Origin of the sequence: Emticicia sp. CRIBPO (assembly GCF_009905725.1) — a bacterium.
In the GTDB taxonomy this organism is placed as follows: Bacteria; Bacteroidota; Bacteroidia; order Cytophagales; family Spirosomataceae; genus Leadbetterella.
This window is the reverse complement of sequence record NZ_JAAAKV010000008.1, coordinates 113892-171562: the sequence shown is the minus strand read 5'-3', so window position 1 is coordinate 171562 and position 57671 is coordinate 113892. Positions and strand designations below refer to the sequence as shown.

Sequence of the window (57671 nt, the reverse complement as noted above, 5' to 3'; positions counted from 1 at the left end):
AAAGCGAATTTTTAGGGTCGGCTTCAATAAGGAGTATTTTAAAACCTAAAGTGGCGAAACTCTCAGCCAGATAAACCGCAGAAACAGTCTTTCCGGATTTTTTGTCACAATTATATAAACCGATCGTTTTGTTCATCAATAATCTTAAAAATACAAATTTGCGATAATTAGCCTTAATAAGCAAAAATGTTCCACGATAGTTTCATGAATACTTTTTATTTAAAACGACTGCAAATTTAACACCCGGAAATCTAATTCCCAATCCAGGTTTTAAACAAAGGTACAACCTCCTGCGGGATAACGATTTCTTCCGGAAATACAGGCCTCAGTTCTATGCTCAGTTTACTTTTGGGCAATGATTTAATTTTAGCCATCGCTTCACGCTGGATCAGGAACTGCCTGTTTATCCTGAAAAAACAAGCCGGATCGAGCATTCCTTCCAGGTCATTCAGTGAAAAATCGACAATGAACTTGCCCCCACCCTGCTCTACCAGGCAGACCATCTTGTGTGCCGAATAAAAATAAGCAATGTCTTCTGTTTTGATCGAAAAATATTCCAGGCCCTTTTTGACCAGGAATCTTTTCTTGAACGGCTCTTTCACCTCTCCTTTGAGGCTTGAAAACAAACTTTCCACATTTTCAGAAAAGTGCTTTTGCAGCCAGTCATATTTCTGAAGCGTCTGTTCCAGTTTTTCAAGTTTCACAGGTTTAAGCAGGTAGTCAATGCAGTTATGCTCAAAAGCTTTTTGCCAGTAATCGTCATAGGCCGTGGTGAAAATCACCGGGCAACTGATCTGAAATTGTTCAAAAATCTTAAAACACAGACCATCCGAGAGATTAATATCCATAAAGATCAGATCCGGCGGCTGGTTTTCACGCAGCCAGCTTAATGACGAGGCGATGTCGTTCAGAATGGCCGACACCTCAATGCCGGGTCTCAGTTCCGTCAGGTTTTTCTCCAGCTTTTGTGCTGCCGGCTTTTCATCTTCAATAATGATTACTTTCATAGGGTCAGTTGAAACTTACGAGTGGCAGGCTTACCGAAAACCAATCTTTGTCTTCCGTAATTTTAATCATTTTTCCGGTAATCAGAAGATAACGGTCGTTCAAATTTTTAAGTCCTGTTTTCGAAGTAGGAATACCGGTCTTTTTCTCCTTCCTGTTATTGGCGGCAATAATTTCTTCTCCTGTAAACCTGATATGTAACTGAATCGGCTTTTTATCATTGAACACATTGTGTTTGATTGCATTTTCAACCATGGTCTGTAGTGAAATGGGCGGAATAAGGTACCGGTCAAGTGCCTCTTCCGGAATGTCGGAAACCAGTTTCACGGCATTTTCAAAACGGATCTTGATAAGTGAAAAATAGGCGTTGAGGAAATTGACCTCATCTCTCAGAAACACCATGTCCCTGGCTTTGTTCTGTAAAATATACCGGTACACATCAGCCAGGGCATCATTAAACAGCTTGGCTTTGGCCGGGTTGGCCTCAATCAGGTGCGAAAGGGTATTCAATGAATTGAAGATAAAATGCGGGTCTATCTGGTTCTTTAAGGCCTCCAGTTCTGCCTCTGCCTTTACTTTCTCGGTTTGGGCCCGTTTTATTTTTTCCGATTCCGCTTCTTTTACCGTAAACGCCGTTTCATACACATGAACGATAAAAAGCACGGCTATCAGGATAATAAGCGAAGTCATGTTCACTTTATTCCAGTCTACCCGGCCGCCTTCGAAAATCCCGTAGTAAGCAAACAGCATGATAAAACTGACCGGAAGCGTGTAAAACGGTACGGTCAGTATAAGGGCGAAAACCTTTTTAAGAGGCTTCTCGAACCAGTTGAAATAGCTCCTGAGTGTAAAAAGCAAAAAGCGGTTTCCCTGCCAGATCACAAATGAAATCAGGATAGAATAAAGAAAAGCAAGCTTGGTTTTGGTCAGAGAAAACGAATCATAAGAGATCAGGTCAGTAAGTAAAGGAATCAAAATACCGAAGGTGGGTATCAGAATCAGCCTGAAGCCGATATCGTTCAGGATTATCTTTTCCTGCTTTATCTCACTTATTTCCTGATTCATCGTTCAAGCTTCCGTTTTCGGTAAAATTAATTTTACAAAAATCGGTGATCCACCTAGATTTGTCCTTATAAATGTACTTATCAAATTACTAAATATAAAATTTAAATTATGGAAACGATCAATTGGTTTGCTATCCTTACAGCCGGAGTTTCGGCATTTGTTTTAGGCGGCATCTGGTATTCGCCGGCCCTTTTCGGCACAGCCTGGATGAAAGACAACGCCCTGACCCTCGAACAGATCAAGTCCGGAAATGCCGCTAAAATCTACGGCTGGGCTTTCGTACTGACCCTCATCGCTGCCGCTAACCTGGGCATGTTCCTGGCGGATACCCCGGCAGAATGTACCGGCGTTTGTGCCCAGAAAACTGATATTGTGTGGGGATCCACCGCAGGGTTTCTTGCCGGTATCTGGGTTTTCTGCTTTGTGGCTGTTCACGGGCTGTTTGAGCACAAGCCTGTCCGCCTGATCTTTATTAATGGAGGGTATTCACTCGTAGCTATGACGCTGATGGGAGCCATCATCGGGTTATGGAGATAACAAGACGGTAATCTGTTCTTTTTTTGATACTTTCGCAATGACAGCAAATTTTAACCCTTTAAACACATCTATCCTATGCAAAATGCAATCAGCTGGTTTGAAATTCCGGCAACAGACCTTGGCAGAGCCACGGCTTTCTATGAAACCATTTTCGGGATTTCCCTGATCCCGATGGACCTGAACGACGGCCTCAAAATGAGGATGTTCCCGGTCGAAGACATGATGACCGGTATTGGCGGTGCGATTGTTGACAGCGGTGGTTTTCATAAACCCTCTCCCACTGACGGTCCGCTGATCTATCTTAACGGCAATCCCGACGTACAACATGTGCTGGACAAAGTGGAAGGTGCCGGAGGAAAAATCATCGTCCCTAAAACTGCCATTTCCGATGAATTCGGCTTTATGGGTGTATTTATTGACACAGAAGGCAACAGGATCGGCCTTCATTCAATAGCTTAAACGATGGAAGCTTACGACTGGAGCTCCTTCGAAAAGAAGATTTATATCAATGCTCCTGTTTCGAAAACTTATACATGCCTTGCTACACAGGAAGGCATGGAAAGCTGGTTTTTAAGGCAGTGTACTTATACTGATGTAAACGGAAAGAGTCTGAAGGTAACTGAAGAGGCCAGAGTCGGGGATTTATATACTTTTATATGGCATGGCTGGCCCGACAATGTCTTTGAAAAAGGACATATACTTCAGGCTAACGGATCTGACGTTTTTTGTTTTACTTTTACTGGCAACGGTTCTACTGATATGAAAGTACTGATAAGTCTTTCGGAAGAAAAAGGACTCACTTGTGTAAAACTGAAACAATATGATATACCTGTTGACGAAAAAAGCAGGGTTAACTGGCACCTGGGGTGTCTCGAAGGTTGGCTGTTTTACCTTGTAAATCTGAAGTCGGTACTTGAAGGGGGAATTGATCTGAGAAATAAAGATCTGGCTCTCACTCAGGTCATCAATGCATGATATTGACAAAAAAAAGACCCGTTTTCACGGGTCTTTTTTTAAATTATCCTAAATATGCTTTCAGAGCCTTGCTCCTCGAGGTCTGGCGTAAACGCCTGATGGCTTTTTCTTTAATCTGTCTTACACGCTCGCGGGTAAGGTTAAATTTCTCGCCGATTTCCTCCAGAGTCATGGCCTGCTCATTATTTAAACCAAAGTAGAACATAATGACCTCAGCTTCTCGTTGCGTAAGTGTAGAAAGGGCTCTCAGCACCTCTCTGCGAAGCGAGTCATTCATCAGTTCCTGATCAGGCCTGATTTCCAGGTCATTTTCAAGGACGTCAAGAAGACTGTTTTCTTCACCCTGTACAAACGGAGCATCAACAGAAACGTGGCGACCAGAGATTTTCATGGTATCCACCACTTCATTAGCGGTGATTTCCAATACCTCGGCCAATTCTTCAGGAGATGGCTCCCTTTCGAATTTCTGCTCAAGTTCTGAAAAAGTCTTGGAAATTTTATTCAGTGACCCAACCCTGTTAAGCGGAAGACGCACAATTCTTGACTGCTCTGCAAGAGCCTGAAGAATAGATTGTCTGATCCACCATACGGCATAAGATATAAATTTAAATCCTCTTGTTTCATCAAAACGTTGTGCTGCTTTTATCAAACCCAAATTACCTTCGTTGATCAGGTCACCTAATGATAGTCCCTGATTCTGGTATTGTTTGGCTACTGAAACAACAAATCTGAGGTTTGCTTTGGTAAGTCTTTCTAAAGACAACTGATCACCGTCTCTGATTTTCTGAGCCAGGATAACTTCTTCATCCGGAGTTAACAAATCCACTTTACCGATTTCCTGAAGGTATTTATCCAGTGACTGACTTTCCCTGTTGGTGATTTGTTTGCTAATTTTTAGCTGTCTCATATATTATCTCTTCTTAAAAAAATTTAGCGATTACTAGTCTAACAACAATTATAAATCAATTATTGTTCTTTTTGTGTATTTTCAGGTCTGGCTGGCCTTGGAAGCAACACTTTTCTCGACAACCTGTATTTTCCGGTCTTTTTATCCACTTCTGTAAGCTTCACTTCAAGCTCCTCGCCTTCTTCCAGGACACCGTCCATACTAGGCAGTCTTTCCCAAGAAATCTCAGAAATATGAAGAAGACCTTCTTTACCAGGTAAGAACTCTAGGAATGCTCCGAACGGCTGGATCGATTTCACTTTGGCAGTGTAAACTTCTCCTACATCCGGCATTTTAACGATACCTTCCACACGACGGCGGGCCATGTTCATGCTGTCGCCATTGGTAGCAAATATCGCCACATATCCTTTGTTATCTTTTTCCTCGATGGTGATGGTAGCACCTGATTCACGTTGGATTTCCTGAACCACTTTACCACCAGGCCCGATGATCGCACCGATAAATTCTCTGTCAATAATAATAGTATGAGCACGCGGTGCATGAGGTTTAAGGTCAGCACGCGGTTTTTCGATGGCCGTTTTCATGATAGAAAGAATGTGTAATCTTCCTTCTTTAGCCTGGTTAAGGGCTTGTTCAAGAATCTCGTAAGATAAACCACCGATTTTAATATCCATCTGGCAGGCAACGATACCTTTTTCAGTACCGGTTACTTTAAAGTCCATATCACCCAGGTGATCTTCATCTCCAAGGATATCAGACAATACCGCCCATTTACCTGTTGCAGTATCTGTGATCAATCCCATCGCTATACCTGAAACCGGTGCAGCAATCGGAATACCCGCATCCATAAGTGATAAACAACCCGCACAAACTGTAGCCATAGACGACGAACCGTTTGATTCAAGGATATCACTCACAATTCTGATGGTGTAAGGATTCTGATCTACAGGAGGCAAAACTTTTTTAAGTGACCTCATGGCCAGGTTACCGTGACCTACTTCTCTTCGTCCTACACCTCTGTTAGGTTTTACCTCACCGGTTGAAAAACCAGGGAAGTTGTAGTGAAGATAGAATTTAGAGTAACCGGACTGCATAGCCTGGTCAACGATCTGCTCATCCAGTTTGGTACCTAAAGTGGTAGTTGACAAAGATTGCGTCTCACCTCTTGTAAACAAAGCCGAACCGTGTGCAGACGGAAGATAATCCACCTCACAGGTAATAGGTCTGATTTCAGTAAGCTGACGACCGTCCAATCTTTTTCTTTCGTCCAGAACCAGTTTTCTTGAAGCATCATACGTGATGTCTCCGAAATATGTTTTGATCAAAGCACTGTTCTTTTCTTCTCCTTCTGCGAATGAGTCAATGAACTCTTTCAAAATAGCAGAGAAGCCTTCTTTTCTGACATTTTTGTTGGCAGAACCTTCAAGACAAACCGCATAAACTTTATCGAAAAGCTCTTTGTTCATTCTTTCTCTGAGCTCTTCATCATGAATTTCGTGGTTATAAACCCTCTTTTCAGTTGATCCTACGGCAGCAGCCAGAAGATTTTGTCCGGCAATCTGGATTTTAATGGCTTCGTGAGCCACTTTTATCGCCTCGATCATCTCCACTTCTGAACATTCGTTACCTTCACCTTCCACCATAATGATGTTGTCGTGCGTACCGGCTACGATCAGGTCAAGATCAGCTTTAAGAATTTCGCTGGTGACCGGGTTAACAACGTATTGTCCGTCGATTTTACAAACGCGGACTTCAGAGATCGGTCCGTTGAATGGAATATCCGAAACAGCGATGGCAGCAGAAGCGGCCAGGGCAGCTAAAGCATCCGGTTGAATATTTTCATCAGCAGAATGCAAGGTTACCATTACCTGTACTTCAGCATGATAATCTTCAGGGAAAATCGGTCTGAGGGCACGGTCAATAAGTCTTGATATCAATATTTCATTATCTGAAAGTCTTCCTTCTCTGCGTTGGAAACTTCCCGGTATTCTACCTGCAGAAGCGAACTTCTCCTGATAATCCACTGAAAGTGGCAAAAAGTCAGTTCCTTCTTTATGTTCTTTAGCCGCTACAACAGTGGCTAAAAGCATGGCGTTACCTGATCTGACTACTACAGAACCATCGGCCTGACGAGCCAGTTTTCCTGTTTCTAAGGTGATTGTTTTACCATCCGGCATCTGGATGGTCTGAGAAAAAATAGTAAACATTAAAAAAAAAATTATATCGCATTTTCCGCTTTTGATGCGATGATTTTATCCTTTCAAGTCCGCGGGGATAAATTAAAGTCTGAAGTATCAGAAAAAATTTGGGAATCCCATATGAATGAGATTCCCAGATTTTTACTTACGTATATTGAGTTCAGCGATTATAGCTCTATAACGCTCGATATCTTTTTTAATAAGATAGTTCAACAATCTACGACGCTTTCCTACAAGCTTCAAAAGTCCCATACGCGTAGAAAAATCATGCTTATGTTTTTTAAGGTGCTCTGTAAGGTGAGCGATTCTGAAAGTAAATAATGCGATTTGTGATTCAGCTGAACCGGTATCGCTTGATTTTTTTTCAAAGCCTTTGGCTTCAAAAATCTCCTGTTTCTTCTCCGAAGTTAAATACATGTATCCTAACCTAGATTAATAATTTGGTAAATAAAAATAAAACACCTGCAAAATTACGAATAATTATTTGAAATTTTCAGTTGTCTTTTCAATTTTATTTTTTGGAACAGGGTTTTCACACGGTCAATATAAACGTTGTAGATATCGCTTTCAAATAAACGGGCGTCATTCGAGGCTTTGTACATCAGGAAAATACCGATCAGCAGCAGGATAAAATTGGGAATCCACACCCCTACCACCACCGGGATGATGCCTTCTTTGGCATATTTGTCGCCCAGCTGCATCAGGACATACATGAATATAAAGAAACTGATGGACAAAAGCACGGGCATTCCGAAACCGCCTTTTTTGATGATAGACCCCAAAGCGGCCCCGATCATAAACATCACCAGGCAGGATATGGCCATGGTCAGCTTATGCCATCTTTCCACATCGGCCCTGTACATGTCCCTCAGTTTTCCGGTCAGGATCACGTCGTTGGTTTCCAGCTGGGACTTGAGGTTCTTGCTTTGGGAAATGGCCGATTCCAGCATTTCCTGGTCTCTGTAAAACTGCGTTTTGGTAGAATAACGCTTCTCAATCCACGGGCCGGGTTTTATCACCACATAGGTAGTGTCCTTTTGGGCAGATACCTTCTGAACAGGCTGCACAGGTTTAAACTGATAGACACTCAGCGACTGAAGCGACTGTACCTGTGATTTGACGGAGTTTTTGATTTCTTTGTTTGTAGAATCAATCTGGGTGGTCAGTTCAGCAATATTCTTCATGTATTCATGATATTTGAACTGGTTTTCATCCGTACGCTTGATCCCGAAACTCTCCAGGGAGAATATGATCTGGTTCTTTTTAAATTTATTCTTGACAAACTGGGTTTCGTTGTATTGGTTAAACCCGTTGTTCTGATCTATGTAGTTGTATCCGTTAAACAGCTCAAAAACCAGGTAAGTGTTGTTGTATTTTGAATACATTTTACCCGAATCAGCCACAGTTACGCTTTTGTTTCCGTTGTTGGCAGTGTGGTCATATACCATCACATTTTTAAGGGTTACTCCGTCAGGGTATTTATCCTGCACCTTGATCCTGTAGCCCGGGATTTCCCTGTAAAAAATACCTTCCTGTATGTTGAGGGTCACTTTTGCGGTTTTAACGTCCCAAAGCAGGGAATAACCTTTAAGATTGGCCCATGGATTGACATAATTATTGTAAATTAAAGAGAATACCGAAACAAAAAACACGAAAACAAGGACCGGCCTGATCAGGCGGGAAAGCGGTATACCGGCTGATTTCATGGCGGTGATCTCGGTATGCTCACCCAGGTTACCATAACACATCAGGGTAGCCAGCAAAGTGGAAAGTGGAAGAGAGATCGGAATGGTAATGAGAGAGAAATAGATAAAAAGCTTGCCAAAAACATCAAGGCCGAGGTCTTTTCCGATGAAATCATTGAAATACATCATCAGAAACCGCATCAGAAAGATAAATACGACTACTGCTGTGGTTAAAATGAAGGGGCCGATAAAAGCCCTTATGATCAACTTATCTATTTTTTTCATTCAAATCGTTTTCAGATGCAAAATTCCATATCTTTTGCTTCGAAAACAAAGAATTTAGATTTTTTAACTATCAGCCTCCTACAATTTCCTTCAGTTCGTCGATCAGTCCTGACCAAAGATCAAGCAGATCGCTGTCGCTGTTATTATCAGAGCAGTCGGTTATTCTCAGGTAAGTAGAGCCGTCAATTTCGCTGGTGATCAGTTTAAACTCCAGAAAATTGCCTTCGTCTTTACCAATAAAATCGAAACGGGTTGATTTGTTTAATCTCGAAGAAGTGAGCATTGCCGTGTGAATTTCATCATCCCAGGAAAAATTAAAATTATGACTGCTGTCCATCGTCACCTTTGAGGCAAACCATTGCTGAAGCCCTCCGGGGGTGCTGATGTAGTTATACAGCACTTTAGGTGAGGTTTTGAATGGGAATTCTTCTACAAATTTATGCTTTGCCATACTTCAATTATTAATTTTGTTCTATTTAGGAGATTAGACCAATTAAAGCAAGGAAACCATTGTATTTTTTTTTATTTTGAATTTAGTTTTAAAATGTTTTTGGATTCTTATTTTTCATTTCCTAAATTTGCACCCTGTTAAGACGGCGGGGTAGCTCAGATGGTTAGAGCGTCGGATTCATAACCCGGAGGTCACGGGTTCGATTCCCGTCCCCGCTACGAAAAAAAGCAATCTGATTTATATCGGGTTGCTTTTTTGTTTTATTGCTTTTTTCATAATTTCTCCTTATTTCTGTGCGGATTTTATTATTAAAGTACAATTTCATATCACTGAGTCGGACCTCCTCTTTCCTTAAATAAGCTTAACAAAAAACTTCTTTCTCTCTCATTTACAGGCCGCTGGTCTCTGATGCCCGTGAGATTTACGCCTTATTCAGAAACCTGCCGCCCTCAGGCGTTGTTAATCAAACCGGGTGAAAATATGAGTTAACAATTTTATAAATTTACCGGAATTTAAAACAGCATATCTGAAAATTATGGGGTCAATCAAATGGAGCCGTTCCTTTCAAACCACCTTTATTGCAATTTCCTTGGCGGTAATCAGTCTTGATGGATTTGCCCGGGAAAACATAAAAAATTACAGCATCTTTTTTGCGGAAGGCAGTTACCAGGGAAAAAATGTACTGATTTTAAGAAAATATGAACAATCAGGAAAAATATTTTTTCTGGGCCTTGATCCTGTAAAACTGCAGACACAAATCTTCCCCTCGGAGCAGATTTCTGTAAAAACGTTAAGTATGAAGGGCTTAATTTCTGTCTATAAAAATACCCCTTATGTCAATGCCCTGGAAGCAGCTTTGAAAAAATCTTACCCGCTGCAAGATGCCGGTATTACGCATGGTTTTCCTCAGGAACACGGCATTACGCTAACCATCGACCTTTGTCCTTCAAAAAAACCTTTGGACAGAATCATTTTTACATCCCTGATCACAGAATTCAGTAAAACAGAGCAACCGGTGCCTGTAGCCCTTTCCATAACAGGTAAATTTATGCTTGATCATCCTGACGACATCCAATGGTTAAAAGGTCTCGTTGAAGCAGGTGAGATATCTGTCACCTGGGTTAACCATACCTACAATCATAATTATGACCCTAAAATACCTCCGCACAGCAATTTTTTACTGGAACCCGGCACTGACCTGAATTTCGAAATCCTGGGTACGGAGATTGCCATGCTGGAGCGTGGATTAACTCCTTCGGTATTTTTCAGATTCCCCGGCCTGGTATCGGATCAGAAGATCGTGGAGCTTGTAGTGGCTTCAGGACTGATTCCCGTGGGTAGCGATGCCTGGCTAGCCAAAGGCCAGCGTCCTGAGACAGGCAGTATTGTGCTCATTCATGGCAACGGCAATGAACCCGTCGGGGTCAAAGATTTTATTAAATTGCTACAGACCCGTAAATCCGAGGTTTTGAATCATCAATGGCTGCTATATGACCTCAGTGAAAGCGTAGAGAGCGAATTCAAACATTAATACGAGGATGCTTCTGATAAACCGGACTGTCAGAAAGTTGTAAAACAGCCGCTACTTTTTCCTGTAGCGGCTGTTTTTTGCTGATGCTTTACTATGAGCTATAGTCTTTTTACCCCCGCAGCTACACAAATAAGGCTAATTCAGGTGATCAAGCTTATTATCTCACTTTCGTAGTATCCGCCGAAACCGTAATAGCCACGCTTACACTTTTACCTCCCAGGCTCAGGTCAAAACCTGCCGTACCGACTGAGGCCGGTTTGCCCGTTATGGTATACGTAATATTGCCAGAACCCGTGGCCAATGTACCTTCAGTCAGGGTGGCTGTAAGCCCGGTAACTCCTTTCGACATCACTGAAGATGCGGGGTATAAGCCGCCATTTCCGCCTGTATAGGCTAATGTTACCTTACCGTTATAAGCACTGTCTTTCTTCGCCGTTGCGGGGGATACAGAGGCGGTAAGTGTTGTCACGGTTGCTTTCAAAGGAGAAACCGGTAAGACGAGCGTGCAAGATTGCCCTCCGAGGCTGATGGCAAAAGAAGCGGTGCCTGCTACGGTGGGAGTACCTGTAATGGTGTATTTCACAGTGCCTGAACCTTGTTTAAGCTGACCCGGCACAATCACGGCAGATAGGCCCGTCACGCCGGTAGAAGCTACCGAAGTGCCCGTAGGATACAGATCGCCGTTCCCACCTTCATAAGGCACTGTCGCAGTGCCGCTATAGGCAATGCTGCTCATGGCGGTATCCGAAAATGTGACTCCCGAACAATTAAAAGCCGTCAGATTCGGATTGACGGAAGTGTCGCTTTTTTTACAGGCTTCAATGCAAAACAAGGTGGCAAGAAGCATCAGTCCCGGGATTATTCTCTTTTCTCTCATTTCAGAAGATTTAGTTATTTTTATAAAGACATTATTATTATGACGGTGATTAAAAAAACTGATCCGGCCGGTACTTCACCCTAAAGCAATCAAGTACGCGGGCCACTGTCTTTGAAATCAGATCAAAACACAGGGAGACTGGTGCAAACTGGGGAATTATTGCGACAAAATGACCCTACGGAGTGCTGCAGGATAGATTTAACGCTAAGAGGCAGGTTATTTGACTCTCGTGAGGATATTATTGACCACGGCCTGGTAGTCATTGTCATAATGGTGCCCACCCGGAAGTATAACCACAGGCAGACCTTTCTCTTTGAATTGCCTGGCGGTGGCACTGTCTTCCTTATCTCCAAACATACAGAGGTGTTTTATGGATTTGAGGGCTTCTGTTTCCCTGAGAACATTGTATTTCCCTTCTTTACTGCCAAAATTCAGCATATCGGCCACATGGATCTCAAAATCATTGTACTCTTCCGGAGATAACATACAAACACCTGATAAACTGCTCTTTAAGGGCTCAGATATCCGGCTGGCCACAAAAGGGACAACGTCAGCTCCAAAAGAGTAGCCTACCAAAAGAAACGATTTCTTTTTTAGCTGGTCCATATAAATCCCGATCGCCTTTTCTATTTCCGATGCTGCTTTTTCGGGAGTTTTGGCTTTCCAGAAGTATTTCTGAGCATCCAAACCCAGTACATCATACCCTTTTTTAGCAAAAGTTTCTGCCAGCCCCTGATCAAAACTAGTCCAGCCACCATCGCCGGATATCATAAAAACCAGGGCGTTATTCTTTTCTGAGGCCGCACGAACCAGTGTTAATGGTAAGTTAGTCTGTAATCTGACCCCGGCTTTAACCGGCTGATTGGTTTGCTGGATTTTCATATAGGCTTGTCTGAATTGTGGCAGCCAGTTGTCCGCAATCGAAAACCCGTGGCCGACTTTCGGCAAAGTAACGAGTTCTGCATCCGGCATACTTTTCATAAATTTTGCGGTGGCATCAAACGGGCAGGATTTATCCTTTACGCCATTTAAAACGATAAACGGAGCCGTCAGCTTTTCGGTCCTGTCAAGGTAATAAGTCCCTGTTTTCAGGACATGTGAACTCAATCCGTTGCCCTTGCAGAGCGGCTTTTTCAATTCAATGTCCGGGCAAAAACCCAGCCCTATAGCCCCTTTGAAGGTCCCTGACGGAGCCTGTGCCAGCAGGCCGTAAACCAATGTTGCCCCATAGGAATACCCGACGAGAACAGGTTTTGAATAATCTGTAAAATTGTATTTCTTCTGAATCACCATGCTGAGCTGCTCAAAATCTGCCGCAGGATAATAGCACTCTGAGGTCAGCTTTGACATGGATGCGGCAAAATACTTTGCGTCTATTCCGGCAACAAGCACGCCCTGCATGGCCAGGTATTTAGCCATATTGATCACCCCGAATTGCCAGCCCCCGTCTCCGGAAACAAACAAGGCCAGTGACCGGGGTGTTTTCTGAGGTTTGTAAAGGGTTATTTTCCCAAACTGCCCGAAATTCATCACTTCCTGTGCCACTGGGGCTGCCTTATCTATCTGAAATGAGGGAAAAATCAGAAAAGACAAAAGAGCAATCTTCACTAAAAAACTACGGTTTGATGACATGTGCCAATGCATTTGGAATTTGTATAAGGTCATAATCCTGCTCATATATAAGGTACTGGTTGTACCAGACAGGGCCAAATTTTTCTTTGAAATCTCTCAGGCCTTTATAATGTGAAAAGGCCCGGATCTTCTCGTAAGCAAACTTCAATGATTTTTCCGGAAAATTTGCCGGGTCGTTAAGTCCCGACATCGGGGCCAGGCCAAGATTTACAGCCTCGTAGCCTTCTTTCTTAAAGTACATGAAAAGCTCTACCATCAAAAAATCCATCACCCCTGAAGGAGCGTCGGCCGTCTTGCGGATCAGGTCATAGGTACCTTCTCCTCTGACGTAATCGGGAATGACGTTCAGAAAAGCGACCATTTTTTCATCCGGGCTTTCCACTGCGATCACCACCTGGTTTCTCAGTTCCTCTTCATCAAACATCCCCTGCGAAAATATGATCTCGCTCCTGTGGGTATCTTTCAGCCACTCATCCGATACCTGTTTTATCTTTTGCAAAACGCCGCCTTTCAAAGGAGGAGCGTAAATATGAGCGGTAAAGCCTTTTTCTGTTACTTTCTTTATGCTGTTACGCATGGACTTCCTGTTGCCGCCCTCCATCGTGAAGGTAGTCAGGTCCACGACCGCCTCCTGTCCCAGGAACAACCTGCGTTTTCCTTTCTGAATGTAACTTTCCAGGTTGGCTTCCGGAACCCTGTAGTAAAGGCTTCTGAGCCCGGCCTGATAGCAATAGTCATCGAAAGAGCGGATGCAGGATTCCATTTCTTCCTTTGTAGCTGCCACGGGGTTTCCCAGCACTATTGCAAAGGTGCCTGAAACCCGGTAAGAAATAAAACTGTCGCGGTTTTCAGACCAGAAAATCAGCTTGTCGCTATACAATTTGAAATAATCAAGGCTGTTGTTGCCGTATTTCTCCAATATTTTTCCGGCTTCTTCGACATCCTCATCTGAAATGGTATTCCTGAAAACATAAGGCCTTACCAAAGTATAGGTCAAAAAAACAATTGACAAAAAACCACAGATGTTAATCGAATACAGAAAATCCCGGGCAAATACATCTGCAGGCACAAGATCACCACCAATCAGAAAATAGTATTTTAACGTATTGACGACAGACTCAGTCAGGCTGAAATCAATTCCGAAATGTTCTTTATCCAAAAAATAGAATCCGGTGATGCCATAGATCAGTGTAGCGGATATTGTCAGGACGGTGGTCTGTAACCCGACCTGCCTCAGGCGGGAGTTATGTTTTATATAATATTGTTTTCGCGAAACCAGCAGGATGATCACAATGAAAAAAGCAACCAGGGCCTCTTCGTAATCTATGGCTTTGGTCATATGCCCTATGCATGAAATGACGGCAAAAACCAATCCGAAATACCAGGCCATTTTCAACCCCTTGAACATAAAAGCTGCTGTTACGAGCAGGAACAGTCCTGTTACAAACACGAAGTAATTGGAAGCCGTTATGATGTCGGTAGGTACAAAATCCCTGAGATAATCCAGTCTCCCCGAAATGGCAGGCGTGAGTACCGAAATGATGTTTACAATGCCCAGAGCAAACAACAAAAGACCGGGAATAATCCTCATGAGCAGCTTGTTGACAGCCAGAAGAAAGCTGAAAATACCGGCAAAAAACGGAAGCCAGAACTCAAAAAAACGATAAAGAAATGTGATGGAAACCGCCTCCACATTACTAAACCCGAATCGCATCAGTAAATAGGTCATTGACAGTTCAACGGCACCCATACCCCTTAAAAAAGGAGAAATGATCATAAAAATCACAGCAATGACATAGCCCATCACCGCTACAAAAACAGAAGGGGAAAGGTTAAGGGCCGCCATGGCAATATACAAGTGCAGGATACCGAGAATTTCTATCACCAGACTGAAGGCAATACTGTAAAAGACATACTTCCTGTTGATTTTATTGGTAGAGATTTCTTCAAACACGGTTTCGAGAGACGGCACATGCCTGATCAGAAAATCATAAAATCTGCTTTTTTTCTTTACGGAGCGGTAAAAATAGTAAAGCAGTCCGAGCAACAGCACCAAAGCCAGCAGGCCCAGTAAGTCTGCCGAACCCAGAGAACTCACAAAGAGGGCATATAAAAAGGCCGGTATCGCCAATAAAAAAACGGTCAGTATCCCCACAAAACCATAGATCATAGACGCATAGCTGATCTGCGATTTGCCTACGCCTTTCTTTTCTATCGGTCCGCTGAAAAAAGCCAGCGAAGAAACTCCTCCTGCAGGCAGAAAAATACTCACCAGGTTTCTTTTCAGATACAAAATCACGACGTCTGATAAATCCACATGGCTACCTACGGCCCTGAAAGACGCTTTGTACATAAAGCCGTGCATCAGGAGATAAATCAGTGTAACAGCAATTCCGGACCACAGCCACGATACGTCAGAGGCTGCCAGCACATCTTTAACCGACTGTATTTCAGACTGTTCATGCTTAAAAAACCATACGCCCATCCCAATAAAGAAGGCAGAAAAAATAAACTGGAGGATTAATTTAGAATTTTCTTTGAGGTAAGAATAGATGACCGGTTTGCGAAGGTTAAGATCAATTCTAAACATGGGATGTATTATTAAGATTCTGGCTAAAGTTCAAAATAATCAGTGACATTAAAAAATATCTCTCATGTAACGCTCATGGGTAAATCATAATTATAAAATTGATTTTATATTATCGATCCGTCATTGAAAATGACAGCAGAAGACTTACAGCATACACACCGCTTTACGCAGCAGCAAACTCCGGTACGAATATATACTCAGACTGCCCAAAGAGTAATTCTATGCCTGATGGTACGGTTTTTTAACAGTAATCATTATAAAACCGGCCTCAAAAATCCCGGGAATAATTTAAACAGAAAAATTATGAGCACATCAAGATCAATGACCCCGCTGAGCCGGGTTTTAGATAAAATCAATGCCAGGGGTTTTACCAAAGAAATCACCCTGGATAAAAAAGGAGCCAGATTTAACGAAGAAGAAAAGAGGTACCAGCCGGAAGACCTGGTCATCAGAAAAATTTACCGGTTTGAAGGAGAATCCGATCCGGCTGATATGTCGATCGTCTACATTATGGAAGCCAAAGATGGTCTGAAAGGATTTATGATCAACGCCTACGGCACCTACTCAGACCAGGACAATCCCTACTATGATGAATTTATTGTCGATGTTCCGGTCGAGGAAATTGAAGATTTTGATGCTGAAGAATAATCCGGATCTATATCCCCTGTTTCAGGAATCTTCAAAAAAATATCAGAAATAATTTGCGTAAGTATTTGCTTACATATAAATTTGTAAGCAAATACTTACATATTATTAAAATGATCATAAGAAGAGACGTATTCCAGGCCATCGCAGATCCTACCAGGAGAGAAATCATCAACCTGATTGCATTTCAATCCATGAACCTGAATGCCATTGCTGACAACTTTGAGGTCAGCAGGCCGGCCATCTCCCAGCACATCAAGGTATTGAACGAATGTGGCCTCCTTGTGATCAGAAAACAAGGCAGGGAACGCTATTGCGAAGCCAGTCTTAAACAACTCAATGAAGTATTTGAATGGATTGAACCCTTCCGTAAACTATGGGAAGAGCGTTTCGATGCCCTTGACGACCTGCTGGAAAAACTGAAACAGAACCCGGATCAATAATCAAAATTTAATTATGAAAAATCAGACAAAAATCACTGCCGAACCCGGCAAACAGGAAATCTTTATCACCAGGGAATTTGAAGCCCCGAGAGAACTGGTCTTCAGGGCATTTACAGATGCCGGCCTGCTGGTCCAATGGATGGGCCCGAGAGACCTTGAAACAAAGTATGAAAAATTTGAAGCCAGAACAGGCGGATCCTACCGCTACATTTCCAAAGATAAAAACGGCAATGAATACGGTTTTCACGGGGTATGCCATGAAATGACCGCTTCCGAACGGATCATCCAGACTTTTGAGTTTGAAGGACTACCTGAAAAGGGCCACACGGCCATGGAAACCGCCAGGTTTGAGTCCCTACCCGGAGGAAGGACCCGCGTAGTCATCCAATCTGTTTTCCAGTCCGTGGCTGACCGTGACGGAATGGTCATGTCAGGCATGGAAAGAGGGGTGCTTGACTCCCATGCAAGATTGGATGAGCTGATCGAATCAGGGAAACTGGCCTGACACCATATGAGTCGCAATCACCCCCTATAAATGTCGCTTACAGGATACCATAATTCCAATTTTTGAGATGATATTTGCATGATTATAAATGCGTTACTATTCTGATTTTCATGAAAAAACCGGATTATACCCAGCCATTGACCAAACTACCCAGGCAAACTACGGACTTGACGGCAGAAGTCTTTATAAGTGTCATGGAATCTTTCAGGTCTGACAGGGAGCTGGAGAAAATACAGCGATATTTCAAATCTGACGAAGGCCAGTATGGCGAAGGCGATGTATTTATGGGTATCCGGATGGGCCAGTTGTTTGAAATCGCCAAAGCGTTTATTGACATGCCGGTTTCTGAACTCGAAAAGATGCTGGAAAGCCCTGTACATGAAATAAGAACCGGGGCCCTGAGCATCATGGATAAAAAAGCCCGGGAGAAGAAAACGTCCGAAAGCCAGAGAAAAGAGTTGTTTGACCTTTACCTCAGGCGTCATGACCGGGTCAACAACTGGGATCTGGTAGATATTGCCGCAGTGTATGTCATCGGCAGGTACCTCATTGATAAACCCAGGGATATTTTGTACCGGCTGGCTGTTTCGGACAATATGTGGGAAAGGCGGACGGCCATTGTCAGCACCGGATATTTCATAAAAGAAGGCCAGGTCGACGATACCTTCAGCATCGGGGAAATGCTGGTACATGACAGGGAAGACCTGATACACAAAGCCATGGGGGGCTGGATACGCCACGCAGGCGGCAGCGGCCACGCTGAGCGGCTTTTGGACTTCCTGGACCAACATGCTGCCTCTATGCCTCGAACGGCCCTCAGATATGCCATTGAGCACCTCGGCCCCGAGAAAAGAAAGTATTATATGGATCTGAAAACAAAAGACATTTAAAGAATAACCAAAACTCATTATTACTATGCAAAAAATTACTCCTTTCCTCTGGTTTGACGGCAAAGTAGAAGAAGCAGCCAGGTTTTATACCTCCGTTTTCAAAAATTCGAAGATAACCAGCTTATCCGGCCCTCCGGGCAATGTCATGTCGGCCACATTCATCCTCGACGGCGAAGAGTTTATGGCCCTGAACGGTGGCCCGATGTTTACCTTCAGCCCGGCTATATCCCTTTTTGTAGACTGCAAGTCGCAGGAGGAAGTGGATTATTTCTGGGAGAAGCTCTCGGAAGGCGGAGAAAAACAAAGATGTGGCTGGCTGAAAGACCAGTTCGGCATTTCATGGCAGATTGTACCGGATACTCTGGGGCAACTGATGGGCGGCGGAGACCCGGTCAAATCACAAAAAGTGATGCAGGCCATGCTTAAAATCGACAAGCTGGACATCCAGGGGCTTAAAGATGCTGCCGAAAGCTAAAATTAATGAAAAAGCTGTTTTTAAAACCGGGGTAAAAGCTCCGGTTTTTGTTTTTTCAGGGGGTGTCTGCTGAAAGTGAAGGAGCCGGGTAAATCATATCGCCTGAAAACCTGCTTTTCAAACCCTGATTTTAACATCTTTTGCGAGTGCCTATAACATATACCATTAACTTTAGTACATAATATATTACAAGTAGGTAATATAGGCGAGTCAAAATAATAAACAAGAATTATTCCGTTTTTTTTAGATTTTTTTATAAAATTGAACCCGGAAAATAGGGTTTGAATAAAAATATATAGAATTAAATAAGTCGCATGGCCATTAAAAAGTCTGAACTCTACTCCACACTATGGGCTAGTTGTGATAAATTGAGGGGAGGAATGGACGCCTCCCAGTATAAGGATTACGTGTTGGTACTTTTGTTTGTAAAATATGTTTCTGATAAATATTCCACATCAACAGAAGATTTAATTAAGGTACCGGAAGGCGGCAGTTTCAAAGACCTTGTGGCCTTAAAACACAAAAAAGACATTGGTCAGGGGATCAATCGGATCATCAGCAAACTGGCTGAGGCCAACGGACTCACCGGCATTATCACACAGGCGAACTTCAACGACGAAGAAAAATTGGGCAAAGGCAAAGAAATGCTCGACAAGCTCAGCGACCTGATTACCATTTTTGAAAACCCTGAACTCGATTTCAGCAAAAACAGGGCTGACGGCGACGACATCCTCGGAGATGCTTACGAATACCTCATGCGTCATTTCGCGGCTGAATCAGGGAAAAGCAAAGGCCAGTTTTATACGCCTGCAGAAGTAAGCCGCATCATGGCTAAGATCCTGGGCATCAATGAAGTCAATTCAAATGACGAAACCTCTGCCTATGATCCCACCTGCGGCAGCGGCTCACTGTTACTCAAAGTAGCGGAGGAAGCTGCCAAAAGCATCCTGCTCTATGGACAGGAGAAAGAAGTGACCACCGCCGGACTGGCCAAAATGAATATGATCCTGCATAATAATCCCAGGATCAGCATTGCCAAAGGCCAGAGCACCATTTCGAATCCATTGTTTCTGAACGATGACGGCAGCCTGATGAAGTTCGACTATGCGGTTTCGAACCCTCCCTTTTCGAGCAAAAACTGGACTGACGGATTTAACCCGTTTCAGGACGTTTACGGACGGTTCACAGAATTTGGTGTTCCTCCCGTCAAAAACGGAGACTACGCTTTTTTGTTACACATCCTTCACTCCCTCAAAGACAAGGGCAAAGGAGCGGTGGTTTTGCCACATGGTGTATTGTTCAGAAGTCATGCCGAAGGAGACATCAGGAAAAGCCTGGTCAGAAAAGGATACATCAAGGGCATCATCGGTCTGCCGCCCAACCTGTTTTACGGCACCAGCATCCCGGCATGCATCATTGTGATTGACAAGGAAAATACCACTGAAAGAAACAGTATTTTCATGATTGACGCCGGAAAAGGGTATGTTAAGGACGGCAACAAGAACAGGTTGAGGGAACAGGACATTAAGAAAGTTGTGGATGTGTTCACCCAAAGAGTCAGTGTGCCGAAGTTTTCGAGGGACGTCCCGCTCAGTGAAATAGAAGCCAATGACTATAATCTCAATATTCCGAGGTATATCGACAGCCAGGAAGAAGAAGACCTGCAGGATATAGAAGCTCATTTACTCGGAGATATTCCGGACGGAGATATTAATTTACTTCAACCTTACTGGGAAGTTTACCCGTCTCTGAAAAACGAATTGTTTGCACCCGGAAAACGTCAAAACTACAGCACGCTCAAAGTCAGTTCTGCCGATATCCGCCGGACTATTTTCGGAAACAGCGAATTCAAAGCCTATACAGATGACATCAGCAGGCAATTCCTGAAATGGCAGCAGGAAAATATGCTGCCCTTAAAAGAGCTGAGCATTGGCCTGAAACCTAAGCTGATTATCAAACAATTGTCTGAAAGTCTGCTGAAGTCTTTTGCCCATAAAAAACTGATCGACAATTACGACATCTATCAGCATCTGATGACCTACTGGAACGAAACCATGCAGGATGATGTATATGCTGTAATCAGCACAGGCTGGTCTGCCGGGAATGAGGTTGAGAATACTAACCGCAAAAAAGAATGGGAAGGCCGGATCATTCCCCGTAAAATCATCATTGAGGAATATTATATTGAACATCAGAAAAAATTATCTGAACTTGAATCTCAACGTTCATCTGTTTCAAGCCAGATCGAAGCCCTCGAAGAAGAACACGGCGGCGAAGACGGTTATCTCTCTGATGTTGTAAACGACAAAAGTAAAATTAACAAAGCCTTGCTGCTGAAAAAGCTCAAAGCGGCCGAAGAGGAAAAAGCAGCCGCTGACCTGTTAAAAATCGCAGCCGAACCCCGGGTGCAGTATGGTAAGGAAAGAGAAGACGAATTATCGGTTCTGAGGTCTGCACTGTCCCTCACAGAACAGGAATCCGTACTCAACCGCAAGGTAAAGGAAGCCGTAGGATTGCTTGAAAAATATGTAGTCAATCATTTCAACCTACTTACTGAAGAGGATATTAAAACCCTCGTAGTAGAAAAGAAATGGATGGGAAAGTTACAACAAGACCTGAAGTCTGAAATGGAAAAGATCAGTCACAGACTGGCCGACAGGATCAGGGAGCTGGCTGACCGCTATGAAAATACATTACCTCAGCTGACAGATGAAACGGACGATCTGGCAGCCAAAGTAAAGGATCACTTAAAGAAAATGGGGTTTGAATGGAAATAATCAAAGGGTATAAAAAGACCGAACTGGGCCTTGTTCCTGCCGACTGGCATCTGAAAAGGTTCGAAGAGGTCATGACGGGATTTTCAAGCGGAAATACGCCTTCCAGGAGTATGCCTGAGTTTTATAAAGGCAACATTCTGTGGATTACCAGCGGGGAACTCAACTACAACATCATTACGGACACTGCCGAGAAAGTGACAGAAGAGGCTGTAAAACACGAAAATCTCAAAATATTACCCGAAAACACGTTCCTGATCGCCATCACAGGACTGGAAGCCGATGGCACAAGAGGAAGCTGCGGCATTACAGGCAAAGAAGCCACCACCAACCAATCCTGTATGGCCTTGTTTCCGGGCAAGGAACTTTCCGGTGAATACCTTTACCATTTTTATGTCAGGTTTGGAGGGCAGCTGGCCCTCAAATATTGCCAGGGTACCAAACAGCAAAGTTACACCGGCAAAATAGCCCGGATTCTGCCGATCGTTCTGCCTCCTACTGTCGACGAACAGGATTCCATTGCCAACGCCTTAAATACGGCAGGCTTATTGATAAAATCGCTCGAAAAACTCATCCAGAAAAAGAAGGCCATCAAATCAGCCACCATGCAGCTGATTTTCACCGGCAAAAAACGGCTCTCGGGTTTCTCACAACCCTGGAAAGTGGTCAACCTCGGTGATACCTGTTCTGAAATCACCACCGGGAAACTGGATGCCAATGCCATGGTGAGCAACGGCATGTACCGGTTTTATACCTGTGCCAAAGAATACTATCACATTGACGAATATGCTTATGATACCGAAGCCCTTATGATCTCAGGCAACGGATCGAATGTCGGATACATTCATTATTACAAAGGCAAATTCAATGCCTACCAGAGAACCTACGTGATGTCGGGCTTCAACGAAAACGTCCATTATCTTAAGGCTTATCTCGATATCTATCTGAAAGACAGGATATTTACGGAGGCCAATGCAGGCAATACACCGTACATTAAAATGGACACCCTCACCGGCATGAGTGTCCGTTTACCTTCTGACAAAGCCGAGCAAAAAGCCATTGCAGACCTGATCAGCGACATGGACCTGGAATTAGAGAAGCTTGAGGTCAAACTCGGCAAGTACAAAGCCCTGAAGGCCGGCATGATGGACGAACTGCTCACCGGAAGAATCAGATTGGTTTGACAAAATGTATCCTTCCCTGCTTTAATGTAAAGGAATTGATAAAGCTTCAAAAAAATGACGGCCTCTGTTTTTTAAATTCGTAATATTGTCCCAGATATGATCAACGAGAAAAAAATCGAAATGGCCAACGCCGTGACCCACGGTCTCGGGGCCATCCTCTTTCTGGCCATCTCCCCGCTCCTCCTGATTTTTCCGGTTATCAAAGGCGACCTGACGATGGCTTATGTCAACTCCGGTTATATCTGCTGCCTTTTGATTACCTATTTCAGTTCTACGATCTATCATGCCACTACCGATGTCTTTTTTAAAAGACGGATGAGGATCATGGACCATATTTCTATTTTCCTGCTGATTGGCGGCACATTTACCCCGCTGGCATTTAAATTCATGGAAGGCTGGATTTTCCTCCTGGTGTTCTGGCTGATCATACTGGCAGGCATCATATTCAAAATATACTTTACGGGCCGTTTCAAATTCCTCAGCACATTTTTCTACCTGGCTATTGCCTGGGTGGCGGCTATGTTTTCAGGCGAGATGTTCCGGAATATGCCTCAGGATGCTTTCTATTACCTTATGATCGGCGGGGCTTTTTATTCTGTAGGGACAGTGTTCTATATGTGGAAAAAGCTTATGTATCATCACGCCATCTGGCATTTGTTTGTGTTGGGCGGCAGTATTTTTCACTTCCTTTCTGTTTATGTTTCTGTCAAATAAACCGGGTAAAGCAAAAAAAAGCCTTGTCCGGAGACAAGGCCTTTAGGGGTTCAGTGGTTAGATGTCATTTGTCTTCTCCTTTCAGAAAGTCTTTTACATCTTTTATTCTAGTGGTTACTTCAGTTTTAAATTCTTTCCAACCGGTTTCAGTTTCATCACCGATCTCTTTCAGGTCGTCTTTAAGTTCCTGTCTTTTTACTTCCAGTTTCTCTTTACGTTTCTCCCATTTTGTTTTTTCCTGGGCCGAAGCGTTCTTGATTTTTTCATCTACCCTCTTGGCTTCTTCGTCCAGTTCCTTAATGGCTTCGTCCAGGTCATTTTTCACACTGTTTTTTTCTGATTTTATATCCGCTACGGCATTATCAACAGCATTTTCCAGTTTGTCACCGGCATCCTGCAGTTCATCTTTAGCATCGTCAATGGCTTCTTTCGCATCTTCTGCTGCCTGATCCTGTTTTGATTCCGTGCACGCTCCCATAAAGGTTGAACCTGCTATAAACAATGCTCCGAGTACCAAAAATTTCAAATTTTTCATCTTAGATTCTGAGTTTAGTGATAAAATATAGTTAAGTTCTTCGTATGATTATCCGAAGATATAAAATTATAATACCAATACCGGGCCAATAAAATAGATTATTGACTATCAGCAAATTACAATAAAACCAAAGCGAGAACATCAAGCAGAATTTCCTCAAAATGAAGAGCTAACGGGGAAATAATTCCCCGTTAAATGATATTCGTTAAAATCAGGTGCAAATAATATCAGTGCAGAATGTCAAAGATCAGCTCTTTGTACAAATCACTTTCGGTAGCAGACCCCGCATCTATCCCCTTCGATTTCTTATCGATCGTTTTCAGGGTATGGATAATCTTGATCAATTGTCCCACAGGATAAGCATGAGCCGCCTTTTTGTAGTCTTTCAGGAAATACGGATTAACCCCCAGCGAAGAGGCCAGGGCCTTGTCAGACTTGTCTTTGGAGCCGTGAAACAAGAGTATCTTTGAAAAGAAATTATAAAGAATAATGATGGTCGGCTGTATAGGATGGTCTTTGCTGTTGGCTCCGAAGTATTCAGCAATCTGGACCGACTTAAAAACATTGCGGTCGGTCAGGGCTTTCTGGAGCTCAAAAACGTTATAGTCTTTCGAAATTCCGACAAATTCTTCAATTACCCCCGCATCTATCGCTTCTCCGGGTTTGATATTGACCAGAATCTTGTCGATTTCCTTGATCAGGGTCTGGAGGTTGTTGCCGATGTGCTCGTCAAGAAGCTGAACGGCCTTGGGGCTGATTTTGATGTTACTGGCTTTACAGTATTCAATGATAAAGTCAGGCACTTCATTATCATACATCTTTTTAAAATTGTGAATCTCCCCTTTCTTCTGAAATGACTTAACCCAGGTCTTCCTTTCATCCTGTGCCTTGCCGAAACTCATCACCAGCACAGTCGACGGCTGCGGACTGGCCATATAGTTTTCAATCAGCGTCTGGTTTTCCTTGTTCCCGATGTCGGCAATCTGGTGGGCCTCCTTGATGACCACGAGCTGCTTGTCACCCATCATTGGGAATTGCCTCGCATACCTGATCACATCGCCTGTCGTCAGGTCTTTACCGTACAAAATCACCTCATTAAAGCTCTTCTCATAGTCGGGAATGGTGATGTCTATGATTTTCTGTGTGAGTTTATCGATAAAATAAGGTTCTGTACCGTGGATCAGGTACGCCGGTTTTATATTTTCTTTTTTGAGATTATCTATTAATTCCTGATTCTTATTGGCCATCCGGATAGTTGATATTTAAAAATTCTGCACAAAAACTGGAAACGAGATAAACAAAGTCCACAAATTTCTCCTCCAGAAACACATAATTGCTTTCAAAAAGAGGCAGGCAGAGGGTCAGGTCAACTTCGTCTTTGCCTATTCTTCTGTTCAGGTTCATAAACGACCGCTCAAGGCCCCACATTTCGCCGTAGCCGATCAGCCAGTCATGTTTGATCATTGAGTCCACCATTTGCTGCATCTGAAGAGGCTGCAGGTCGCGGTGCTGAACCAGGGCAGCATAAACCCTCGGACGGAATTCATCAAAAGGCTCAGTCGTAAATCTGGTCCAGTGCTTCACAATGAAATGATCACAAAGCACATCGGTAATGATGGGAGAATATTTCCCGAACCCGCTGTAAAAAACGGACTTGCAGTCTTTGATCAGCTGATGGGTATCTGTCAGGGTATCGATCTCCCTGTGCATTTTAACCCCAATTTTCATCAAAGGTGTCAGAAAATTATTCCTGGGATGATCTATATTACCGGTTATGAAATCCTCGATCATATTGCCGATGATAATTTCGGGATTTTTGCCGGACAGATACAGATGAGCCAGATAATTCATGTGATCACTTTTGGTTGGTATTGTATGACTTCAACTCCGAATCTTTTGAGAAAATCCACTCCTTCGTCACTCGGAATGCCCTTGTATTGTGCATAGGAGTTTAAAAAGAAAACCTTACGGATCTTCATGGAATAGATCACCCTTGCACAGGCGATACACGGGGAAAGGGTAACATAAAGCGTAGCTCCTTCTACTTTACCACCGTTTTTGGCGGCGTACAGAATCGCGTTCTGTTCGGCATGCAAAGCCAGTGAGCAGCTTCCCTTCGAATCTCTCGGGCAGCCATCGTCTCCGAAATCCTCATCACAGTTATGCGTCCCTGACGGCGGACCATTATATCCTATTGAAATAATCCTGGTTTCATTGACGAGCACCGCACCTACCTGGGCCTTTACACAATGTGACCTTTTGGCCAGACTGATGGCGAGTTCCATAAAAATATCATCAAAATCTGGTTTGTCTACCGTAACTTTTCCCATCCAAGAGCGTTTATGTTTAAGCTTTGCTTCAAAGATAATTGTTTTTTAACGGATAGAGATCAATATGAAAAGAGTAATTTTAGGTTTTTTATTAATTTTCAGTTTTAGTAAATCCATCGCAAAATCAGACAGTATTGTTAATCCACAGGTACGATACAGCCCTACAATGATCTGTAACCTGCTCACTTCCAACAACAAGTACATCAAAATTACTTACGGACAACCCTTCAAAAAAGGCAGGGTTATTTTCGGAGAACTGATACCCTACGGCGAAGTCTGGAGAACCGGGGCAAATGAGGCCACAGAGATCAATTTCAGCTGCCCGTTCAAAATCGGAGACCGGCGTTTTGAGAGCGGTACCTACACCCTGTTCACTTTACCGCGTGCAGACTCGTGGGACATCATCCTGAACGCCCGGCTGGGACAATGGGGTGCATTTACCTACGATCCGGGGCAAAACCTTCACCAGTTTCCGGCTAAACCGGTGATAAACACCAATATTTATGAAGGCTTTACGATTGAAATGTTCGAAACAAAAAAAGACGAAATAGAAATCAAATTGCTTTGGGATAACGTTTCCGTTCCGTTTAGGGTAGAATTGCTCAAAGAAAATGAAAGCCACACACCAAAGGCCGGGCTGATAAAGAAAAAGAAGTTTCTGGGTATATTTACAAGGAAATAAGCCGCCGGGAAATCACCTCGTCGCCTGAAATGAGCCGGATGTTGAATATCCCCTTACTCAGCTTGGCCCTCGGAATTTCGATCACGGTGCTGGGATAATCCTTGAAGTCTTTTGCCAGGACCTCCTGCCCCATGCTGTTATACACTTTATATGAAAAGTCCTTATAACCAGGCAGAAGCACCTGCAGCCTGAACTGGTCTTCTATCGTAGGGTTTTCAAGTACCCTCACCTCGAATTTCTCAGCAGCCGGTAAACTGAACTGGGAATTGATCACCAGGCGTCGGCGTCTTTTACTGAGCTCAAGAACCGCTCTTACCCTCCCTTTCTGATCCTGTGTAAAGGTATTCATGCAGGAATCGGGCGTGTAATCCATAAAGTTTTCTATCATGTTTTGGGTGACCATCCCGTTGCAATTGGAAGAAAGCGGCCTGCAGAAATTACTCAGGTTGGCCCTTTCGGTAGGCGGCGTGTCATTACAGAAGTCATCGCCACAGAAAGCATCGCCCCAGGTGTGGATCAGGCCGAGCCAGTGGCCCACTTCATGAGTGACGGTCCGTCCGAATTTGTAAACCCCTGAATTGGAAGTGCCGGTTTGTCTGCCGAATGCTTTATGGTCGATAATGACCCCGTCAATCTGCTCATTGACATCTTCCAGATCAAGCCCGTCAAAATCAGCTCCCGGAAACTCCCCGTAACCCAGGTATCCGTCTTTAATCGACGTTACCCAGATATTCAGGTACTTGTTGGCGTCCCAGTATGAAAGGGACGAGAGCGTATAATTGTCTTTAAATACATCAAACGAGGCCTGGGCAGAATAAGTCCTGGTAATCCCGTTGGTAGGATTGCCTTCAGGATCAACAGAAGCGAGCACAAACTCAATGTTCATGTCGGCACCCACAGGTGAACTGTTAAAACCCGGCGTACCGGATTTTCTCCGGTAATCTTCGTTTAAAACTTTAATCTGGGAGATGATCTGTTCGTCTGAAATGTTGTTGTTTTTATCCCCTCCGATGGTCCCCGAAGCGTTGTTGTGCACCACATGCACCACCACAGGGATTTTAATCAGCCTGTCATCAGACTCAAGGCTTCCTTCTGCTTTGGAATAGTATTGCTGCAGTTTTTTTTCAAAGGCCTGGTGCCTGTTTCTGAGAGATTGCTGTGCTATTTCCTTGATAGCACAGCGAATCTGCGTTTGTCCGTAACCAATAAATGGCAGGCATAATAATATGAAAATTCTAAGCGTCTGCTTTGTCATAAGCTTCGAGGATTTGTACCACCAATGGGTGTCTTACTACGTCCCGTCCGTCCAGCTCAATGAATTTGATCCCGTTGATCTTATCCAGTTTTTTCTGTGCGTCTTCAAGGCCCGATTTTTGATTCTTAGGCAAATCGACCTGCGTTTTATCACCGGTAATGATGATCTTCGAATTAGGGCCCATCCTGGTCAGAAACATCTTGATCTGCATCGGCGTGGTATTCTGGGCTTCATCAAGCAAAATAAAGGCGTGGTTGAGAGTACGGCCACGCATATAAGCCAGAGGAGCGATTTCTATCGTGTTTTTCTCAAGAAACAACTTCAGTTTGTCAGGATGCACCATGTCTTCCAGGGCATCATAGATAGGCCTCAGGTACGGATCTATTTTCTCCTTAAGGTCACCGGGTAAAAAACCAAGATTCTCCCCGGCTTCCACCGCAGGCCTGGTGATGATGATCTTCTTCACGAGCTTGTCTTTCAGGGCCCTCACAGCCAAAGCCACGGCAGTGTAGGTTTTACCTGTTCCGGCCGGTCCGATGGCAAACACAATATCATGGGTCACAGAGGCTTCCACCAGTTTTTTCTGATTCGCCGTTCTGGCTTTCACGATCAGGCCGCGGTTGCCATGGATAATGACGTCGTCGTCAGGCAAAAGGTGCTCTGTGACGTTGGTTTCTCCCTGAATATAGTTCTTGATGCTGTCCGGCGTAAGGTTTCCGAATTTATCGAAATGATTGAGCAGATTATCAATGAGCAGACTGATTTCATTGACTTCCGTTTCAGATCCTTTCAAAACAATCTCGTCGCCCCTGGAGATAATTTTGCTTTTCGGGAAGGCATTGGCTATCTCTTTTATATTCTGATTCTGAATCCCCAGAAACTCATTAAGTGGCAAGGATTCTAGTTTTAAAATTTTCTCTGTCAATTCTCGTTTGGTTTAATGTTTACCCAATATTCTAAAAATTATTCACAATTACATCATACTTTTCCACAAAAAAATAGCTAAAAAAAATAAAGTATTGACAATCAAATCATTATTCATTCCGGCCACTCTTCAGCCCTTTTTTACTATCTTGGATATATTGTGTAATATTACATTAAAATTCAATGACAGCAAATAACAGGACCAAATTAAAATTCCAGAAACTTTGAGCGAATCAACAAATATTGCACAAAAAACGACCTTTTACAAGCAGGAAAGCGGAAAGGTACTACCTCATACCACGGATATGGAAGAGGCGGTTATTGGTGCGATTTTGATCGAAAAAGACGCTTTTTCTCTTATCAACGAACTTCTGACCGTTAAAAGTTTCTACAACACCAGTCATCAGATTATTTTTGAGGCCATCCGTGAATTATATGAGGAATCTGAGCCGATAGATGTACTGAATGTCATCCGTAAACTCAGAAAAAGCGGGACGATTCAGCAGGTCGGCGGATCAAAATATATTGCCTCACTGGCAGGTAAAATCAACTCCTCCACCAACATAGAATACCACGCCATGGCGGTGGCCCAGTCGGCCATCAAGCGGGACATGATCAGGGTGGCAGATGATATCCTGAACGACTCCTATGATGAGCAAAATGATGTCTTTAATCTCCTGGATAAGACAGAACAATCATTCTTCGGGATATCGGAAAAAAACATCCGTAAAAACTACCTGGATGCCAACTCTATCATGAGGCTGACGATAGATGAACTTGAATTCAAGAAAAAGAACAACAGCGATGGTCTTACGGGAGTACCGAGCGGTTTCACCGACCTGGACCGGCTGACCGGTGGCTGGCAGAAAACGGAATTAACGATCATTGCGGCCAGACCCGGTATGGGTAAAACGGCTTTCGTCGTTTCATCCATGCGGAATGCGGCAGTTAACTTTGATACCCCGATTGCCATCTTCTCGCTGGAGATGTCGGCTACCCAGCTGATGCTCAGGATGATTTCTGCTGAAGCGGAAATTGACAGTGAAAAGCTGCGTAAAGGTACCCTTCAGAGCCATGAATGGCAGCAGCTGCACCATAGAATTGACAAATTATCCAAATCTTCCATATTTATTGACGACACCCCTGCCCTTTCGATCCTTGAGCTCAGGGCCAAGTGCCGTCGTTTGAAAGCCCAGCACGATATCCAGATGGTGATCATCGATTACCTTCAGCTGATGACGGGTGACGACGGTTCGGGGATTGCAGGAAACAGGGAACAGGAAATCGCAGCCATTTCAAGGGCTTTGAAAAACCTGGCCAAAGAACTCGACGTGCCGGTACTGGCCCTTTCGCAGCTGAGTCGTGCGGTAGAAACCAGGGGTGGCGATAAAAGACCTCAGCTGTCTGATTTGAGGGAATCCGGTTCCATTGAGCAGGATGCCGATATGGTTATGTTCCTGTACAGACCTGAATATTACAAGATTACGGAAGATGAAAACGGTAACTCCACCGAAGGGGTGGGTGAAGTGATCATCGCGAAAAACCGGGCAGGTACCATTGATACCATTAAACTTCAGTTTATCGGTAAATACACCAAATTCGGTGATCTCAACGCTCCGATGTCAGGTTTCGGTGACAATAACTCGTTCAAAAGCTTCACCGACAATTCAGGGTTCAGTCATTTTGAAAGTCCGAGACAACAACAGGACGACGGACTGAAGACCTTCGGAAGTAAAGCCAATAACAAACCCGATATTGACAGCGACCCTCTGGAAGAGTATCCTTTCTGATTTCCCGTTGTATTTCATTATATTTATCCCCTTGAAAGCAGATTTAGCGAAAGTCTGCCTTTTTTGTATAACTCAACGGTATGGAACCCAGAATCGAAACCCTTTCCCTTAAAAAACTGGTCGGCATAAGCCTGCAAATGTCTATGGCAGACAATAAAACCGCCGAACTCTGGCGGAGCTTCATGCCCAGACGTCAGGAAATCAAAAACAGGCTAAGCCCCGACATGTTTTCTCTTCAGGTATATGAGTCTGCTTTTGATTTTAATCCCGGAACCGTTTTTACCAAATGGGCGGCAGTTGAAGTTCCTGATTTCAGTGCTATCCCCGAAAACATGGCTTCCTTTGAAATTCCGGAAGGGCTTTATGCGGTTTTCTTGCACAAGGGAGCCTCGCCCACCGCGGCCCGCACTTTCGGATACATTTTCGGGGTCTGGTTTCCATCTTCAGACTATGAACTCGATCACAGGCCTCATTTTGAGATTCTAGGAGAAAAATACAAAAACAATGATCCGGATTCTGAAGAAGAAATCTGGTTACCGGTTAAGTTGAAAACATCCTGATTTTTTCTTAAGCCGGGCAATACGGAACCTCATAGTTGATTCTTCTTCCTTTTCATGCGATTTGAATGGTAAAAACTGTTTCAATTATCCGTATATTACAAGCCCTGTATATGGTTATCTTTTCCGGAGCATTCCGGAATAGGTAATTTACAAACAGCCCAACCTCAAATCATGAAACTAAAACTCTGCATTGTATTATTCGTCTCGGCAATTTCTGCCTGCAGCAAAACCGATGACATTTCCGGTCCTTCCGGAGGCACTTACACCGGCACAGGATCTGTAAGCCAGGGCAAAGGCACCACCACCGTCAATAATTTCTTTACCGCCGGGCAAAGGGTTGCAGCACTGGGAACCATCAGCTCTTCTGATAACAAAACCTGGACTGTTCCGGCAGAAGTTAATTTTACAAACACTTCATTTCCTTTCGCTTCCGATTTATTCAACTCCTATGTTCCCGGACATGGTTACAGTACCTCAGCCAACGCCCTGGCAGCCCTGTCAGGCAGTGATGTGGTGACGGTCGATAATTCCGGAGAAATATATACCGCTTACATATTCGCTGATAACTACTTCGAAATGTACGTCAACGGCGTACCCGTAGGTAAAGACCCCGTACCTTATACAGATTTCAACGCTTCAATAGTCAGGTTCAAAGCCTTAAAGCCATTTACCATTGCGGTAAAATGTGTGGACTGGGAAGAAAACCTGGGTTTAGGCACGGAATCTCAAGGCAGTTCAGCTAATTATGTGGGTGACGGTGGATTTGTGGCCGTCATAAAAAACGCCTCGGGTGCCGTCGTAGCCATTACCAACAACACCTGGAAAGCCCAGACTTTTTACACTTCGCCCGTAACCGACCTTTCCTGCCTGACAGAAACCGGGAATTACCGGTATTCGGGTAATTGCTCAACCACTTCGGCTACGGCCAACAGCTATTGCATACACTGGGCACTGCCGGGCAATTGGTTCAATACCTCCTATGATGATTCAGGCTGGCCGGCTGCCAGTACTTTTACCAATGCCAGTGCTGGGGTTGACAACAAATCATCCTATACCAATTTCAGGGATATCTTCGATAACAGTTCTAATGATGCCAGCTTTATCTGGTCAACGAACCTTCTCCTGGACAACCTGGTGCTGCTGAGAAAGAAAGTGGAATAGCAGGCAGAGAAAAAATTTATTTCACATTCATAGTCTGAAAAAGCTTAAAATTTTGTTGTATCCATGCCGCCTTGAAGCAAAGGCGGTTGAAGACGCAATATTGAAATCTCATTTTAATACCTGGAAAAATGACAGAAAGGAAATCACTGGCCTACTGTGTGGCAGATGTATTTACAAAAAGCAGCTATAAAGGCAATCCTCTGGCGGTCGTATTTACAGCCGGAAACCTGGAGCCGGGTCAGTATGAAAACATCTCAAAAGAATTCGGTTATTCTGAAACTTCGTTTGTTTATTACTCAGAAATTCAGAAAGCACTCAACATCCGTTCTTTTACCCCAACCGGTTTTGAAGTTGACGGTGCCGGTCACAATTTACTGGGAGCGGTCTGTGCCGCCTTAATCAGGGGAATGGAAATTTTTAAAGACCAGGGTTTAGATCATTTTGTTATCATGAAAGAAAACCCGATATTCCTTGCCATAAGTTATGACGGGATGACTCCGGTTGTTAAAATGCAGCAAAAACCTGCCGTAAAAGGGCACACTATTTCTTCGGAGCCGCTTGCCGGTGCCCTCGGATTGAGTATTGAGGACTTTACGCTCAGGGGCCTTGCCCCGGCTGTTGTGAGCACAGAAGTTTCCCACCTGATGGTTCCTGTCACTTCATCTGCGATTTTGAATAGCATTAAGCCGGATAATCACCAACTCATCAGTCTTTCCAAACAGTTTGATTTTGAAGGGTTCTATTGCTTCACACTGAATGACGAAGCCGAAGGCTATGTAGCGGAATCCCGTTTTTTTAACCCGCTGATCGGAATTGATGAGGACGCCGCAACGGGAACAGCCGCAGGCCCCTTAGCAGGATTTCTGCATATGAATGAGCTGATAAAGGCCGGTAATGAATACCGGATTCTGCAAGGCGTAAAATTAAACCAACCCTCTTTAATTGATGTCATGGTAAGGAAAGATGATATCCTGGTCGGTGGTTCTTCGGTAATCACCATGCAGGGTGAAATTTATTTATAAAAAACTATATTTCGGACCGGAATTGAAACAGAGCAAAAGATGAACACTGATAATCTCCTCAAACAAATAAGTTTTATCAAGGAAATAGACAAACTCAAATATATCCAGCGTAAAACGAAGCTTTTTAACAGCGACAGGAACGAAAATGACGCAGAACATAGCTGGCACCTGGCCATGATGGCGATTGTCCTGGCTGAGCATTCCGACAGGCCTGTTGATATTTTGAAAGTGGTCAAAATGGTCCTTATTCATGATATCGTTGAAATAGACGCAGGCGACACCTTTATTTACGATACTGTAAAAAATCACACCAATACTGACGAAGAACTGGAAGCGGCAAAAAGGATCTTCGGACTGCTGCCCTCAGAACAGGCGGAAGAGTATATCGACATCTGGAAAGAATTTGAAGACGGCCTGACGGATGAAGCCAAATTTGCCAGATCAATGGACAGGCTTGAACCTTTGCTTCAAAACACATCAAATAATGGCGGCACCTGGGCAGAATTCAATGTAGATTACCAGAAAGTGTACGACAAAAAGAAAGTCATCAAAAACGGCTCTGCCACCATCTGGAATTACGCAGAAAACCTGCTCAATGAAAGCGTTGAGAAAGGAATCCTGAAGAAGATGACGGAGTAAGAAATAAGGAACAGGGACAAAGGAGTAAAGACAAAGAAAAGGTAGCACGAACGTACCCGGATCTGCTGAGACGTTTCATGCCGTGTTCCGGACTTAAATCCAGGAAAAAAATGCATCAACTTCTCGAACACATAAGGAGCTGCCGTGTTTGTGCAGAACATCTGAAAGACGGCGTTAACCCGGTGGTCGAGGCCAGTTCCGGAAGCAAGATCATGATCATCGGCCAAGCTCCAGGGCGGAAAGTGCATGAATCCGGTATTCCATGGAACGACAAAAGCGGAGATAACCTGCGGACATGGCTTGGGGTTGACAAGGCTACATTTTATGACACCAGCCTTATGGCGATTATGCCCATGGGCTTTTGTTTTCCAGGCAAAGGAAAAACAGGAGATCTGCCCCCAAGACCGGAATGTGCTCCTTTATGGCATCAGAAATTACTGGAGAAAATGCCGGAGATAAAAATCACGCTGCTGATCGGACAATATGCCCAGCAATATTACCTGAAAGAAAGGGCCCGGGAAACACTGACTGAAACCGTCCGCAATTTCAAAGAATACCTGCCCGGATACTTCCCTTTACCTCACCCCTCCCCGAGGAACAACATCTGGCAGAGGAAAAATGAATGGTTTCCTGAAGAAGTCCTGCCGGAACTGAAAGCACGCATCCAATCCGTGATCTGCTAATGTAATGCAGAATTTCAAATTCTGTTGGGAGGTATAATCCAATTGAATTATCTTCGGCACATGAGTTTAGCCTTAAGACAACATTTTGAAAAAATGATACCCCTGTCAGACCAGGAGTTTGACTACCTCTTGTCTCATTTTACTACAAAAAAACTCAGAAAACACCAGTTCCTCGTGCAGGAAGGTGATTTTGTCATGAACGATTATTTTGTCGTCAAAGGTCTGCTGAAAGCGTATCATACAGACCAGGAAGGCAAAGATCATATACTACAGTTTGCGATGGAAGACTGGTGGATTACTGATTACCAGGCTTATTTCAGTCAGTCGCCGGCTAGTCTTACCATAGACTGTGTTGAAGAGGTCGAATTGCTCTGCCTTTCCTTACAAAACCGCGATAAAATCTGTGCAGAATTGCATAAAATAGAGAATTTTTTCCGACGCAAGTCCAACTCCGGCTACATTGCACTGCAACGCAGGATCTTATCTTTACTCAACAGCAACGCCAAAGAGCGGTACGAGCAGCTTCTGCAGCAATATCCCGGCTTGTTTCAGCGGGTTCCTAAAACGCTGATTGCTTCTTACTTAGGTGTTTCCAGAGAGACTCTGAGCCGCCTGGTGTGACTTATGTCACATTAAATCTGTGACATTTCTCCTGTATCATCATTCCCCTTATCCCGAATTTTGTGTCATCAAATTCAAACGATACAAAATGAAAAGAGTTTCAGGACGAAATACCGGCCAAACCATCACCAGGGGAATCATGATTATGGCAGCTTGCATCATGTTCTCTCTTAACCATCAGGCAACTGCACAAACCAAAAAACCAACAAAATGAAAAACAAGGTATTATTTGTGGTAACAAGCCACGACAAAAAAGGCGACACAGGTCAGCCGACAGGTTATTATTTAGGTGAAGTTTCTCATCCGTGGGAAGTACTACATGAAGCAGGTTATGAAATCGATTTTGTAAGCCCAAAAGGTGGAAAAGCCCCTGTCGACGGTTTTGACCTGGAAGACCCGGCCAACAAAAAATTCTGGGAAGATGAGAAATACCACAGAAAGGTTGAGCACACCAGGAAGCCTGAAGAAATCAATCCTGAAGAGTACGCCGCCATCTTTTATGCAGGCGGGCATGGGGCCATGTGGGGATTTGGCAGATAATGCCAGGCTGGCTGAAATTGCCGCGAAAATTTATGACAACAACGGTATAGTCAGTGCCGTTTGTCACGGACCTGCAGGATTAGTCAACATCAGACTCAGCAATGGAAAATACCTGGTAGACGGAAAGAAAATCAATGCCTTCACCAATGAAGAAGAAGCAGCTGTTGGTCTTGAAAAAGTAGTGCCTTTTATGCTGGAAACCACTTTGATTGAACGTGGTGCAAAATTCGAGAAATCAGGACTCTGGCAAAACCATGTGACCACAGACCAGAGGGTGATCACCGGGCAAAACCCGCAGTCAGCAAAAAGTGTAGGTGAAGCCGTATTGACGGAACTGAAGAAGCTGAAATAATCAGGTTCTTTTCAGATATGAATGATGAGCAAGGCTACGGAAGTGGCCTTGTTTTTTTACTTAATTTAGAACTAAAAAGTGACCTGGATAATCAATTGTCGTCCAAATGACATACTTAATCATTCATGGAATTATGAAAACAATAAAAGGATCCAACGAAAAGAAAATTTACGGAGTGGAGATTGATAACTCCCTGAGTATCTATAAAAACATGCCCATTTGCCAGGATAAAGTTGATAAAGCGAATGAAGTGCTGAAAACAGCCGGAATACCCAAACCGGCTTTTAAATAAGCCCGTTTTATGATTCAGTGGCCGTCCCTCCTGCTACTGAATTAAACTTTGCTCACAGACTCGTCCCCTCATTTATCTTCTTCAGCAAAACCTTCATCAGCCTGTTTCTCCCTGTTGTTTTCAGGCAAACAATCAGTGAACTTATTTTTCAGAAATAAACCCAAAAAACCGTGACCAAAGGCAGAATCCGGCGTCTTAATTAAAACAACTAAAAATTTAGTTACTCACAACCCGGATGAAGTCATCAGTCTACAAATTTAAAACAGAGGAAACCCTGACGGTTTTCGAATTTATCAGTGAAGGTCCGAAAGGTAAAATAACCAAGATCGTAAAGTTCAATCCAACCACCATACCCGGCTTTTACAACCTTACAGTGGGTGATAAAAATCTTCTTACCAACGGTATCAATGATAAAGCGATCTCTGATAATGGGGATACAGACCGGGTACTTGCGACCATCATCTCTGCCATTTATGCCTTTACCACCAGCAAAAAGGAAGCCTGGGTTTATGCCATAGCCAATACTAAATCCAGGGCCAGGTTTTACAGAATGGGTATCAATAAATATTTTTCCGGGATTCAGAAAGACTTTGACCTGTTCGGATTTTACGGTGGTGGCTGGGAAAAATTCAGGAAAGAAGCAGATTACATAGCTTTTGCCTTAAAAAGGAAGTGATCTCCAGAAAATATTTGCTCCAAAAGTGTGACATTCCTGATCTTACTGCGAATAATTCAATAACTTATTTAAGATTGATTATTTTCAAACATGAATCAAAAAACAATGAAGACTGAATATTTTGTATCCCCTGACCCGATTTCCGCAAAAGTATGAATAACAGGACTGAAATATTTCTTTCTGTCATTCAGACGCATAAGGGCATCCTTTATAAAGTAGCCAACTCTTACTGCTATGATCCTGAAGACCGGAAGGATCTCATACAGGAAATCACCGTGCAGTTATGGAAATCATTCGACAACTACTCGGATCAATACAAATATTCGACCTGGATATATCGTATTGCCCTGAACGTTGCCATTTCCTTTTACAGAAAAGAAAACCACAGGAAACAGGTTTCCGATCCGCTGAATGAAGGCATTCTGAATTTCACAGACCCGGGCCCATCTGCGGATATGGATGAAAACGTAAGATTTTTGCAACAATTCATTGCTGAACTCAAAGAACTCGACAAAGCCCTGATGCTGCTCTATCTTGAAGAAAAAACCCACAGAGAAATCGCTGAGATCATGGGTATATCAGAAACCAACGTGACCACTAAAATCGGGAGAATCAAAAAAGTATTAAAACAGAAATTTTCAAACATCAGAAATCAATAATCATGGAAGACGCAGAAATCATCAACCTTTGGAAATCTTATCACAAAAAGCTTGACGAGAGCCTATCGATCAATAAAAAGAACACAGAAGACATCACCAAACTCAAGGTCCGGTCTTTTCTGATGTCAATGAAACCGATAAAAATCTTTACCATCCTGGCAGGCATTGCATGGGTGGGGTTTGTAGATGTCATTATTATAGCTCTTTTTCAGGAAGCCAGTCCGTTTTTCATCGTTTCTGCCGGAATACAGGTCATACTGACCAAAATCGCCATCGGGATTTATGTTTACCAGCTTGTGCTGATGCACCAGATGGACATCAGTGAGTCGGTGATATCGGCCCAGAACAAACTGGCGAATCTGAAATTATCCACCCTTTGGGTGACCAGGGTGCTCTTTCTGCAGCTTCCTGTATGGACGACCTTTTATTGCACCGTTAATATGTTTAAATACGGAAATCCGGTTGGTCTGGCGATACAGGTATTGATAACGCTCTTGTTTACCTTCGCGGCTGTATGGCTTTTCTTCAATATCAGGTATGAGAATGTGGGCAAGAAGTGGTTTCAGCTTATTTTCAACGGAATAGAATGGAATCCGATTGTCAAATCAATGGAACTGCTGGGTCAGATAGAAGAATACAAAACAGGCAACCACACTTTGAATGAAAATCTGAGTTATTAAGAAGCTCCATGATCGTTGTTTCCCGACAGAAGCCGGCAAGGCTTCTGTTTTTAGGTGTCTGATTATATCATATCTTACTTTATCCCGGCTTCTTTTTTCAGCTCTTCAGAGGTTTTCCTGCTGCCGTCAGGAGACCAGCCGGGCGGGGCAAAAATATATTTGAAGGCATTTTTCAATGAACCGGCATTAGCCAGGTCTTTTGCCATATCTACCCACTCACTGAAGGCAATTTTAATGGGGTTGTAGCTATTCAGGTTACTGACAAGACCATATGTAGGCCTTTCTTTTTCTTCCACAAAAGTACCGAACATCCTGTCCCAGATAATAAGTATACCGGCATAATTGGCGTCCAGGTATTTTATGTCGGAGCCATGATGCACGCGGTGGTGTGAGGGCGTATTGAAAATATACTCAAAAGGCCTCCACATTTTATTGATGGCCTCCGTGTGTATCCAATACTGGTATAACAAACTGATTTGCTGCATAGTCAGGATAACAATCGGGTTGAAGCCCACAAAAGGCATCCATAAATAGAAAACAAACGAGCCGCTGGCATTGCCTGTCCATGTCTGACGGAGGGCCGTGGCCAGGTTGTATTTTTCAGAAGAGTGGTGTACTTTGTGCGAGGCCCAGAACCAGCGGATCAGGTGGGCTTCCCTGTGAAACCAGTAATAGCTGAAATCGTCGGCAAAAAACGCCAGCACCCACACCCACCATTGGGACGTATCCAGCGTAAAAAATCTGAAATTCTCATACAGAAAAGTATATATCCCGAAAATAAGTGCTTTGGTAAACAAACCGGTGAAAACATTCCCCAAGCCCAAAGCAATGGAAGTGTAGGAATCTTTGGCCTCAATCCACCTCTCCCGCTGCTCACGGGTAATCAGTACGGCCTCTAAAATTACCGTTACTACAAAGAAAGGAATCGCATAAATGATCAGATTGGGTTCCATAGTCAAAGGTGTTATGCGTGCATAATATAACAAATATAGATAAATCCATTTTCAGCTCAAATCAGGAGCCCGAAAATTTTAAAATGCCATTATCCGTAAAAAACGAAAGGATTGCGAATCCGGATTATCCGGATTCGCAATCCCGCCGCCTTACGTATATAATAAGAATTATTTCAGCTCCAGTCCTACCACGTTCTCCACATGATGGGTATGCGGAAACATGTCTACCGGTTTTACTTCTGTGATTTTGTATTTTTCCGAGAGCAGTGACAAGTCTCTGGCCTGGGTGGCAGGGTTACAGCTTACATAGACTATCCTTTTCGGAGCAGCCCTTAGAATGGTATCCACGACCTCTTTGCTCATACCGGCTCGCGGCGGGTCGGTGATGATGACATCCGGCTGACCATTCTTCTCAATGAAAGCATCGGTGAGTACTTTGGTCATGTCACCTGCAAAGAAAGAGGTATTGCTGATGTTATTGATCTCAGAATTTACTTTGGCGTCTTCAATGGCTTCCTCGATGTATTCCACCCCTACTACTTTTTTAGCCTGACGGGCCACAAAATTGGCGATGGTGCCCGTTCCGGTATACAAGTCATATACCACGTCATTGTCGGTGATTTTGGCGAAATCACGGGTGATCTTATACAGCTCGTATGCCTGCTCTGAGTTGGTCTGGTAAAACGACTTCACTCCGATCCTGAATTTCAGGCCTTCCATTTCTTCGGTGATGTACGGCGTACCGTAAACACAAACCGGTTCCAGGTCAAAGTAGGTATCGTTCCTTTTGGTATTAATGAAATAATTGACCGAGGTGATTTGCGGAAACGTTTCAATGAACTTATCCAGGATGTCCTTAATCACTTCCTGGTTGTTCTGGGCAAACTGCACCACCACCATCACGTCACCCGTGGTACTCGTCCTGATCATCAGGTTTCTCATAAAACCCTCATGGATCACGTGGTCATAAAAAGAAAGACCGTGGCTGTGGGCATATTCCCCGAAAAAATCCCTGATGGCATTAGACGGATCACCCTGCAGATAGCATTTGTCGATCGGAAGTACTTTGTCGAACCTGCCCGGGACATGGAAGCCCAGCGAGTTCTTATTGATATCATCTTCCGACTGAATTTCGGCATTGGTAAGCCAACGGCTGTTTGAGAAAGTAAACTCGAGTTTATTCCTGTAGAATTGTGTCTTTGCAGAACCCAATATCGGCCAGACTTCGCCTATCGGCAGTTTCCCTATCCTGACCAGCTGATCGTTGACCTGCTGCCATTTCTGCTGCAATTGCCTGTCGTAAGGTACATGTTGCCATTTGCAGCCTCCACAGACGCCGAAATGGCTGCAAAAAGCCTCAATACGATCCGGTGAATAACTGTACGTTTCCAATATTCTTCCTTCAGAATAGTTTTTCTTCTTTTTTGACACGAGAAGTTTTACTTCATCACCCGGGGCCACGTTGCTTCCTGCCACAAAAATCACTTCTCCTTCATGCTTGACAATGCACTTCCCCTCCGCCGCAAAATCGTGGATAACCGCCCTTTCGATGACTCTATTCTTATTCTTCTTCATTTTTTTATTAAATTGATCACCAAGTGAGGCCGGGAATCAAAATGGAATATTAATTTTGCAAATACTTAAAATATAAAATGCCGAGCACCAACCTGAATAATTTGAACAATTTTAATAAGCTCACTACTGCTCTTCAGCAGAAGGTATCAGAAACAGGCCAAAGAGCAAATCTCAATATCAAAAGCAATTTAAAACAAAAAAGCGATGAAGTTTCATCGCTTTGTGATCCCGCTGGGATTCGAACCCAGGACCCATACATTAAAAGTGTATTGCTCTACCAGCTGAGCTACGGAATCTCGAAAGATTCTAAATTTGAAAGTGATCCCGCTGGGATTCGAACCCAGGACCCATACATTAAAAGTGTATTGCTCTACCAGCTGAGCTACGGAATCTTACAATCTTGAGGATATTGCCCCTCTCAAATGCGGATGCAAAACTATAAATTTATGCTCAGAATGCCAAATTACTATTTAAAAATATCGAAAATTTTTCTTCTTTTTTTTGTACTATTTTTACAAGTTACTGATTCTAAGGCTCAAAAAAAACTAGCCGAAAAAGCAGATTCTTTGTTTAGTTATAAAAAATATGAGGAAGCTGCAATTGTGTATAAGTCACTTTTAAGGGCAAATCAGGTCAACAGGAAGAACGCTTTCCTTAAACTTTCCTATATTTATGAAAATTCGGGTGATTACCCGCAGGCTCTCTACTACCTCAACAACTATTATAACCTCAACCCCGGCGACAAGGTGTTCGACAAAATGAACCAGATAGCCCTAGAAAACAAGTATTCCGGTTTTGACAGGACTGACCTTAACTTTTTACTGATGCTGTACCAGCAATATTTCAATTACCTGGTGATATTCCTTGTTGTCGTGGCCCTTTATATCTTCTGGATCCTGGTCCGGAAAAAATACTTTCATCAAGGCGTCAGCGGAAGAAACATCGCGATTATACTGCTTTACCTGGTCTTCCTGCTTGGATTGATCAATGCTCCCGGCAATTACAAGTCGGGCATCATCAAATCCAAAAGGGCTTATCTCAGAACGCAGCCCACTGCCGCAGCAGCCATTGAAGGCTTCATTACAGAAGGCAATAAGCTGAATGTACTTGGACAGGATGATATCTGGCTCAAAGTACTCTGGAAACGTAAACTGGTGTTTATCAAGAGATCTGATCTATGGCTGGTGGAGAACTAGGTCATAATTTTACCCATTCCAGAACGGCGGACACTCTCATTGCAAAATAATCTCAAAGCCTTTTTACTACCTGCAAATTCTGTACTTACCCCTCCGGCGGACAGGGTAAGCACAAAAATCAGTTTTACGCAGATATGATTTATTTAGCTTGAAAATATCTCGAGGCAAAATCTATAAACACAGGCCAGTTGGGTGCCGGAGTATGCCCTCCTTTGTGCTGACGAAAGGCAATTTCTCCGCTGATCAGCGATGTTTCAATGGCAGGAAACTCTGAGGTCCCCAAATCCTTTTTGCCCAGCAGTCGATAAACCGGACCGGCAGCATCGGCGGCCATAAACATCCCCTTCACATCCACCCAGCCATCACCTTTGTCTCCGGCTCCTATAAATACCGGCCTGGGAGCACATAAAGCGATCAGCTCGTGAGAATCTACCGGGAGGTCTTTCCATTGCAAGGGCCCAGCGTACTTGATGAAATTGCCCGCCATCCAGTGATACTCACCCGATGCGGCTACATTTTCTACAATTTCTCCGGCGTTTCTGCGGTGCAGCTTGGCTCCGCCTTCACCCGAAGAGCTGATATAACCGATCGCAAACCGTTGATCATAAGCCATCGTTACCAAAGCAGCTTTCCCATATCTTGAATGCCCCTCCACCCCTACTTTCTTTGCGTCTACAGCCGGGTCTGTCTCAAAATAATCCAACGCCCGTGAAGCTCCCCAGGCCCAGGCTTTTAAGGCTCCCCAATCGTCAGGTTTTCTGTGATTGCCTTTGTTGACCAGACCAATGATACCGCTTTTCAGACCTGCCCCGTTATCGGCCTGGATGCTTGTCGGAATAATGACAGCGTATCCCCAGCCCTTCGCCAGCAGCTGCTGTTGCCAGGTAGGTTCATTCGCAGGCGGAGCTTGTGGCCGCATGCCGGGAGGAAACACAAAACTAAGTTCCATCATGACAGGAACGGGCCCTTTAGCCTCTACGGGAGTCGTGAGCGTCAATTGAATATCCACTTTGATGTCACGGAAAGAAGCATTATCAACCCTTCCGATGAGCTTTTTGGTCACCACAGCAAACTCCCCGTTTTTTTCAAGGGCGGCACTCATCAGTTCCCATTTCACCTTCGGAAGATTCGCGGGAGTTCTTCCGTACACTTCCTGGTCAAAATCTTCCAGTATTTCGGCTCTCCGGCTGTCCCACCACACCTGGGCGGACTTTACTTTTTTTCCGTTTTTCAATGTGAGCGGATCTGGCAATTCCGGATAAGGGTTGGCCTTGGATTCGTCATAATTGGCCGCATTAGGAGCTTTGGGATCAGAGCCGTTGGCTCCTTGTCTGAGGGTAGTGATACCAAGCTGCGACAGCATCTGCTGATGGTCAGCCCTGGTGTCCCTTTGCATTTTTGCAAACAGGCTGTCCTGTTCAGGCGTCCGTCTTGGCTGCTGGGCGTTTCCGGCAGAAAGGAATGCCATAGAAACGGCATAGCTCCAGATGAGCTTTTTCAATGTTTTCATTTTATTTTTTTAAGGTTGAACACAATCAAACACCTGTTTAACAGGCACTTAAAACTTTTATAACAGATAGGATTTTTAGTTCTTTTGCTAAGGTTTCGGCAGATAAAAACCAACCTGTCCGCCTATTTCATTGTAGACACCGGCAGCTTGCTCACTCAGCCGGCTTGTAAACAAAATGCCTCGAAGATGATCGGTTTCATGCTGAAAAATAACCGCTGTAAAACCCTCTATCAGTTCTTCATGACTGGTCCCGGCCTTATCATGGTAACTGAGCCGGATGGCATAACTCCTCAACACATTTCCCGCTACCTCAGGAACAGACAGGCAGCCTTCAGGCCCTTTGATCAGCAGTGCCGATCTCCAGGTGATTTTAGGGTTCAGATAAAACTCAAAGGGCTGACCAGGTTTATCATACCTCTGTACCCAGATCACATTTTTATTGATCCCGACTTGCGGGGCAGCAATACCCACGCCGGGGTTTAACGGGTCATTAACCGACTTCAGCATTCTGGCTGCCAGCAGGCTTATCAGCGGGTCACCGGGAGTGATGTCGCCGGAAACGGTCGTCAATATTTTGAGTTCTTTCTGTTCGGTTATCTGTATGACTCTGAGCATTGAAGTGGTATCTCCTGACAAAATCACGGCTTTTTCCTCAGCCGTAAAAGTCTGGGAGAAAGCATGACTGCCACAAAGCAGGAAAATGATCAGCCAAAAAACACCTCTCATTATTTATAGGGTGAAATGGTTTCAATACTGCCGTCGGGCAGGTGTCTCAGTTCAGTTACCTTGATATTTCTGAGGTGTGTTTTTCCCGAGATCTCAACGTCATGATAGAACAGGTACCATTTTCCTTTAAACTCCACAATGGAATGATGAGTGGTCCATCCTTTCACAGGATTCAAAACCACACCTTTATAAGTAAAAGGTCCGTAGGGATTATCCCCTACCGCATAACTGATCAAATGGGTATCGCCGGTTGAATAAGAGAAATAATATTTGCCCTTGTATTTGTGCACCCAGGCTGCTTCGAAAAACCTCTTGTTATTGTCCCCTTCCAGGAAACCCCTGCCGTTTTCATCTAAAATCCTGATGTCTTTCGGTGCTTCTTCAAACTCCAGCATATTACCTTTCAGCCTGGCCATCTTAGGCAAGACAGCCTCTTCGGTTTTGGTCTTCAGCTTGCCGTTGGCATTGTAGTTATTGTTGTTCCAGCGTTGTAGCTGTCCGCCCGAGATACCTCCGAAATACATATAATAGCTACCATCAGTGTCTTTAAAAACTGCAGGATCAATGCTGTAGCTGCCCTTGATAGGCTCTTTTTCAGCCTTAAAAGGCCCGGTCGGGGATTTACTGGTGGCGACGCCTATTCTGAAGATATCTTCTTTGTCTTTCAAAGGAAAATAGAGGTAATACGTGCCATTTTTATACGCTGCATCCGGTGCCCAGAGCTGCCGCCCCGCCCAGGGGATGTCTTTCACATCCAGAGCGACGCCGTGATCTGTTACTTTGCCGTCTATGGCATCCATCGAAAGAATATGGAAATCCTTCATCGCAAAATGATCTCCGGCTTCACTCTGAGGAATGCCTGCGTCAATATCATGAGAAGGGTAAATGTATATTTTACCATTAAAGACGTGAGCTGAAGGGTCGGCGGTGTAAATATGCTTTACCAGGGGTGCAGAAATAGGTTTCTGCTGACCCACTGCGATTCCGATAGAAAACAAAGCTGCCACTATGAGAGATTTTTTCATTTCGAAGTCTGCTTTTCGTTAAAAATCTTATGTTATTGTTTAGGGCTCAACGATTAAGTAATGATCAACCCGGTCCGATAAAAACTACAGCCATTACAAATCTCTTTAGAATCCGATCGAATTCCCCCCATCGACAGGCAAAGAGGCCCCGGTGATAAATCCTGCTGCTTCTGAAGCCAGGAATACGGCCGCCCAGCCAATATCAGTGGTTTGGCCGAACTTACCCATGGGTGTTCTGCCCAGGGCCTTATTCATCCTGTCGGGATCACTTCCCATAGCGGTTTTCATCATGTTGGTTTCAATGAAACCGGGAGCGATCGCATTGATTCTGACATTGTATTTAGACAGATCGGAAGCCAGTGCCCTCACCATGCCTTCAATCCCTGATTTGGACGAAGCATAAGCTACTACCCTGTCGATACCGTAATAAGCCGCCATCGACGAAATCATGATCACCGAACCTTTCTGACGTTCCACCATCCTTCTGGCACATGTCCTCGTCAGGGAAAACACAGCGTTCAGGTTAGTCTGCACAATGTTCTGAAATTCATCATCCGTCACTTCCAACGCTGGCTTTTTAAGGTTAATCCCTGCGTTATTCACCAAAATATCGATGGCCCCCAGGTCTTTTTCAATCTTACTGACCAATGCTTCAAGGGTATCGAGGCGGGTTACATCGTTCACAAAGTAGCTGGCAGAGGAACCCAAAACTGACACAGCTTCTTTTAGTTTGTCTTCATTACGGCCCGTAATAGCCACCTTTGCTCCTGACGAAATCATACAGCGGGCAATTTCGAAGCCAATTCCGGCACCCCCACCTGTAATCAAAGCCAGTTTTCCTTCAAGAGAGAAGGCATCCGATTGCGATTCAAAATTCATTATCTATTAGTTTTATGTATTCCTGTTATCTGACGTGATAAACGTCAACGATCTTTTTCACTTCTTCTATGGTTCTCTGTGGCTTCGGATATTGAGCCGGGATTTCCTTTTTACTTTGTTGTTTAAAATAAAGCACAGCCGAGTCCCGCCACCATAGGGCTTCTTTGTACTGGGTCTTTAACCTGGCGGCCACATTGTCATAAATTTCTCCGTCAATATCTTTTTCTGCCTTTTTCCATTCTTTTTGCATCCACAACACCTCATCTGCCCCGGTGTAATATTTATGAACGATCTCTTCCCAGACATTCCTGCCGGTCGGCAATGCTTTATCCCATGAAACATGATGAAACCACATGAGGTAGGGCATCGGACATTTGTCAGGATCCGCGTATTTGTTTCTGAGCCCGGGTTCATATTGACCCAAAGCATCACTTCCGGTGGCTGTCCTGTTAAAGCCTATTCCAGTTGAATCTGCTTTGTGATAATAAATGGCCGTCCAGTCAGGTCTCGGGGCTTTTACCAGCCAGGGTTCAGGTCCGAAATGATGGCCCTCTCCCATGAGGTGATGCAAGCCCAGAGGCGAGGTGTAATCTACATAAATTTCGCGTGATCTGAGCATGATGTTTTTAACAATTTCAACCGATTGCGGATTTCTGGTCAGCGACATCTTCACCCATTCATCTGCGATCTGCTCTGAACTGAGGTTGTGGTCCCAGGCGAGCCTTCCGAGTGAGTACCAGTTGGCCTGGGCCATGGGATGTCCGGTCCAGTTTCTGTCGGATCCTGTATTGGCTACGCCCACCATCGAGGTCAGTTTATTTTTATAGACACTTCCGTCAATTACTTTCGCAACAGTAGAGCCCTCGCCTCCTGCATAAGTGTCCGTTTCGAGGCATTCTTTGAAGAGCGGGGCTTCAAACACCCAGTGCGTAGCCCACCCCAGGTATTCCTGCGTCAACTGGAATTCCATGGAAACCGGCGTTTTCTTCATGGCCCCGAACAAAGGAGAAATAGGTTCTCTAGGCATAAAATCAATCGGGCCGTTTTTCACCTGGATGATGACATTATCCGCAAACTGTCCGTCAAACGGCTTGAATTCATTGTAGGCCGCCTTAAAACGGTCGCCGTTCGGATCAGCAGCATACACAAACGACCTCCACATCACAATACCGTTATAAGGCTTGACAGCTTCTGCCAGCATATTGGCTCCATCCACATGTGTTCTTTTATAATCCATCGGGCCGGGTTCGCCTTCGGAGTTGGCTTTGACCAGGAATCCCCCAAAATCAGGGATCAACGCATAAATTTCTTTGGCTTTGTCTTTCCAGAACTTCCTTACGTCTTCGTCAAGTGGGTCAGCTGTTTTTAACTTCCCTATCAGCCTCGGCGAAGCAAAATTGACCGAGAGGTAAACTTTGATACCATAAGGTCGGAAAACATCGGCCATGGCTTTCACTTTACCCAAATACTCTTCGGTCAGAAATCTCGCACTGGCATTTACATTGTTCACCATCGTACCATTGATGCCGATGGAAGCATTGGCCCTGGCGTATTCGATATACCTCGGGTCAATTCTTTCAGGAAGTTCGTACCATTTCCACAGGGACATGCCTGCATAGCCTCTTTCTATGGTTCCGTTGTTGTTATCCCAATGATTAAGCAGTCTCAGGTTTATTTTTGGAGAAGTCACAACAGAGAGATTTTTAATGCTTTGACCTGTCTGCACTTTTCTCAGGAGTTCAAATACTCCGTACAATACCCCTTTTTCAGTTCTGGCCGTAATAACTGTGTTTCCGTTTTCAGTCTGCAGCTTGAAACCCTCCTCAGAAATACCCGCTTCAGAGGCATTGATCCTGAAGATAATGCCTTTAGAACCGGAAACTGCCTTTTTTACTTCCGCAACGGACTTGCCCAGCATGCCGTTCAGCCCTGTCTGAAGTTCTCTGACAGCGATGGCAATCGTCGGGTGATCAGCAGTAAGAGCTATAAATGAAAGCTGTACGGCATATTCACTCTTTAATTTAGTGTCTTTAATCGGGTCATATTTTAACCACAATTTGTAACCATCATCAGCAAAAACAGGGGCGGCAATCATCTGGGCAAAGAATAAAGCCAGAATGCACAAACATTTTAATCGATTTAAAATCATCTTATTTAAGGTATTGGTTGAATAAAACTGTTTAATAAAAAGACCGGATCACCGCCATTTCTAGGCCCCTCAGTTCCGCAAGCCCTTTCAGACGGCCGATGGCCGAATAACCGGGATAGTTTTTTTTATGAAGGTCGTCCAGCATCTGATGTCCGTGGTCAGGTCTCATCGGAATGGCAAAGTCAGGCCTTCCGGTATCCGTTCTTAATTTTTGTTCCTCTACGATGGCCTTCATGACTTCATACATATCCACATCGCCGTCCAGATGGGCTGCTTCATGAAAATTAGCCGGATTTTCTTCTCTTTTGGTCGTTCTCAGGTGAATAAAATGCACTCTTTCCGCAAATTTTCTAAACATAGCCGGAAGGTCATTATCCGGCCTGACACCCAGCGAACCTGTACAAAACGTGATACCGTTGGCATTGACACGGCAGGCATTCATGAGCTGTTCCAGGTCGGTTTCTGTGCTCACCACCCTTGGCAAACCCAGCAACGGAAATGGAGGGTCATCAGGATGTATACAAAGTTTAAGGCCCAGCTCTTCGGCCACAGGGGCGACCTGGCTGATAAAATAATAGAGATGAGCCCTCAATTCCTTATCTCCTACGTAATAATAATCATCCAGCAGGCCCTGAAAAGTCTTCAGGTCAAATGCTTCTTCGGAACCCGGAAGGCCTAACAGAGCGGTATCGGACAAGGTTTTGATTTCTTCAGGCGTCATCAGATCAAATTTCTCCCTGGCTGAGGCTGCCACTTCCGGGGCATAATCCTTTTCCGATCCGGGCCTTTTTAGGATACACAGATCAAAAACGGCGAAGTCTTCCCAGACAAACCGCAACGCCCTGGAGCCATCAGGCATCTCATAGTTCAGGTTGGTGCGTGACCAGTCCAGCACCGGCATAAAATTATAGCAGATGATCTTAATCCCACAAGCCGCCAGGTTTTGCAGCGAAATCTTGTAGTTTTCGATGAACAGCTCTCTTGATGGCAATCCTTTTTTGATATGCTCGTGCACGGGCAGACTTTCCACTACAAGCCACTCCAGTTTTGAATAAGTGTGATTCTCCGCTTCTATGACCGCTTTCCGCTCATTGATCGCTTTAACAGTCCAGATTTCCCCTACAGGAACCTGGTGCAATGCTGAAACCACGCCTGTGCAACCTGCCTGGCGGATGTCCATTAATGAAACCGGATCATTCGGCCCGAACCACCTCATGGTGTGAATCGTTTTCATTCTCTTTTCTTCAATTTTTAATATCCGTATTATTTCGTTTTGTTTCCGGTGGTCCCAGATAAGAAGGTTGCAAGCCACCATGATCGATGACGATCTTTTGCAGCACCACACCCGGATCAACAAACCAGTATTTCAAAGTATGTTTCCCGGTGGCAGACACGCTGTGTTTCGACACCAACGTTTTTATGTTATCGGCTACCGCCTTTTCCCACGCCTTCAGACTTCTGTCCTCATGAATATTGATGATCACAGGCTTTTCATCGTCTAAAGATACAGCAATTTTCAATCCCCTGGAATCATTAAACTCAAGTGTAGGGGAAAGCAGCCAGCTGACCGTAATTTCACCTGGTTTTGTCAGCCAGATGTCATAGGCCAGATGAGGACTGCCGGGTGCGGGTTCGGCAGACTTCGCAGTCACCGGAAACACAGCCACTCCGGAGCCTGTCCTGCCGATTTCCGGGATGACTTTCCAACTTATTTCCTCACTGTTCACTGCATTCTGAAAATGAGAAGCCTCCACGGCAATTACACCATCTCTCTCAATAAAACCCTTAAAACCCGAAGCTGCTCTCGCAGATTTCACTCCTTTGACATTCACTTTGATTATGGCATCTTCAGGTCCGATAACTGATAGCTGAGCCATGGCTTCTGTTTCCTTCAATTTATCTGAAATTACCTTCAGATAAAGCCTCCTTTGGCCTGCAATCTTTCCTGACGGCTCTGAAACAGAAAGCCAGTCCGGTATTCCCTGTATTTTATAGTCAAACGGAGACAAACCCTTATTGAAAATCTCTATGTATTTATCAGTTCCTGCCGTGATCCGGAGCTCTTCACTTACAGCACCTTTACCCCATGATGTCGCAGAACCTTCCATCATAACGGCGGGTTCGGCAACCGCAGGAATCTCGTTTTTCTGAGTAGGCGGTATCGCATTCTTTTCCGGTTGCTGCCAGATCTTATAGCCGATATGGGTCTGGCTCATCATATGGTTCCATTTTCCGTTGGCTAGCCCGGTGTGAAAATACTGCGTCAATTCTTCATCTTTTCTGAATGTCCGTTCCACTTCTTCAGCCATCAGGTTGGCAGTGGCACGCCCCTGCTGGTAATATAGCTGATTCAGGGCGGTATAATAGTACATTTCGTTCAGATTGGAGCAAGCCAGTATGGGAAACAAAACCAACTGGTAGTAAGCATCTTTATATCGGGCTTCCAGTTGATCATATTGCTTCTGTGCCCTTGCAGCCAGGGTTTTATAGTCCTTTACTACATTTTCCCACTCGCGGTAATGAAGCAGGCTGTAGGTTTTGGAAGACAGCAACTCAGGTTTCCTTCTGGCGTTGTATTTGGTATAGAGATGGAGCAAGTCTCCTGCCTCCCTGCCTTCTTTGAGGCCAAAAGTTTTTTCAGCCCATAACCGGGTATACTGGTCTATATTATCTGCATTCCATCGGTCGGGGTTCCAGGCATAATCAAGAAAAAACGCCGTGGGCAATTCTACCGGTTTGATATCTCCCACATTCACAATCCATATCTCCCTGGCGTCATATTCATAGGCCAGGTGCATCTGTTCCCATATCCTAGGGATCAGATTGGTGTTCAGCCATTTATAATTCCTTGGGCCGCCTACGTAATCAAAGTGATAATAGATACCGTAACCTCCCTTTCGCTTCGGTGCACCCGGAGCAGGCAGTTTCCTGATGTTACCCCAGTTGTCATCACACAGCAAAAGGGTGACGTCATCAGGCACCCGCATGCCTTTATCGTAATAATCCTGTACTTCCTTGTATAGTGCCCACAATTGAGGTGTTTCTGAGGCAGGTTTCCCGGAGGTTTCTTCTATGATCTGACGCTGGTCTTTGACAATCCTTTCGAGTAGCTCTGTGGCCGTGCCCCGGGTCATGGGCTCATCTCCATCACCCCGCATGCCCACAGAAACGATGTTCTCACGGGCACCTCTTTCTTTCATGCTCTGTCTCCAGAACTCCCTCAGCGTAGAGTCGTTGGTCACATAGTTCCATTTTCCTTTACCGAATCTTCTCCATTCATCATGGGCCCTCATCAGCGGTTCATGATGGGAAGTGCCGATGACTACCCCGAATTCATCTGCCAGTACGGGATTAAGCGGGTCATCAACCTGGAACGCATTTCCCCACATGGCCGGCCAGAGGTAGTTGCCTTTCATCCTGAGAATAAGCTCAAAAACATTGACATAAAATGCGGAATTGAAACCACCGAATTTTTCTTTGGTCCATCCGGATAAAGCCGGAGCCTCATCATTGATAAAAATGCCCCTGTATTTCACCTTGGGCTCTCCTAGGGTATGCAAGCCGGCATTTACATAAATATCCGGGTGTTTTTCGACAGGCACATCAGCCCACCAGTACCAGGGAGACACCCCTATTTCTGAAGACAGGTCATATATCCCGTAAATGCTTCCTCTTTTATCAGATCCTGCAATAACGAGGGCACTTTTTATCCCTTTGAAAGGCTCATTGATGACCTGGGCATGAAATTTCTCCCATTTACCGGACAAGCCGGCAACATTCAGTTTTCCTGCCTTCACTAGGGCATCAATCACCTTGCTCTTACCCGGTGTACCGATAATAATCACATGGGCAGCGTCCGGCATTTTATCGCTTGAAAATGCCGGGACATTGCCGCTTACTTTCTGTATATCCGATTGAAGATTTTTAGCTGCCCTGATAACTCCGGGATGGTCTGAAGCATCCACATAGAGTGGTGCGGGTTTTCCGTTGACTACCATCGGAAAACCTCCACTTACCTTTTTAAAACTGAGGTAATCTTGTCCGGAAACGGGTATCACCGCTATGACGAACAAGAGAATTCTGATTATTTGTGCCATTTTCTATCTGTTTACTTCACCTGTGTTTTAAAGGGATTAGCAGGAAGTCCGTCTTTATTATACAAACCGGCCTCTTCCGGTATTGCTGATGACCCTGACCATGATGATATTTTTTCCAGCCATAGCGACAGGCACCTCCACTTCTTTTCTGAACCAGACAACCCCGTTGATCCTGCCTGGTCCACCGGTTTCATCCCGGAAAGAGGGTAAATTCATTTTCGACCATCCCGAAGCATCATATCCGGATTGAAGCCATTGCCTTCCGTTTCGTGATACTTCTTCATTTTTATTCCAAAGCATTGTGTACCATTCTTTGCTGATCCTTGCTTCTTTCCTGCGAAGTTCATTGACCTCTTCTGTGTTCATGAATTTCTGAGCTTCGGCATCATGCTCCGGGAATCGCTTCAGGGTTGCTGCCTCCAGCCAGCCTTCAACCAGTGAGCCAGCTGAACTGACATTGATCAGTCCTACAGGCATTTTGTATTTTTCGTAAATGTCCCTGGCAAAGAAATAACCGGCAGCCGTAATATAGAGGACATTTTCAGGATTGGCCGCCGACCATTTTCCTGAAGGAATATCTTTAAGGTTGTGTTGAAAATCGTAGCGGACAGGCACAAAAAACTGGCTGATAGCGAAATTGGAAGATTGGGCGATGACTTCAGGATACTTTTCTCTGACCCTCTCCATGGGTAAAACCATATTGGACTGGCCCGAGCATATCCAGAAGTCGCCGAAAAGAATGTTTTTGATGGTTAAGTGTTTGGAAGCAGAGATGTTCATCCCGTAAGGACCACCGGCCTGATGAGGTTTGATGATTATTTCCCGGTTGCTCCGGGTGTCAGCCACAACTTCATAATCGTTGCCGGTAAAATTTACCCTGATCTTTTCCTGCGGAGCAGCCCATCCCCATATCCTGGTGCCGGTATTCCTTTGCAGGATCATCCCGTCACTTACCAGTTCCGGCAATCGTACCTGTGCTGCGGTTTTTAATTGTACTAAAGTAATTAGTGTTAATAAAATATTTATCCTTCTGAAAAATCCCATTTTATAGTCTGCTTATGTCTAATAATGTCAAAAAAAATGCGGGTGACAATACGTCACCCAACATTCTAACCTGATTCATTATTCAATCTACTATTAACCGGTATCCTGTTCAAATCCATGGCCTTTTATTACTCCGTCATTGAAATTTTGTTCTCAAAGCAGTTACTCCGAATTTCAGGCCAGGTATGTTGCTGTTTCCAAGATGATATTCAGCATATCAACCAATCTGCATAAAGCTAAATCCACAATACTAAAAGGTCATTTATTATAATTATCGGACACCAATCAGCCGATATCCAGCCTAATTTGTGTTCAATAACAAATATCCAAATTAATTTCTAAATTGCAACCGATTGCATAAATATTTATATCACTTTTCTTATTAAGTCTTTCATTATAACCATTACCTAAAAACATTCATAAAATCAGAAAGAAAAAAAATCAGGTTTTGATATTTATCAGCTAGGCTTTTATGAAAAAAAGTAGCAAAATTGTTCAGAATAGGATAAATTAAATATAATTTTAACCTGACAAAAGCCCAATGCAATCAATTGCATAAAATAATAAAAAGAAATGCGAGGAGAGACTACTATATATGATATAGCAAAAAAACTGAATCTTTCTCCGGCCACTATCAGCCGGGCCCTTAATGACCACCCCGCCATCAATGCCAAAACCAAGCTGACTGTCAATGCCCTGGCCAAGGAACTGGGCTATCAGTCAAACAAGTTTGCCAGTAACCTGAGGAAGCAAAAAACCAACACGATCGGTATCATTGTACCGAGATTAAACTCCGCCCTGATGTCGACCGTGCTGGCCGGAATGGAAAAAGTAGCTAATGAGGCAGGCTATAATCTGATCATCAGCCAGTCGCTGGAATCAGAAAAAAAAGAGATCACCAATGCCAAAACCATGTTTAACGGGCGTGTGGATGCCCTGCTGGTTTCTGTGGCGTATGATACGGATACTTTCGAGCACTTCAGTCCCTTTACCAAAAAAGGCATTCCCCTGCTTTTCTTTGACCGGGTTATTGAACACCCTTCCTGTACCAACATTGTCATCGATAATGTAAAAGCGGGCTATGATGCCAGCCGGCACCTGATTGAACAAGGCTGCCGTAAGCTGATGCATGTGACCGGTAATCTTAAAAGGAATGTTTATTCAGACCGTTTTAAGGGATTTGAGACCGCCATCAGGGAAAACGGACTGGAGTTTGACAGGGACTTACTGATGCTGACTGATTTCGGACAGGAGTCAGGGAAGGACGTTGTGAAAAGAATAAAAGCCTTACCCTATCCGCCGGACGGCATTTTCATCACCAACGATTCGTGTGCCGTCAGCTGTATTGATCTTTTGAAAAAAGAAGGATTTTCTGTGCCTGAAGACATCGCCGTTGTCGGATTCAACAATGATCCGGTAGCCACTGTTGTTGACCCCAATCTCACGACTATTCATTATCCCGGTAAAGAAATGGGCGAAATAGCTGTGCAAAGCATTATCAATCACCTGAACGGAACGATGGACATCAATCCGACCAATACCATCATACTGAGGTCGGAGCTGATCATCAGAGGGTCTTCACTGAAGGCCACAACCCGGAAAGCTGAAACTGTTTAAAAAGAAAAAGCTGAAGATATAACCTTCAGCTTTTCTTACTATTTTCACCAAATTAGTTTACTTATACTACATTTTCATGTAGGCCGGTGAGATCATAGAAACTGCTTTAGCTTCCAGAAGCGACTCACCCATCAGATATTCGTCCAAAGCTCTTGCGGCTTCTCTTCCTTCATGAATAGCCCAGACCACTAGGGACTGGCCTCTTCGCATATCGCCTGCAACAAATACTTTCTTATTAGAGGTCTGGTAATTGCTGGCTTCGACGTTACCTCTCGGATCAATATTGATCTCGAGGTCGTTCAGCAAGCCTTCGTGCTGAGGATGCAGGAACCCGGCGGCTATAAAAGCCAGTTCTGCAGGAATGTCCTTTTCAGAGCCTTCCACCTCTTTCATCACCATTCTGCCGTTTTCATTAACCCATTCAATGTTAACCAGTCTCAGGGCTTTCAGATTACCGTTTTCATCACCGATAAATTCCTTGGTATTGATACCCCAGGCTCTTTCACAACCTTCTTCATGAGAAGAAGATGTTCTGAGCATCATCGGCCATTGCGGCCACGGGGTGCTTTCCGCACGCCCTACAGGCGGCATCGGCATGATCTCTACCTGTGAAACCGACTTCGCATTGTGGCGGTTTGATGTTCCGACACAGTCAGAACCCGTGTCACCCCCGCCAATCACAATCACGTTCTTACCTGTAGCCAGGATGTCTCCGTTTTTATACTCGTTACCGGCATGATCTATTTCTTTAACGATCTCCTTGCCCCTGCTTATTGCTGTTCTTTTGTTCTGCTGACTCAGAAACTCCATCGCAAAATGGATGCCTTTCAGTTCACGGCCTTTGATCTGGATGTCTCTCGGCACTGTCGAACCACCGCTCAGTAAAACCGAATCAAAATCCCTGACCAATTGCTCAGCCTTGATATCCACACCGACATTCGTATTGGTTTTAAACACGATACCCTCCTGCTCCATCACCTCAATACGTCTGTCGATAACTTTCTTATCCAGTTTAAAATCAGGAATACCATATCTCACCAATCCACCGATCTGGTCAGCCCTTTCAAAAACAGTGACCGTATGACCGGCTTTGTTTAACTGGGCAGCAGCAGCCAGCCCTGCAGGACCCGATCCTACCACAGCAACAGTTTTACCTGTTCTCTTTTTAGGCACAACAGGCTTCACCCAGCCGTTTTCATAGGCTTTCTCAATGATCGATTTCTCGATGTATTCGATGGCTACCGGTGGCTTGTTGATACCCAGCACGCATGACGACTCGCACGGAGCAGGGCAGATACGACCGGTAAACTCCGGAAAATTATTGGTAGAACTCAGAATCTCGTATGCATACTGCCAGTTTTGTTCATAAACGGCATCATTGAATTCAGGAATGATATTACCCAGCGGACATCCGTTATGACAAAAAGGGATACCGCAATCCATACACCTGGAAGCTTGTTGTACTGTTTGATTCTCAGAAAAATTCAGTTCAACCTCTTCATAATCTTTTTTCCTCTCGCTTACGTCTCTTTTGACAGAGGCTTGTCGTTCAAATTCTAAAAAACCTGTTGGCTTTCCCATGATATTTTGTTGTACATTAAAATTAAACCAAAATTAAACTTATCAGGCAGCAACGTTTTCAGCCTGCTTTTTACGTTCCAGCAAAATGTTCTTGTAATCTGTCGGCATTACCTTGACAAATTTAGCAACCTCATTTTCCCAGTCAGCCAGTATTCTCGCAGCAACCTCACTCTGGGTTGCATTCAAATGCTTGGTAATCATGCCTTTCAAAACATCAAAATCATCATCCTGAAGCTCATCCAGATCCACCATTTCCTTGTTACATTTTGAATCGAAATCATCTGCCTGATCGTAAACATAAGCAATACCGCCGCTCATTCCTGCCGCAAAGTTCTGGCCGGTTTTTCCTAAAATAACAACCAAACCGCCTGTCATATATTCACATCCATGGTCACCCACGCCTTCTACTACTACTCTTGCACCCGAGTTTCTCACACAGAACCGCTCCCCGGCCATTCCTTTGATAAAGGCTTCGCCTGAGGTAGCTCCATAGAAGGAAACGTTACCAACCGCCATGTTTTCTTCTGCCTTGAAAGTTGCCTTTCTGTCA

The 57671-nt window shown here is 44.2% G+C and carries 58 protein-coding genes and 3 tRNA genes (2 of these 61 cut by a window edge); 30 read left to right on the top strand and 31 right to left on the bottom strand.

Annotated features, from left to right (window positions below):
* The 3 genes from GVN16_RS17555 to GVN16_RS17545 all read right to left on the bottom strand — a co-directional run.
* Window positions 1-136, bottom strand: the 5' end (the start) of a protein-coding gene (locus tag GVN16_RS17555) for a ParA family protein (protein ID WP_166565229.1). Its footprint begins 611 nt before the window's first position; only the first 136 of its 747 coding nucleotides appear in the window; it begins with the start codon at window positions 134-136; the stop codon falls past the left edge of the window.
* A gap of 115 nt (window positions 137-251) precedes the next feature.
* A complete protein-coding gene (locus GVN16_RS17550; RefSeq protein WP_166565228.1) occupies window positions 252-1007 on the bottom strand; it encodes a LytTR family DNA-binding domain-containing protein in 756 nt (251 codons plus the stop codon).
* Between the two features lie 4 nt (window positions 1008-1011).
* The gene (locus GVN16_RS17545) at window positions 1012-2070 is read right to left on the bottom strand and encodes a sensor histidine kinase (protein ID WP_205748903.1); all 1059 of its coding nucleotides are present in this window, start codon (window positions 2068-2070) and stop codon (window positions 1012-1014) included.
* A gap of 108 nt (window positions 2071-2178) precedes the next feature.
* On the opposite strand from GVN16_RS17545, the gene GVN16_RS17540 reads away from it, so the two are divergent.
* From GVN16_RS17540 to GVN16_RS17530, 3 genes are all read left to right on the top strand, one after another.
* Window positions 2179-2607, top strand: a complete 429-nt coding sequence (locus GVN16_RS17540; protein ID WP_166565227.1) for a DUF1761 domain-containing protein — start codon at window positions 2179-2181, stop codon at window positions 2605-2607.
* Between the two features lie 75 nt (window positions 2608-2682).
* Window positions 2683-3066 (top strand): VOC family protein, encoded by a 384-nt coding sequence (locus GVN16_RS17535; RefSeq protein WP_166565226.1) that lies wholly within the window; start codon window positions 2683-2685, stop codon window positions 3064-3066.
* 3 nt (window positions 3067-3069) lie between these two features.
* Window positions 3070-3582, top strand: coding sequence for an SRPBCC domain-containing protein (locus GVN16_RS17530; protein ID WP_166565225.1), 513 nt, complete (start codon window positions 3070-3072; stop codon window positions 3580-3582).
* 43 nt (window positions 3583-3625) lie between these two features.
* On the opposite strand, the gene GVN16_RS17525 is transcribed toward GVN16_RS17530, so the two are convergent.
* The 5 genes from GVN16_RS17525 to GVN16_RS17505 all read right to left on the bottom strand — a co-directional run bounded on the left by GVN16_RS17525 (window position 3626) and on the right by GVN16_RS17505 (window position 9108).
* A complete protein-coding gene (locus GVN16_RS17525) occupies window positions 3626-4489 on the bottom strand; it encodes an RNA polymerase sigma factor RpoD/SigA (protein WP_166565224.1) in 864 nt (287 codons plus the stop codon).
* A 59-nt stretch (window positions 4490-4548) separates the two neighbouring features.
* Complete coding sequence (pnp, locus tag GVN16_RS17520; protein WP_166565223.1) at window positions 4549-6696, bottom strand: polyribonucleotide nucleotidyltransferase; 2148 nt, start codon at window positions 6694-6696, stop codon at window positions 4549-4551.
* 132 nt (window positions 6697-6828) lie between these two features.
* A complete protein-coding gene (gene rpsO / locus GVN16_RS17515) occupies window positions 6829-7104 on the bottom strand; it encodes a 30S ribosomal protein S15 (protein ID WP_166565222.1) in 276 nt (91 codons plus the stop codon).
* 53 nt (window positions 7105-7157) lie between these two features.
* Complete coding sequence (locus tag GVN16_RS17510) at window positions 7158-8657, bottom strand: LptF/LptG family permease (RefSeq protein WP_166565221.1); 1500 nt, start codon at window positions 8655-8657, stop codon at window positions 7158-7160.
* 70 nt (window positions 8658-8727) lie between these two features.
* A complete protein-coding gene (locus GVN16_RS17505) occupies window positions 8728-9108 on the bottom strand; it encodes an START-like domain-containing protein (protein WP_166565220.1) in 381 nt (126 codons plus the stop codon).
* A gap of 144 nt (window positions 9109-9252) precedes the next feature.
* On the opposite strand from GVN16_RS17505, the gene GVN16_RS17500 reads away from it, so the two are divergent.
* A tRNA-Met gene (locus tag GVN16_RS17500) sits at window positions 9253-9326 on the top strand.
* 578 nt (window positions 9327-9904) lie between these two features.
* Entirely contained in the window at window positions 9905-10639 is a 735-nt protein-coding gene (locus GVN16_RS17495; RefSeq protein WP_166565219.1) for a polysaccharide deacetylase, read from the top strand.
* A 157-nt stretch (window positions 10640-10796) separates the two neighbouring features.
* On the opposite strand, the gene GVN16_RS17490 is transcribed toward GVN16_RS17495, so the two are convergent.
* The 3 genes from GVN16_RS17490 to GVN16_RS17480 form a co-directional block, all read right to left on the bottom strand.
* A complete protein-coding gene (locus GVN16_RS17490) occupies window positions 10797-11516 on the bottom strand; it encodes a hypothetical protein (protein WP_166565218.1) in 720 nt (239 codons plus the stop codon).
* Window positions 11517-11732: 216 nt separating this feature from the next.
* Window positions 11733-13148 (bottom strand): AcvB/VirJ family lysyl-phosphatidylglycerol hydrolase, encoded by a 1416-nt coding sequence (locus tag GVN16_RS17485; RefSeq protein WP_205748902.1) that lies wholly within the window; start codon window positions 13146-13148, stop codon window positions 11733-11735.
* Window positions 13132-15738 carry a phosphatidylglycerol lysyltransferase domain-containing protein gene (locus GVN16_RS17480; protein ID WP_166565216.1) on the bottom strand — a complete coding sequence of 869 codons (2607 nt, stop codon included), beginning with the start codon at window positions 15736-15738 and terminating at the stop codon, window positions 13132-13134. Before GVN16_RS17480 ends, GVN16_RS17485 begins: the two co-directional genes overlap by 17 nt.
* Window positions 15739-16041: 303 nt before the next feature.
* On the opposite strand from GVN16_RS17480, the gene GVN16_RS17475 reads away from it, so the two are divergent.
* From GVN16_RS17475 to trhA, 8 genes are all read left to right on the top strand, one after another.
* Window positions 16042-16386, top strand: a complete 345-nt coding sequence (locus tag GVN16_RS17475; protein WP_166565215.1) for a hypothetical protein — start codon at window positions 16042-16044, stop codon at window positions 16384-16386.
* A gap of 110 nt (window positions 16387-16496) precedes the next feature.
* On the top strand, window positions 16497-16826 hold the full coding sequence (locus GVN16_RS17470; RefSeq protein WP_166565214.1) for a helix-turn-helix transcriptional regulator: 330 nt from the start codon (window positions 16497-16499) through the stop codon (window positions 16824-16826).
* Between the two features lie 13 nt (window positions 16827-16839).
* Entirely contained in the window at window positions 16840-17331 is a 492-nt protein-coding gene (locus GVN16_RS17465; protein WP_166565213.1) for an SRPBCC family protein, read from the top strand.
* A gap of 110 nt (window positions 17332-17441) precedes the next feature.
* Entirely contained in the window at window positions 17442-18221 is a 780-nt protein-coding gene (locus GVN16_RS17460; RefSeq protein ID WP_166565212.1) for a DNA alkylation repair protein, read from the top strand.
* Between the two features lie 25 nt (window positions 18222-18246).
* A complete protein-coding gene (locus GVN16_RS17455; RefSeq protein WP_166565211.1) occupies window positions 18247-18696 on the top strand; it encodes a VOC family protein in 450 nt (149 codons plus the stop codon).
* Between the two features lie 314 nt (window positions 18697-19010).
* Entirely contained in the window at window positions 19011-21473 is a 2463-nt protein-coding gene (locus tag GVN16_RS17450) for a type I restriction-modification system subunit M (RefSeq protein WP_166565210.1), read from the top strand.
* Window positions 21464-22654, top strand: a complete 1191-nt coding sequence (locus GVN16_RS17445) for a restriction endonuclease subunit S (RefSeq protein ID WP_166565209.1) — start codon at window positions 21464-21466, stop codon at window positions 22652-22654. The genes GVN16_RS17450 and GVN16_RS17445 overlap by 10 nt, the downstream gene beginning before the upstream one ends.
* A 96-nt stretch (window positions 22655-22750) precedes the next feature.
* Window positions 22751-23368: a PAQR family membrane homeostasis protein TrhA gene (gene trhA, locus GVN16_RS17440; RefSeq protein WP_166565208.1), complete on the top strand. Its 618-nt coding sequence runs from the start codon at window positions 22751-22753 to the stop codon at window positions 23366-23368.
* Between the two features lie 64 nt (window positions 23369-23432).
* Here the strand turns inward: trhA and GVN16_RS17435 are convergent, their stop codons facing one another.
* From GVN16_RS17435 to GVN16_RS17420, 4 genes are all read right to left on the bottom strand, one after another.
* Window positions 23433-23903: a hypothetical protein gene (locus GVN16_RS17435; RefSeq protein WP_166565207.1), complete on the bottom strand. Its 471-nt coding sequence runs from the start codon at window positions 23901-23903 to the stop codon at window positions 23433-23435.
* A 227-nt stretch (window positions 23904-24130) separates the two neighbouring features.
* Window positions 24131-25150, bottom strand: a complete 1020-nt coding sequence (gene holA / locus GVN16_RS17430) for a DNA polymerase III subunit delta (protein ID WP_166565206.1) — start codon at window positions 25148-25150, stop codon at window positions 24131-24133.
* Entirely contained in the window at window positions 25140-25754 is a 615-nt protein-coding gene (locus GVN16_RS17425; protein WP_166565205.1) for an ACP phosphodiesterase, read from the bottom strand. Before GVN16_RS17425 ends, holA begins: the two co-directional genes overlap by 11 nt.
* The gene (locus GVN16_RS17420; RefSeq protein WP_166565204.1) at window positions 25751-26233 is read right to left on the bottom strand and encodes a dCMP deaminase family protein; all 483 of its coding nucleotides are present in this window, start codon (window positions 26231-26233) and stop codon (window positions 25751-25753) included. The genes GVN16_RS17425 and GVN16_RS17420 overlap by 4 nt, the downstream gene beginning before the upstream one ends.
* Window positions 26234-26297: 64 nt before the next feature.
* Here GVN16_RS17420 and GVN16_RS17415 point away from each other — a divergent pair, with 64 nt between their 5' ends.
* Window positions 26298-26915 (top strand): DUF2911 domain-containing protein, encoded by a 618-nt coding sequence (locus tag GVN16_RS17415; protein WP_166565203.1) that lies wholly within the window; start codon window positions 26298-26300, stop codon window positions 26913-26915.
* Here the strand turns inward: GVN16_RS17415 and GVN16_RS17410 are convergent.
* Together GVN16_RS17410 and GVN16_RS17405 are read right to left on the bottom strand one after the other, a co-directional pair.
* Window positions 26902-28170: a M43 family zinc metalloprotease gene (locus GVN16_RS17410; RefSeq protein WP_166565202.1), complete on the bottom strand. Its 1269-nt coding sequence runs from the start codon at window positions 28168-28170 to the stop codon at window positions 26902-26904. The two genes, GVN16_RS17415 and GVN16_RS17410, sit on opposite strands and share 14 nt — an antisense overlap.
* Entirely contained in the window at window positions 28151-29095 is a 945-nt protein-coding gene (locus GVN16_RS17405) for a PhoH family protein (protein WP_166565201.1), read from the bottom strand. The genes GVN16_RS17410 and GVN16_RS17405 overlap by 20 nt, the downstream gene beginning before the upstream one ends.
* Window positions 29096-29318: 223 nt before the next feature.
* Between GVN16_RS17405 and dnaB the strand changes: the two genes are divergently transcribed.
* From dnaB to GVN16_RS17345, 14 genes are all read left to right on the top strand, one after another.
* Window positions 29319-30884 (top strand): replicative DNA helicase, encoded by a 1566-nt coding sequence (gene dnaB / locus GVN16_RS17400; RefSeq protein ID WP_229244223.1) that lies wholly within the window; start codon window positions 29319-29321, stop codon window positions 30882-30884.
* Between the two features lie 80 nt (window positions 30885-30964).
* Window positions 30965-31444 carry a GyrI-like domain-containing protein gene (locus tag GVN16_RS17395; RefSeq protein WP_166565200.1) on the top strand — a complete coding sequence of 160 codons (480 nt, stop codon included), beginning with the start codon at window positions 30965-30967 and terminating at the stop codon, window positions 31442-31444.
* 171 nt (window positions 31445-31615) lie between these two features.
* Window positions 31616-32605 (top strand): hypothetical protein, encoded by a 990-nt coding sequence (locus GVN16_RS17390; RefSeq protein WP_166565199.1) that lies wholly within the window; start codon window positions 31616-31618, stop codon window positions 32603-32605.
* Window positions 32606-32733: 128 nt separating this feature from the next.
* Window positions 32734-33627, top strand: a complete 894-nt coding sequence (locus GVN16_RS17385; protein ID WP_166565198.1) for a PhzF family phenazine biosynthesis protein — start codon at window positions 32734-32736, stop codon at window positions 33625-33627.
* Window positions 33628-33666: 39 nt separating this feature from the next.
* Window positions 33667-34266, top strand: coding sequence for an HD family hydrolase (locus GVN16_RS17380; protein ID WP_166565197.1), 600 nt, complete (start codon window positions 33667-33669; stop codon window positions 34264-34266).
* Between the two features lie 110 nt (window positions 34267-34376).
* A complete protein-coding gene (locus GVN16_RS17375; protein WP_166565196.1) occupies window positions 34377-34949 on the top strand; it encodes a uracil-DNA glycosylase family protein in 573 nt (190 codons plus the stop codon).
* 93 nt (window positions 34950-35042) lie between these two features.
* Window positions 35043-35570, top strand: coding sequence for a Crp/Fnr family transcriptional regulator (locus GVN16_RS17370; protein ID WP_229244222.1), 528 nt, complete (start codon window positions 35043-35045; stop codon window positions 35568-35570).
* A gap of 88 nt (window positions 35571-35658) precedes the next feature.
* Window positions 35659-35784 (top strand): hypothetical protein, encoded by a 126-nt coding sequence (locus tag GVN16_RS26215; RefSeq protein WP_255490291.1) that lies wholly within the window; start codon window positions 35659-35661, stop codon window positions 35782-35784.
* Complete coding sequence (locus GVN16_RS26010) at window positions 35781-36110, top strand: hypothetical protein (RefSeq protein ID WP_205748901.1); 330 nt, start codon at window positions 35781-35783, stop codon at window positions 36108-36110. Before GVN16_RS26215 ends, GVN16_RS26010 begins: the two co-directional genes overlap by 4 nt.
* Window positions 35992-36462: a type 1 glutamine amidotransferase domain-containing protein gene (locus tag GVN16_RS17365; protein WP_205748900.1), complete on the top strand. Its 471-nt coding sequence runs from the start codon at window positions 35992-35994 to the stop codon at window positions 36460-36462. The genes GVN16_RS26010 and GVN16_RS17365 overlap by 119 nt, the downstream gene beginning before the upstream one ends.
* Before the next feature lie 133 nt (window positions 36463-36595).
* Window positions 36596-36754 (top strand): hypothetical protein, encoded by a 159-nt coding sequence (locus GVN16_RS17360; RefSeq protein ID WP_166565194.1) that lies wholly within the window; start codon window positions 36596-36598, stop codon window positions 36752-36754.
* A gap of 235 nt (window positions 36755-36989) precedes the next feature.
* Window positions 36990-37430, top strand: coding sequence for a DUF6934 family protein (locus tag GVN16_RS17355; protein ID WP_166565193.1), 441 nt, complete (start codon window positions 36990-36992; stop codon window positions 37428-37430).
* Between the two features lie 152 nt (window positions 37431-37582).
* Window positions 37583-38089 carry an RNA polymerase sigma factor gene (locus GVN16_RS17350; RefSeq protein WP_166565192.1) on the top strand — a complete coding sequence of 169 codons (507 nt, stop codon included), beginning with the start codon at window positions 37583-37585 and terminating at the stop codon, window positions 38087-38089.
* Between the two features lie 2 nt (window positions 38090-38091).
* On the top strand, window positions 38092-38769 hold the full coding sequence (locus tag GVN16_RS17345; protein ID WP_166565191.1) for a hypothetical protein: 678 nt from the start codon (window positions 38092-38094) through the stop codon (window positions 38767-38769).
* 74 nt (window positions 38770-38843) lie between these two features.
* Here GVN16_RS17345 and GVN16_RS17340 read toward each other — a convergent pair whose 3' ends face one another.
* From GVN16_RS17340 to GVN16_RS17325, 4 genes are all read right to left on the bottom strand, one after another.
* Window positions 38844-39722 carry a sterol desaturase family protein gene (locus tag GVN16_RS17340; protein WP_166565190.1) on the bottom strand — a complete coding sequence of 293 codons (879 nt, stop codon included), beginning with the start codon at window positions 39720-39722 and terminating at the stop codon, window positions 38844-38846.
* A 168-nt stretch (window positions 39723-39890) separates the two neighbouring features.
* Entirely contained in the window at window positions 39891-41297 is a 1407-nt protein-coding gene (rlmD, locus tag GVN16_RS17335) for a 23S rRNA (uracil(1939)-C(5))-methyltransferase RlmD (protein ID WP_166565189.1), read from the bottom strand.
* Window positions 41298-41520: 223 nt separating this feature from the next.
* Window positions 41521-41593 (bottom strand) — tRNA-Lys (locus GVN16_RS17330).
* Window positions 41594-41616: 23 nt separating this feature from the next.
* Window positions 41617-41689, bottom strand: a tRNA-Lys gene (locus tag GVN16_RS17325).
* A gap of 174 nt (window positions 41690-41863) precedes the next feature.
* On the opposite strand from GVN16_RS17325, the gene GVN16_RS17320 reads away from it, so the two are divergent.
* Window positions 41864-42493 carry an SH3 domain-containing protein gene (locus GVN16_RS17320; RefSeq protein ID WP_166565188.1) on the top strand — a complete coding sequence of 210 codons (630 nt, stop codon included), beginning with the start codon at window positions 41864-41866 and terminating at the stop codon, window positions 42491-42493.
* Window positions 42494-42632: 139 nt separating this feature from the next.
* Here the strand turns inward: GVN16_RS17320 and GVN16_RS17315 are convergent, their stop codons facing one another.
* From GVN16_RS17315 to GVN16_RS17280, 8 genes are all read right to left on the bottom strand, one after another.
* Window positions 42633-44003 (bottom strand): S9 family peptidase, encoded by a 1371-nt coding sequence (locus tag GVN16_RS17315; RefSeq protein ID WP_229244221.1) that lies wholly within the window; start codon window positions 44001-44003, stop codon window positions 42633-42635.
* Window positions 44004-44090: 87 nt separating this feature from the next.
* Window positions 44091-44729 (bottom strand): peptide deformylase, encoded by a 639-nt coding sequence (def, locus tag GVN16_RS17310; protein WP_166565187.1) that lies wholly within the window; start codon window positions 44727-44729, stop codon window positions 44091-44093.
* Complete coding sequence (locus GVN16_RS17305; protein WP_166565186.1) at window positions 44729-45754, bottom strand: glycoside hydrolase family 43 protein; 1026 nt, start codon at window positions 45752-45754, stop codon at window positions 44729-44731. Before GVN16_RS17305 ends, def begins: the two co-directional genes overlap by 1 nt.
* 105 nt (window positions 45755-45859) lie before the next feature.
* Window positions 45860-46633, bottom strand: a complete 774-nt coding sequence (locus GVN16_RS17300) for an SDR family NAD(P)-dependent oxidoreductase (RefSeq protein WP_166565185.1) — start codon at window positions 46631-46633, stop codon at window positions 45860-45862.
* 25 nt (window positions 46634-46658) lie between these two features.
* Window positions 46659-48782, bottom strand: a complete 2124-nt coding sequence (locus GVN16_RS17295) for an alpha-glucuronidase family glycosyl hydrolase (protein ID WP_409013180.1) — start codon at window positions 48780-48782, stop codon at window positions 46659-46661.
* Window positions 48783-48813: 31 nt separating this feature from the next.
* The gene (gene uxuA, locus GVN16_RS17290) at window positions 48814-50016 is read right to left on the bottom strand and encodes a mannonate dehydratase (protein ID WP_166565184.1); all 1203 of its coding nucleotides are present in this window, start codon (window positions 50014-50016) and stop codon (window positions 48814-48816) included.
* A 10-nt stretch (window positions 50017-50026) separates the two neighbouring features.
* On the bottom strand, window positions 50027-52879 hold the full coding sequence (locus GVN16_RS17285) for a glycosyl hydrolase 115 family protein (RefSeq protein WP_166565183.1): 2853 nt from the start codon (window positions 52877-52879) through the stop codon (window positions 50027-50029).
* Window positions 52880-52936: 57 nt separating this feature from the next.
* The gene (locus GVN16_RS17280) at window positions 52937-53923 is read right to left on the bottom strand and encodes a hypothetical protein (RefSeq protein ID WP_166565182.1); all 987 of its coding nucleotides are present in this window, start codon (window positions 53921-53923) and stop codon (window positions 52937-52939) included.
* A 573-nt stretch (window positions 53924-54496) separates the two neighbouring features.
* Between GVN16_RS17280 and GVN16_RS17275 the strand changes: the two genes are divergently transcribed.
* Complete coding sequence (locus tag GVN16_RS17275; protein WP_166565181.1) at window positions 54497-55540, top strand: LacI family DNA-binding transcriptional regulator; 1044 nt, start codon at window positions 54497-54499, stop codon at window positions 55538-55540.
* 66 nt (window positions 55541-55606) lie between these two features.
* On the opposite strand, the gene GVN16_RS17270 is transcribed toward GVN16_RS17275, so the two are convergent.
* Window positions 55607-57121: a glutamate synthase subunit beta gene (locus GVN16_RS17270; RefSeq protein WP_166565180.1), complete on the bottom strand. Its 1515-nt coding sequence runs from the start codon at window positions 57119-57121 to the stop codon at window positions 55607-55609.
* Window positions 57122-57163: 42 nt separating this feature from the next.
* A protein-coding gene (gene gltB, locus GVN16_RS17265; RefSeq protein WP_166565179.1) for a glutamate synthase large subunit crosses the window boundary here: on the bottom strand, window positions 57164-57671 show its 3' end. 4049 nt of this gene lie beyond the right edge of the window; the window shows 508 of its 4557 coding nt (coding positions 4050-4557); the start codon falls outside the window, past its right edge; its stop codon occupies window positions 57164-57166.

What these genes read in the sequence shown, in the direction of transcription:
- GVN16_RS17525 (WP_166565224.1), bottom strand. Translation starts at nt 4,489, where the DNA reads ATGAGACAGCTAAAAATTAGCAAACAAATCACCAACAGGGAAAGTCAG.
- GVN16_RS17385 (WP_166565198.1), top strand. Translation starts at nt 32,734, where the DNA reads ATGACAGAAAGGAAATCACTGGCCTACTGTGTGGCAGATGTATTTACA.
- GVN16_RS17540 (WP_166565227.1), top strand. Translation starts at nt 2,179, where the DNA reads ATGGAAACGATCAATTGGTTTGCTATCCTTACAGCCGGAGTTTCGGCA.
- GVN16_RS17510 (WP_166565221.1), bottom strand. Translation starts at nt 8,657, where the DNA reads ATGAAAAAAATAGATAAGTTGATCATAAGGGCTTTTATCGGCCCCTTC.
- GVN16_RS17530 (WP_166565225.1), top strand. Translation starts at nt 3,070, where the DNA reads ATGGAAGCTTACGACTGGAGCTCCTTCGAAAAGAAGATTTATATCAAT.
- GVN16_RS17420 (WP_166565204.1), bottom strand. Translation starts at nt 26,233, where the DNA reads ATGGGAAAAGTTACGGTAGACAAACCAGATTTTGATGATATTTTTATG.
- GVN16_RS17495 (WP_166565219.1), top strand. Translation starts at nt 9,905, where the DNA reads ATGAAGGGCTTAATTTCTGTCTATAAAAATACCCCTTATGTCAATGCC.
- rlmD (WP_166565189.1), bottom strand. Translation starts at nt 41,297, where the DNA reads ATGAAGAAGAATAAGAATAGAGTCATCGAAAGGGCGGTTATCCACGAT.
- GVN16_RS17360 (WP_166565194.1), top strand. Translation starts at nt 36,596, where the DNA reads ATGAAAACAATAAAAGGATCCAACGAAAAGAAAATTTACGGAGTGGAG.
- GVN16_RS17395 (WP_166565200.1), top strand. Translation starts at nt 30,965, where the DNA reads ATGGAACCCAGAATCGAAACCCTTTCCCTTAAAAAACTGGTCGGCATA.
- rpsO (WP_166565222.1), bottom strand. Translation starts at nt 7,104, where the DNA reads ATGTATTTAACTTCGGAGAAGAAACAGGAGATTTTTGAAGCCAAAGGC.
- GVN16_RS17410 (WP_166565202.1), bottom strand. Translation starts at nt 28,170, where the DNA reads ATGACAAAGCAGACGCTTAGAATTTTCATATTATTATGCCTGCCATTT.
- GVN16_RS17315 (WP_229244221.1), bottom strand. Translation starts at nt 44,003, where the DNA reads ATGAAAACATTGAAAAAGCTCATCTGGAGCTATGCCGTTTCTATGGCA.
- GVN16_RS17285 (WP_166565183.1), bottom strand. Translation starts at nt 52,879, where the DNA reads ATGGCACAAATAATCAGAATTCTCTTGTTCGTCATAGCGGTGATACCC.
- def (WP_166565187.1), bottom strand. Translation starts at nt 44,729, where the DNA reads ATGAGAGGTGTTTTTTGGCTGATCATTTTCCTGCTTTGTGGCAGTCAT.
- GVN16_RS17280 (WP_166565182.1), bottom strand. Translation starts at nt 53,923, where the DNA reads ATGGGATTTTTCAGAAGGATAAATATTTTATTAACACTAATTACTTTA.
- GVN16_RS17460 (WP_166565212.1), top strand. Translation starts at nt 17,442, where the DNA reads ATGAAAAAACCGGATTATACCCAGCCATTGACCAAACTACCCAGGCAA.
- GVN16_RS17490 (WP_166565218.1), bottom strand. Translation starts at nt 11,516, where the DNA reads ATGAGAGAAAAGAGAATAATCCCGGGACTGATGCTTCTTGCCACCTTG.
- GVN16_RS17270 (WP_166565180.1), bottom strand. Translation starts at nt 57,121, where the DNA reads ATGGGAAAGCCAACAGGTTTTTTAGAATTTGAACGACAAGCCTCTGTC.
- GVN16_RS17375 (WP_166565196.1), top strand. Translation starts at nt 34,377, where the DNA reads ATGCATCAACTTCTCGAACACATAAGGAGCTGCCGTGTTTGTGCAGAA.
- GVN16_RS17545 (WP_205748903.1), bottom strand. Translation starts at nt 2,070, where the DNA reads ATGAATCAGGAAATAAGTGAGATAAAGCAGGAAAAGATAATCCTGAAC.
- trhA (WP_166565208.1), top strand. Translation starts at nt 22,751, where the DNA reads ATGATCAACGAGAAAAAAATCGAAATGGCCAACGCCGTGACCCACGGT.
- GVN16_RS17535 (WP_166565226.1), top strand. Translation starts at nt 2,683, where the DNA reads ATGCAAAATGCAATCAGCTGGTTTGAAATTCCGGCAACAGACCTTGGC.
- GVN16_RS17365 (WP_205748900.1), top strand. Translation starts at nt 35,992, where the DNA reads ATGAGAAATACCACAGAAAGGTTGAGCACACCAGGAAGCCTGAAGAAA.
- GVN16_RS17475 (WP_166565215.1), top strand. Translation starts at nt 16,042, where the DNA reads ATGAGCACATCAAGATCAATGACCCCGCTGAGCCGGGTTTTAGATAAA.
- GVN16_RS17340 (WP_166565190.1), bottom strand. Translation starts at nt 39,722, where the DNA reads ATGGAACCCAATCTGATCATTTATGCGATTCCTTTCTTTGTAGTAACG.
- GVN16_RS17345 (WP_166565191.1), top strand. Translation starts at nt 38,092, where the DNA reads ATGGAAGACGCAGAAATCATCAACCTTTGGAAATCTTATCACAAAAAG.
- GVN16_RS17470 (WP_166565214.1), top strand. Translation starts at nt 16,497, where the DNA reads ATGATCATAAGAAGAGACGTATTCCAGGCCATCGCAGATCCTACCAGG.
- pnp (WP_166565223.1), bottom strand. Translation starts at nt 6,696, where the DNA reads ATGTTTACTATTTTTTCTCAGACCATCCAGATGCCGGATGGTAAAACA.
- GVN16_RS17415 (WP_166565203.1), top strand. Translation starts at nt 26,298, where the DNA reads ATGAAAAGAGTAATTTTAGGTTTTTTATTAATTTTCAGTTTTAGTAAA.
- GVN16_RS17425 (WP_166565205.1), bottom strand. Translation starts at nt 25,754, where the DNA reads ATGAATTATCTGGCTCATCTGTATCTGTCCGGCAAAAATCCCGAAATT.
- GVN16_RS17380 (WP_166565197.1), top strand. Translation starts at nt 33,667, where the DNA reads ATGAACACTGATAATCTCCTCAAACAAATAAGTTTTATCAAGGAAATA.
- GVN16_RS17300 (WP_166565185.1), bottom strand. Translation starts at nt 46,633, where the DNA reads ATGAATTTTGAATCGCAATCGGATGCCTTCTCTCTTGAAGGAAAACTG.
- GVN16_RS17350 (WP_166565192.1), top strand. Translation starts at nt 37,583, where the DNA reads ATGAATAACAGGACTGAAATATTTCTTTCTGTCATTCAGACGCATAAG.
- GVN16_RS17550 (WP_166565228.1), bottom strand. Translation starts at nt 1,007, where the DNA reads ATGAAAGTAATCATTATTGAAGATGAAAAGCCGGCAGCACAAAAGCTG.
- holA (WP_166565206.1), bottom strand. Translation starts at nt 25,150, where the DNA reads ATGGCCAATAAGAATCAGGAATTAATAGATAATCTCAAAAAAGAAAAT.
- GVN16_RS26010 (WP_205748901.1), top strand. Translation starts at nt 35,781, where the DNA reads ATGAAAAACAAGGTATTATTTGTGGTAACAAGCCACGACAAAAAAGGC.
- GVN16_RS17480 (WP_166565216.1), bottom strand. Translation starts at nt 15,738, where the DNA reads ATGTTTAGAATTGATCTTAACCTTCGCAAACCGGTCATCTATTCTTAC.
- GVN16_RS17505 (WP_166565220.1), bottom strand. Translation starts at nt 9,108, where the DNA reads ATGGCAAAGCATAAATTTGTAGAAGAATTCCCATTCAAAACCTCACCT.
- GVN16_RS17355 (WP_166565193.1), top strand. Translation starts at nt 36,990, where the DNA reads ATGAAGTCATCAGTCTACAAATTTAAAACAGAGGAAACCCTGACGGTT.
- GVN16_RS17295 (WP_409013180.1), bottom strand. Translation starts at nt 48,782, where the DNA reads ATGATTTTAAATCGATTAAAATGTTTGTGCATTCTGGCTTTATTCTTT.
- GVN16_RS17390 (WP_166565199.1), top strand. Translation starts at nt 31,616, where the DNA reads ATGAAACTAAAACTCTGCATTGTATTATTCGTCTCGGCAATTTCTGCC.
- GVN16_RS17275 (WP_166565181.1), top strand. Translation starts at nt 54,497, where the DNA reads ATGCGAGGAGAGACTACTATATATGATATAGCAAAAAAACTGAATCTT.
- GVN16_RS17465 (WP_166565213.1), top strand. Translation starts at nt 16,840, where the DNA reads ATGAAAAATCAGACAAAAATCACTGCCGAACCCGGCAAACAGGAAATC.
- GVN16_RS17370 (WP_229244222.1), top strand. Translation starts at nt 35,043, where the DNA reads ATGATACCCCTGTCAGACCAGGAGTTTGACTACCTCTTGTCTCATTTT.
- GVN16_RS17445 (WP_166565209.1), top strand. Translation starts at nt 21,464, where the DNA reads ATGGAAATAATCAAAGGGTATAAAAAGACCGAACTGGGCCTTGTTCCT.
- GVN16_RS17435 (WP_166565207.1), bottom strand. Translation starts at nt 23,903, where the DNA reads ATGAAAAATTTGAAATTTTTGGTACTCGGAGCATTGTTTATAGCAGGT.
- GVN16_RS17450 (WP_166565210.1), top strand. Translation starts at nt 19,011, where the DNA reads ATGGCCATTAAAAAGTCTGAACTCTACTCCACACTATGGGCTAGTTGT.
- GVN16_RS17485 (WP_205748902.1), bottom strand. Translation starts at nt 13,148, where the DNA reads ATGTCATCAAACCGTAGTTTTTTAGTGAAGATTGCTCTTTTGTCTTTT.
- GVN16_RS26215 (WP_255490291.1), top strand. Translation starts at nt 35,659, where the DNA reads ATGAAAAGAGTTTCAGGACGAAATACCGGCCAAACCATCACCAGGGGA.
- GVN16_RS17455 (WP_166565211.1), top strand. Translation starts at nt 18,247, where the DNA reads ATGCAAAAAATTACTCCTTTCCTCTGGTTTGACGGCAAAGTAGAAGAA.
- GVN16_RS17305 (WP_166565186.1), bottom strand. Translation starts at nt 45,754, where the DNA reads ATGAAAAAATCTCTCATAGTGGCAGCTTTGTTTTCTATCGGAATCGCA.
- uxuA (WP_166565184.1), bottom strand. Translation starts at nt 50,016, where the DNA reads ATGAAAACGATTCACACCATGAGGTGGTTCGGGCCGAATGATCCGGTT.